At 35.1% G+C, this 41,586-nt stretch carries 39 protein-coding genes, 6 tRNA genes, 1 pseudogene, 1 riboswitch and 1 other annotated feature (1 of these 48 only partly in view); of the genes and pseudogenes, 40 read left to right on the top strand and 6 right to left on the bottom strand.

The window, feature by feature from the left end:
- Positions 1–17: 17 nt before the first annotated feature.
- From JOD07_RS03245 to JOD07_RS03220, 6 genes are all read left to right on the top strand, one after another.
- Positions 18–92 (top strand) — tRNA-Asn (locus tag JOD07_RS03245).
- Between the two features lie 6 nt (positions 93–98).
- Positions 99–174: transfer RNA gene (locus tag JOD07_RS03240), tRNA-Trp, on the top strand.
- Between the two features lie 12 nt (positions 175–186).
- Positions 187–263: transfer RNA gene (locus JOD07_RS03235), tRNA-Asp, on the top strand.
- A 10-nt stretch (positions 264–273) separates the two neighbouring features.
- A tRNA-Val gene (locus JOD07_RS03230) sits at positions 274–346 on the top strand.
- A gap of 14 nt (positions 347–360) precedes the next feature.
- Positions 361–434, top strand: a tRNA-Met gene (locus tag JOD07_RS03225).
- A 113-nt stretch (positions 435–547) separates the two neighbouring features.
- Entirely contained in the window at positions 548–1,120 is a 573-nt protein-coding gene (locus JOD07_RS03220) for an accessory gene regulator ArgB-like protein (protein ID WP_158741252.1), read from the top strand.
- A gap of 18 nt (positions 1,121–1,138) precedes the next feature.
- Here JOD07_RS03220 and JOD07_RS03215 read toward each other — a convergent pair whose 3' ends face one another.
- From JOD07_RS03215 to JOD07_RS03205, 3 genes are all read right to left on the bottom strand, one after another.
- Complete coding sequence (locus JOD07_RS03215; RefSeq protein ID WP_158741253.1) at positions 1,139–1,270, bottom strand: cyclic lactone autoinducer peptide; 132 nt, start codon at positions 1,268–1,270, stop codon at positions 1,139–1,141.
- Positions 1,271–1,289: 19 nt separating this feature from the next.
- Positions 1,290–2,591: a sensor histidine kinase gene (locus JOD07_RS03210; RefSeq protein WP_204612185.1), complete on the bottom strand. Its 1,302-nt coding sequence runs from the start codon at positions 2,589–2,591 to the stop codon at positions 1,290–1,292.
- A gap of 173 nt (positions 2,592–2,764) precedes the next feature.
- On the bottom strand, positions 2,765–3,505 hold the full coding sequence (locus JOD07_RS03205; RefSeq protein ID WP_158741255.1) for a LytR/AlgR family response regulator transcription factor: 741 nt from the start codon (positions 3,503–3,505) through the stop codon (positions 2,765–2,767).
- Positions 3,506–3,644: 139 nt separating this feature from the next.
- Between JOD07_RS03205 and ispF the strand changes: the two are divergent.
- The 6 genes and pseudogenes from ispF to JOD07_RS03175 all read left to right on the top strand — a co-directional run.
- Positions 3,645–4,109, top strand: a pseudogene (gene ispF / locus JOD07_RS03200) (2-C-methyl-D-erythritol 2,4-cyclodiphosphate synthase); the annotation flags it as partial.
- Positions 4,110–4,220: 111 nt separating this feature from the next.
- The gene (locus JOD07_RS03195) at positions 4,221–4,595 is read left to right on the top strand and encodes a response regulator (RefSeq protein ID WP_158741257.1); all 375 of its coding nucleotides are present in this window, start codon (positions 4,221–4,223) and stop codon (positions 4,593–4,595) included.
- A gap of 116 nt (positions 4,596–4,711) precedes the next feature.
- Positions 4,712–4,925 (top strand) — a binding site (T-box leader).
- A gap of 46 nt (positions 4,926–4,971) precedes the next feature.
- Complete coding sequence (gene cysE, locus JOD07_RS03190) at positions 4,972–5,640, top strand: serine O-acetyltransferase (RefSeq protein WP_204612177.1); 669 nt, start codon at positions 4,972–4,974, stop codon at positions 5,638–5,640.
- Complete coding sequence (gene cysS / locus JOD07_RS03185) at positions 5,627–7,024, top strand: cysteine--tRNA ligase (protein WP_158741258.1); 1,398 nt, start codon at positions 5,627–5,629, stop codon at positions 7,022–7,024. The genes cysE and cysS overlap by 14 nt, the downstream gene beginning before the upstream one ends.
- A gap of 16 nt (positions 7,025–7,040) precedes the next feature.
- A complete protein-coding gene (locus JOD07_RS03180) occupies positions 7,041–7,490 on the top strand; it encodes a Mini-ribonuclease 3 (RefSeq protein ID WP_158741259.1) in 450 nt (149 codons plus the stop codon).
- Positions 7,491–7,506: 16 nt separating this feature from the next.
- Positions 7,507–9,114 (top strand): putative polysaccharide biosynthesis protein, encoded by a 1,608-nt coding sequence (locus tag JOD07_RS03175; protein ID WP_158741260.1) that lies wholly within the window; start codon positions 7,507–7,509, stop codon positions 9,112–9,114.
- On the opposite strand, the gene JOD07_RS03170 is transcribed toward JOD07_RS03175, so the two are convergent.
- Positions 9,111–9,749 carry a Sir2 family NAD-dependent protein deacetylase gene (locus JOD07_RS03170; protein ID WP_204612175.1) on the bottom strand — a complete coding sequence of 213 codons (639 nt, stop codon included), beginning with the start codon at positions 9,747–9,749 and terminating at the stop codon, positions 9,111–9,113. The two genes, JOD07_RS03175 and JOD07_RS03170, sit on opposite strands and share 4 nt — an antisense overlap.
- A 71-nt stretch (positions 9,750–9,820) precedes the next feature.
- Here JOD07_RS03170 and rlmB point away from each other — a divergent pair, with 71 nt between their 5' ends.
- The 21 genes from rlmB to JOD07_RS03065 all read left to right on the top strand — a co-directional run bounded on the left by rlmB (position 9,821) and on the right by JOD07_RS03065 (position 32,182).
- A complete protein-coding gene (gene rlmB / locus JOD07_RS03165) occupies positions 9,821–10,573 on the top strand; it encodes a 23S rRNA (guanosine(2251)-2'-O)-methyltransferase RlmB (RefSeq protein WP_158741262.1) in 753 nt (250 codons plus the stop codon).
- A gap of 290 nt (positions 10,574–10,863) precedes the next feature.
- The gene (locus tag JOD07_RS03160; protein ID WP_204612173.1) at positions 10,864–12,294 is read left to right on the top strand and encodes an extracellular solute-binding protein; all 1,431 of its coding nucleotides are present in this window, start codon (positions 10,864–10,866) and stop codon (positions 12,292–12,294) included.
- Positions 12,295–12,298: 4 nt separating this feature from the next.
- Complete coding sequence (locus tag JOD07_RS03155) at positions 12,299–14,029, top strand: cache domain-containing sensor histidine kinase (protein WP_204612163.1); 1,731 nt, start codon at positions 12,299–12,301, stop codon at positions 14,027–14,029.
- 20 nt (positions 14,030–14,049) lie between these two features.
- On the top strand, positions 14,050–15,348 hold the full coding sequence (locus tag JOD07_RS03150) for a response regulator (RefSeq protein WP_204612161.1): 1,299 nt from the start codon (positions 14,050–14,052) through the stop codon (positions 15,346–15,348).
- On the top strand, positions 15,329–15,628 hold the full coding sequence (locus JOD07_RS03145; RefSeq protein ID WP_204612159.1) for a helix-turn-helix domain-containing protein: 300 nt from the start codon (positions 15,329–15,331) through the stop codon (positions 15,626–15,628). The genes JOD07_RS03150 and JOD07_RS03145 overlap by 20 nt, the downstream gene beginning before the upstream one ends.
- A gap of 226 nt (positions 15,629–15,854) precedes the next feature.
- The gene (locus JOD07_RS03140; RefSeq protein ID WP_158741266.1) at positions 15,855–17,339 is read left to right on the top strand and encodes a sugar ABC transporter ATP-binding protein; all 1,485 of its coding nucleotides are present in this window, start codon (positions 15,855–15,857) and stop codon (positions 17,337–17,339) included.
- A gap of 23 nt (positions 17,340–17,362) precedes the next feature.
- On the top strand, positions 17,363–18,367 hold the full coding sequence (locus tag JOD07_RS03135; RefSeq protein ID WP_158741267.1) for an ABC transporter permease: 1,005 nt from the start codon (positions 17,363–17,365) through the stop codon (positions 18,365–18,367).
- Positions 18,368–18,389: 22 nt separating this feature from the next.
- Positions 18,390–19,427 carry a sugar ABC transporter substrate-binding protein gene (locus JOD07_RS03130; RefSeq protein ID WP_158741268.1) on the top strand — a complete coding sequence of 346 codons (1,038 nt, stop codon included), beginning with the start codon at positions 18,390–18,392 and terminating at the stop codon, positions 19,425–19,427.
- A 28-nt stretch (positions 19,428–19,455) separates the two neighbouring features.
- Entirely contained in the window at positions 19,456–20,493 is a 1,038-nt protein-coding gene (locus JOD07_RS03125; RefSeq protein WP_158741269.1) for an NAD(P)-dependent alcohol dehydrogenase, read from the top strand.
- 378 nt (positions 20,494–20,871) lie between these two features.
- Positions 20,872–21,513 (top strand): RNA polymerase sporulation sigma factor SigH, encoded by a 642-nt coding sequence (sigH, locus tag JOD07_RS03120; protein WP_158741270.1) that lies wholly within the window; start codon positions 20,872–20,874, stop codon positions 21,511–21,513.
- A 236-nt stretch (positions 21,514–21,749) separates the two neighbouring features.
- Positions 21,750–22,817, top strand: a complete 1,068-nt coding sequence (locus tag JOD07_RS03115) for an ATP-grasp domain-containing protein (RefSeq protein WP_158741271.1) — start codon at positions 21,750–21,752, stop codon at positions 22,815–22,817.
- Positions 22,817–23,602 carry a PHP domain-containing protein gene (locus tag JOD07_RS03110; protein WP_158741272.1) on the top strand — a complete coding sequence of 262 codons (786 nt, stop codon included), beginning with the start codon at positions 22,817–22,819 and terminating at the stop codon, positions 23,600–23,602. The genes JOD07_RS03115 and JOD07_RS03110 overlap by 1 nt, the downstream gene beginning before the upstream one ends.
- Entirely contained in the window at positions 23,571–24,896 is a 1,326-nt protein-coding gene (locus JOD07_RS03105) for a polysaccharide deacetylase family protein (RefSeq protein WP_158741273.1), read from the top strand. Before JOD07_RS03110 ends, JOD07_RS03105 begins: the two co-directional genes overlap by 32 nt.
- Before the next feature lie 300 nt (positions 24,897–25,196).
- Positions 25,197–25,799 carry a DUF5105 domain-containing protein gene (locus JOD07_RS03100; protein ID WP_158741274.1) on the top strand — a complete coding sequence of 201 codons (603 nt, stop codon included), beginning with the start codon at positions 25,197–25,199 and terminating at the stop codon, positions 25,797–25,799.
- Positions 25,800–26,057: 258 nt separating this feature from the next.
- Positions 26,058–26,130: transfer RNA gene (locus JOD07_RS03095), tRNA-Thr, on the top strand.
- Positions 26,131–26,633: 503 nt separating this feature from the next.
- Entirely contained in the window at positions 26,634–27,677 is a 1,044-nt protein-coding gene (locus JOD07_RS03090) for a S8/S53 family peptidase (RefSeq protein WP_204612157.1), read from the top strand.
- A 197-nt stretch (positions 27,678–27,874) separates the two neighbouring features.
- Positions 27,875–27,986, top strand: a riboswitch (TPP riboswitch).
- Between the two features lie 118 nt (positions 27,987–28,104).
- Entirely contained in the window at positions 28,105–28,599 is a 495-nt protein-coding gene (gene thiW, locus JOD07_RS03085) for an energy coupling factor transporter S component ThiW (RefSeq protein WP_204612155.1), read from the top strand.
- A gap of 13 nt (positions 28,600–28,612) precedes the next feature.
- Positions 28,613–29,446 (top strand): bifunctional hydroxymethylpyrimidine kinase/phosphomethylpyrimidine kinase, encoded by an 834-nt coding sequence (gene thiD, locus JOD07_RS03080; RefSeq protein ID WP_158741277.1) that lies wholly within the window; start codon positions 28,613–28,615, stop codon positions 29,444–29,446.
- Positions 29,430–30,263 carry a hydroxyethylthiazole kinase gene (gene thiM, locus JOD07_RS03075; protein WP_158741278.1) on the top strand — a complete coding sequence of 278 codons (834 nt, stop codon included), beginning with the start codon at positions 29,430–29,432 and terminating at the stop codon, positions 30,261–30,263. The genes thiD and thiM overlap by 17 nt, the downstream gene beginning before the upstream one ends.
- On the top strand, positions 30,253–30,876 hold the full coding sequence (gene thiE / locus JOD07_RS03070; protein ID WP_158741279.1) for a thiamine phosphate synthase: 624 nt from the start codon (positions 30,253–30,255) through the stop codon (positions 30,874–30,876). Before thiM ends, thiE begins: the two co-directional genes overlap by 11 nt.
- A 163-nt stretch (positions 30,877–31,039) precedes the next feature.
- On the top strand, positions 31,040–32,182 hold the full coding sequence (locus JOD07_RS03065; RefSeq protein WP_204612141.1) for an MFS transporter: 1,143 nt from the start codon (positions 31,040–31,042) through the stop codon (positions 32,180–32,182).
- 130 nt (positions 32,183–32,312) lie between these two features.
- Here the strand turns inward: JOD07_RS03065 and JOD07_RS03060 are convergent, their stop codons facing one another.
- Positions 32,313–32,630: a hypothetical protein gene (locus tag JOD07_RS03060; RefSeq protein WP_158741281.1), complete on the bottom strand. Its 318-nt coding sequence runs from the start codon at positions 32,628–32,630 to the stop codon at positions 32,313–32,315.
- Positions 32,631–32,842: 212 nt separating this feature from the next.
- On the opposite strand from JOD07_RS03060, the gene JOD07_RS03055 reads away from it, so the two are divergent.
- The 7 genes from JOD07_RS03055 (at position 32,843) to JOD07_RS03025 (ending at position 41,152) form a co-directional block, all read left to right on the top strand.
- Positions 32,843–33,223, top strand: coding sequence for a gamma-glutamylcyclotransferase family protein (locus JOD07_RS03055; protein WP_158741282.1), 381 nt, complete (start codon positions 32,843–32,845; stop codon positions 33,221–33,223).
- A gap of 365 nt (positions 33,224–33,588) precedes the next feature.
- Positions 33,589–36,255 (top strand): translation factor GTPase family protein, encoded by a 2,667-nt coding sequence (locus JOD07_RS03050; protein ID WP_204612139.1) that lies wholly within the window; start codon positions 33,589–33,591, stop codon positions 36,253–36,255.
- 122 nt (positions 36,256–36,377) lie between these two features.
- Complete coding sequence (locus JOD07_RS03045) at positions 36,378–37,109, top strand: DUF5131 family protein (protein WP_158741284.1); 732 nt, start codon at positions 36,378–36,380, stop codon at positions 37,107–37,109.
- Positions 37,110–37,238: 129 nt separating this feature from the next.
- Positions 37,239–38,576 carry a glycoside hydrolase family 3 protein gene (locus tag JOD07_RS03040; protein ID WP_158741285.1) on the top strand — a complete coding sequence of 446 codons (1,338 nt, stop codon included), beginning with the start codon at positions 37,239–37,241 and terminating at the stop codon, positions 38,574–38,576.
- 599 nt (positions 38,577–39,175) lie between these two features.
- Positions 39,176–40,180 carry a response regulator gene (locus JOD07_RS03035; protein ID WP_204612137.1) on the top strand — a complete coding sequence of 335 codons (1,005 nt, stop codon included), beginning with the start codon at positions 39,176–39,178 and terminating at the stop codon, positions 40,178–40,180.
- 34 nt (positions 40,181–40,214) lie between these two features.
- Positions 40,215–40,724, top strand: a complete 510-nt coding sequence (locus tag JOD07_RS03030; RefSeq protein WP_158741287.1) for a nitroreductase family protein — start codon at positions 40,215–40,217, stop codon at positions 40,722–40,724.
- A 44-nt stretch (positions 40,725–40,768) separates the two neighbouring features.
- Positions 40,769–41,152, top strand: a complete 384-nt coding sequence (locus JOD07_RS03025) for a PH domain-containing protein (protein ID WP_158741288.1) — start codon at positions 40,769–40,771, stop codon at positions 41,150–41,152.
- Positions 41,153–41,205: 53 nt separating this feature from the next.
- Here JOD07_RS03025 and JOD07_RS15965 read toward each other — a convergent pair whose 3' ends face one another.
- Positions 41,206–41,586, bottom strand: the 3' end of a protein-coding gene (locus tag JOD07_RS15965) for a multicopper oxidase family protein (protein ID WP_243429224.1). Its footprint extends 723 nt past the window's final position; 381 of the gene's 1,104 nt are visible here — the last part of the coding sequence; its start codon lies off the right edge, out of view — the gene reads right to left on this strand; its stop codon occupies positions 41,206–41,208.

Raw genomic sequence — 41,586 nt, 5'->3', positions numbered from 1 at the left:
TTGCGAAGCAATTATAATCCTCGATAGCTCAGCGGTAGAGCATCCGGCTGTTAACCGGAGGGTCGTAGGTTCGAATCCTACTCGGGGAGCCAATACATAGGGGCATAGTTCAGTTGGTAGAACGTCGGTCTCCAAAACCGAATGTCGTGGGTTCGAGTCCTGCTGCCCCTGCCATGATTATTTTGTGGCCCAGTGGCTCAGTTGGTTAGAGCGCCGGCCTGTCACGCCGGAGGTCGAGGGTTCGAGCCCCTTCTGGGTCGCCATTATGATTATGGGCGCATAGCTCAGCTGGGAGAGCACCTGCCTTACAAGCAGGGGGTCATAGGTTCGAGCCCTATTGCGCCCATTATAATTTAATATGGCGGAGTAGCTCAGTTGGCTAGAGCATACGGTTCATACCCGTAGTGTCGGCGGTTCGACTCCGTCCTCCGCTATCCTAAAATAAAAAGACTAGTAAAAAATGCTAGTCTTTTTATTTTTTTTGCTATATAATATACATATACTTTAAAATATTACATAAAAGCATAAAACAAGAAGGAGGTTCCATATGATCGACAGATTAGCAGCAGGAATATCCTATCAGATTTATAAGAAGCAAATTTTTAATCACACACAAATTCGAGAGATTCAATATGGCTTACAAGCATTTATCAGTGAGACGATCAAGATCTTTTTTATGTGTATACTGTTAGTTTTAACAGGACATTTAAAATATGGACTGTTTGCAATGCTTGTATTTAGTTCTCTTAGAATCTGGGCAGGAGGATATCATGCGAACACTTATGTCAGATGTTTTATACTCAGTCTAAGTATTATATATGTTTCAGTTTTTGCGGGATTGCATGTTCAAAGTGATTTTCTATTCATTATTCAGGCGCTTTTCTCCTTTGGGATTATACTTAAATTCTCACCTGCAGAGCATAAAAATCAGCCTATTATTAGTAAGGAGAGAAGAAAAAAGATACATACTATCGCCCTTATAACATTTATCTTCTGGACAGGTATATCATATATATTGCCTCTTCCATGGAAATATATAGGTATGAATGCAGTATTCATTGAAACTTTAACGATCACTTATATGATCTTAAGTGAAAAAATTTTAGAATACAAAAAATAACAGGTCTATATAGACCTGTTATTTTTGTAATGATTTTGGGCATTTGGGCTGAGAAGCAAATAAGAAGCATGCAGGAGTTGCAATTACACCAGCAAAAATGAGTGAAACACTTCCAATCCATTTTAATGCTGCTAACATATTTTTCTTCATACACATTCCCCCCTTAATATTATTTTTTTTTGGGTAGTGTAATTTTAAAGCTAGTCTCATGTAGATCTGAGTCGACAGTGATTGATCCATGATGCTTTTCTACAATACATTTTACATTATATAGACCAAACCCTCTCACTTCCATGTGATTAGGTTTAGTAGAAAAGCCTTTTTCAAAGATTTTTTCAGTGTCTGCAATAGGTTGTCCGTTGTTTTCGTTGCATACATCTATGTAGACATTGTTTTCATCACCATACACTTCAACACATATGTAGCGATTCACTTCAGGAAGTGTTTCGGAAAACTCTATGGCATTATTTATAAGATTATTAAGTATTGTAGAAACTTCTGTAAGCGATAATGGCGTATCTGTAATTCGATCAACGATATTAATATCCATTTCTATGTTTTTTTGTTCGGCTATAGCGGTTTTTGTAACAAGAAGACCAGATACGACAGGTTCATCTGTTGCCATGATATCTGAAGTTCCCTGGATGGTGATGTTCAAACTTTCTATGTATTTTTTAGCTGCATCTAAACGACTTAAATCCTTAATTTGAACAAGACCATATAATACATTAATATGATTGATAAATTCATGTCTTTGAGCTTTCAGATGATTCATGAGTTCTTTAATATATTCAATATAAATACGTTGATCTTCTAATTGCATCTCTTTTACTGCCATTGAAACAACATATTGATTGAGTCTATACATAACTAATGAAAAAGAAATAAAGATAACTGCCAAAGAAATATATATAATAGGTTGAACATGATTAATAAAAGTACCAATAATAAATGTTAAAAATGTAAAAATACATATGGCGAAGAAAATTGAAGAAATCAAAATGCTTGTTTTTTTATTGATAAAATATTTCTTTGGAAGAGTTATATTTTTCTTATTAATTATAAAGGCAATAATTAAAAAGATGATTTGAACGATACAAGTATAAGTAGTTCGTATAAATGAATTAGCCAACATTTCAGAAGCAGACATATTCATAATTCCTAAGAATACCATACCTGCAGTCAAATCTATTGTCATCACAACTAAGACAGATATAAGAGTAGTCAATACAGATAAAATGAAATCCAGTTCCAATATTAAAGAACTAATGAGAATTGAAACTATAAGTAAAATAAATCCCTGTAATTGTATAGGTAAAATTTCATTCAATATGAGGTAAATACTTCCATGCATTAAAGCCAGGAAAAGAAATTTCGGAAAAGAAATTTTACCTTTTAATCCTGATAAAGTAGAAATAATTAAATACATTGAAAAACCTTCAATATACTGAAGTAAAGAGAATATCAACATCGTAGCGCTCCTAACTCTTATAGATTTCATTATAAATATTAATTAAAAAAAGAAAATAGATATTTGACGAAAGAGCACAACCATTTTACAAAAGTTGTAAATATAACATGAATTGATTTATTTTGCTATTTTTTATTTTATAATATTATAAAAAGCTTGTGAAGAGATTTAGCCTATTGTTTGTTATAATTTAGTAGTATTTTCTTGAACTCTGATTTTTTTCGAACACTTAATAGTGCAGTTTTATCATAATTTTCAAAAAAGATGTCTCCAGATGTTCTCCTGTTGTAAGATACATGGCTCACTTTTTTCATATTTACTAGGAAACTTTTATGAGTTAAGAAAAAGTCTTCATTCAATTCGTTATATAAACGAATCAAAGTGGAAACGCAACGATATGTTCCATCGACGGTATGGATAATGGAAAGATACCCACATTGTTCAATAAAAAGAATTTTATCTATAGGAATTATGAAGGATTGATTATTATAATTAATGACGAGATTTTTTTGATTTGCTTCTTCTTTATGGAGATTGCTTTCTTCCAGAATTCTTTTTAGAATTAATTTCATAGTGCCTTGAAACCTTTCTTTATTAACAGGTTTTGAGATATAATCATAACAGTGGCATTCAGAAACAGCTTCCATAATAAAATCTTTATAAGCTGTGACAAATACAACATATATAAATGGATAAGTTTCTTTAACCTTTTTTATAAGATCAATTGTAAGTTCTTCTTTTATGATAATATCTGCAATAATAACATCGAATTTTTGCTCTTTGATTTTTTTTAAAACATTTTCTTCATTTTCAGCTTCGCAGATTTCCATCGGCATATCCAGCTCTCTGAGGAAGTCTATCAGGTTTTGTCGCTGAAGATGGTTATCATTGTAAATTAAAATATTCGGTTTCAAAATAATCTCTCCTTCCATATATAGCAATTGCTTATAACAATTATTAAAGTATACAATAAATGTAATAAAATGTCAACTAATGATATAATGTGTTAAAAAACAAAAAATAAGGAAAATTAAGATAAAGAGGAGGACACATATGAGAATAGGAATGGGTTATGATGTACATAGATTAGCAGAAAACAGAGAATTGATTATTGGAGGTGTTAAAATTCCTTATGAAAAGGGGTTATTAGGGCATTCTGATGCAGATGTATTGATCCATGCGATCATGGATGCTTTATTGGGAGCAGCGGGAAAAGGAGATATTGGCAAACATTTTCCGGATACCGATGATCAATATAAAGGAATATCCAGTATAGAACTATTAAAGAGAGTAAAAGAAGTATTGGATGGGGATAACTTTTCTATTTTAAACATTGATTCGACGATCATAGCGCAAAAGCCAAAGATGTCTCCTTACATTGATCAGATGAGAAAAAATATTTCTGAGGCATTGGGTATTCACATCAGTCAGATTAATATCAAAGCAACAACAGAAGAAGGGTTGGGGTTTACTGGAGAGGGACTAGGTATCTCTGCCAATGCAATTTGCTTAATTCAGTGAGGATGAAAGCGAAGGTATCTTCTGAAATGATATTGAAATGATATTAGTATGATGATAAAATATTGTCACTACATATTTTTTAGTTTATACGTAAAGCGAGGGCTCAGCATGACAGTACTGATTGTAGATGATGCTGCATTTGTGCGAACAGTTTTGAGAAATATGATTCAGCAAATGGGGCATACAGTAGTCGGAGAAGCTTTCAACGGTCACGATGCTGTAAGAAAAGCAAAAGAGTTAAAGCCTGATGTAATTACAATGGATATCGTTATGCCTTCAATGGATGGAATCGAAGCGGTGAAGGAAATATTGAAGGAGTCACCAAATGCTTATATCTTAATGTGTACTGCAATGGGTCAAAAAAGAATGGTTATACAAGCAATTATGGCGGGAGCAAAAGATTTTATTGTCAAACCTTTTAATCAGGACCGGCTTGAGGAAGCTCTGATTAAATGTAAAAGATATTTGGATTTAATTAAATAATTGCGAATTATGAAAGCCAAAATTATATGTAATAAATACTCTTGAATTATTCAGAAAGAAATGATAACATTACTAGGCTAAATGAATAAAATAATTTATATAATTAGTAAAATTTGTTAAAAGCTATGATAGGAAGAGTAGTTTTATTGCCTTTACAGAGAGAAATCGCATAAGCTGAGAGCGGTTTTATATGTGCAATAGAATGAAGTGCATCCTGGAGCTGCATGGATGAAATAATAGTAGTCCATTACGGTGGCAACCGTTATCATGCTTCGAGTGAAAGCGAAAGCTTTTAACAGAGTGGAACCGCGGATAAACTTCGTCTCTGATTGGAGATGGAGTTTTTTTGTGTAGCAAAATGGGAGGTGCATGAATTATGGGTTTTATTAGGGATGAAATCAATGTAATTAAAGAAAGGGATCCGGCAATAAAAATGACTGCAGAAGTTTTCTTGTATCCCAGTTTCCATGCTGTTCTGTTTCATAGGGTTGCCCACTATTTATACAATCATAAGCGGTATTTTTTAGCAAGACTAATATCGCAAATATCCAGGTGGATAACAGGTATAGAAATCCATCCTGGTGCTAAAATAGGCAAAGGATTGTTTATAGATCATGGTATGGGAGTTGTCATTGGTGAAACCTGTGAAATCGGAGATAATGTTACCATCTATCAGGGAGTTACTTTAGGAGGAACAGGAAAAGATAAAGGTAAAAGACATCCTACTATAGGAAATAATGTAATGATAGGAGCAGGAGCTAAAATACTGGGCCCCTTTAAAGTAGGAGATAATTCTCGTATAGGTTCAGGAACTGTAGTATTAAGCGAGGTGCCCGAAAATTGTACTTGTGTAGGAGTTCCGGGAAAAATTGTGAGGAGAGATAATCAAAAAGTCGATCCCAACAAAACTTTAGATCAGGTAAAATTGCCGGATCCTGTACAAATGGAAATCTGCGGCTTAAGACATCAGGTTGAAGAATTGGAAAAAAGATTGTTACAGTTGGAAAAAATAATGGAAGGAAGTGGGAAACATGAAGATTTATAATACCTTAACAAGGCAAAAAGAAGAATTTATTCCTTTAGATCCTAAGGAAATCAAAATGTATGTTTGTGGTCCTACTGTATATAATTATATTCATATAGGAAATGCGAGGCCGTATATTATTTTTGATACAGTTCGCAGATATTTTGAATACAAAGGATATAAAGTAAACTATGTCCAAAATTTCACAGATGTAGATGACAAAATCATAAAAAGAGCGAACGAAGAAAATACAACTGCGATAGAAATTGTTGAAAAATACATAGCTGAAACCCTGAAAGACGCAGATGGCCTTAATATAAAAAGAGCTGTGGTTCATCCCAGAGTTACTCAGGAAATGCCAGCAATTATAAGCATGATCCAAACACTTATGGATAAAGGTTTTGCCTACGAAGTAAATGGTACGGTGTATTTTGACATCCAGGCTTATAGAGACTATGGAAAATTATCTCATAAAAATCAGGAAGATTTGGAAGCTGGAGCAAGAATCGAAATTAATGAAGATAAGAAGCATCCTATGGACTTTGTTTTATGGAAACCCAAGAAGCCAGGAGAACCTTCATGGGAAAGTCCATGGGGTGATGGACGACCTGGCTGGCATATAGAATGCTCTGCTATGGCTAAAAAATATCTTGGGGATACAATCGATATCCATGCAGGGGGAGAAGATTTGATTTTTCCTCATCATGAAAATGAAATTGCTCAAAGTGAAGCGGCCAATGGCAAGCCATTTGCAAGATATTGGATGCACAATGGATTTATCAATGTAGACAATAAGAAAATGTCAAAGTCCAAAGGCAACTTCTTTACTTTACGAGAAGTGGCCCAGGAATTTCCTTATGAAGTGATCCGTTTCTTCATGTTAAGCGCTCACTACAGAAGTCCTATTAATTTCAGCAGAGAGCTTTTACAGGCAGCGCAAAATGGCTTAGAAAGAATAAAAAATGCAGTGATCAATCTGGATCATATTGTTAACCATTCTGCTACAGAAGAAATGACAGAAGAGGAGATTCAACTGTCGGGAGAATTAGAAGTTTTTGTTAAGAAGTTTGAAGAGGCTATGGAAGATGATTTTAATACGGCGGATGCAGTATCGGTTATTTTTGAACTGGTTCGCTTTGCTAACACACACATTAATGGCAATTCCTCAAAAGCCTTTACTTCCGTAGTAAAAAAGAAGATAATAGAGCTAAGCAATATTTTAGGATTGCTTGAAAAACAAGAAAATGACTTGTTGGATGAAGAAATAGAAAAGCTCATTCAGGAAAGACAAGAAGCAAGAAAAGCAAAAAATTGGGCATTGGCGGATCAAATTCGTGATGCCTTAAAAGAAAAAGGAATTATTTTGGAAGATACCCCTCAGGGAGTAAGATGGAAAAGGCTATAATGAATGGAGATTGAAGATGGAAAACGACTCGAATATAATAAAATTTCTGGAAGATGAACATAAATCTATAGAAATAAAATGTGTCAAACCCAGGGAGTATTCCCCCCTGGTTTTGGCATATATTGGAGATGCTGTATTTGAATTAATTATCAGAACGGAGATTGTCTCAAAAGGCAATGCGCCTGTGAATAAACTCCACGAAGCAGTACGAGAGTATGTTAATGCCTCAGCTCAAGCCAACATGTATCATAGAATAAAAAACTATCTTACAGAAGAGGAAGAAGCGATCTTTAAAAGAGGCAGAAATGCAAAATCAAGCAGTGTTCCCAAAAACGCTGATTTATTGGATTATAAACATGCAACGGGGCTTGAAGCTCTTTGCGGCTATCTATATCTGGATGGACAAATCGACCGGCTGCGCTATTTAATAAATCTGGGAATGGAAGAACAAAAGGTCGAAGAATAGAGTTGGAGGTTACTACATGTCTGAGCATGCAAAAAAATTTGTTAAGGGGGCAATTATTCTTTCTATCGGAGGAATTATTGCAAAGATTTTAAGCGCATTTTTTAGGATACCATTGACACATTTGATTGGAGATACCGGACTAGGCTATTATCAAATGCCCTATCCCATTTATACGATGATGACCGCGATCTCCTATGTGGGCATTCCATCAGCTGTATCCAAAATCATATCCGGGAATTTGGTTCACAAAAAGTATTATGAAGCCCATAAAGTGTTTCAATATACACTTTTATTATTGATCATTCTGACCGGAGCAGTTTCACTGTTTATGTTTTTTGGAGCAGACTGGCTTATTTATACCCAGGGATGGGTGGAAGGTGCAAAGTATTCCTTGTGGGGACTTGCGTTTAGTCCGATTTTTATAGGGATCATGGGGGTATTTCGAGGATACTTTCAGGGAATGCAGGATATGATGCCAACGGCTACCTCTCAGATAGCAGAAAGTTTTTCAAGAACCATAATAGGGTTGGGCGCGGCATATCTTTTTATGAGACTTGGGTATGGCGTTGAAATTGCAGCCGGAGGAGCAGCTTTTGGAGGTGCAGCCGGCGGTATTATGGGATCGGTTATTCTTGCCATATTCTATTTAAAAAGAAGAAGGCAAATTTTAGAAAAGGTTAATCAATCAAAGGAAAATAGTAAGCAATTATCCTTCTTTAACGTATCAAAAGAAGTTATTGCAATTACATTCCCCATTTCTATAGGAGCATCCATTCTTTCGGTTATGAATTGGGTAGATTCTGCATCCGTTGTACGAAGACTGCTGGATGCTGGTGTACCAAGGCTTAAAGCGGTAGATTTATTTGGACAGATGGGGAAGGCATCTACTTTTATTAGCATTCCTTTAGCTTTGGGAATGGCGCTTATTGTAGGATTAGTTCCGGCCACTGCAGAAGCAGTAGAAAAAAAGGATCGAGAAGAACTTCATGATAAAATAGAGCTGGGGACAAGATTTGCACTTTTGCTTGGACTTCCTTCTGCAGCTGGATTATGCGTATTGGCGCAGCCAGCTATGAGTTTGATTTATGGAAAATACAATGAAGGAGCAGAAGTTCTGGCCGTCATGAGTCTCAGTTTGATTTTTGTTATGTTAGGACAAACATTGACAGGCATTCTTCAAGGCATGGGACATTTCTATGTACCAGTTGTTAATTTAGTTGCTGCAGCCGTAGGGAAAGGAATTATTAATTATTTTTTAGTTCCGGGATCTTTGGGAATCAATGGGGCAGCTATTGGAACAATTGTTGGGTATGGTATTTTTGCTGTTTTAAATTATTTGGCGGTTAGAAAATATGGAGAGTTTAAGTTGAAATTTGTTCATGTAATATTGAAGCCGACAATATCTGCTGCGGTTATGGCAGGCATTACTCTGGCTTTTTATAAGTTAATAAGTAGATTTATGGGAAACAGCATTTCCACATTGGCAGCTGTCTGCGTAGGAGTATTGGTATATGTTCTTATTCTTATTTTTACAGGGGCCATTGAAGAAGAAGATTTCAAGATGCTTCCAAAAGGAGACAAACTGGCGATTATCTTTAAAAAATTAAAACTTTTAAAGAATTAAAAGTTAAGCAGTTGGTCTGAATGTTCATTGATGATGATGGTATTTACATTTCGTTTGGCAGCAATAGATGGCAGCAGATTAGCAGGAAAAGCTTTGAGGCTGGTTCCGACGATCAGAACCAAATCGGCTTTTCTAAATTCCATGACGGCTTTTTCCCAATGGTGAATTTGTTCTTCATAAAGCACAATATCAGGCTTTAGAATACTAAGACACTCAGGACAGGTCGGAAGCTTTTGATCGTATGCTAGATGAAAGGGAAAATATTTCTTACAACTTTCACAGAAGAGAAAGTTAAGGTTTCCATGGATTTCTAGTACGTTTTTGCTTCCGGCCTTTTGATGTAGTCCGTCTATGTTTTGAGTAATGATTGAAACATTATATTTAGAAAGTGTATAATGGGCTGCATTCGGGCTACAATTTTTCCAGCGGAGAATTTCGCGATAAAAATCATAAAAAGTATGATGATTTTTCTCAAAAAAGGATCTTTCCATGATTTTTTTTATTGGAATGCCTCGATAATCCTTGGTAAGAGTAGGCAGGCTGCTGGCTACGCTTATGCCTGCTCCGGTTAACGCGACCGGATAAGTACTTTTTAAAATTTGTTCTTTGATATAGTGAGCATTGATGCTGGTCATAATAATACATCCTTTGCAGCAAAATAACTGAATACAGTATTTATTATGAGCAAAATGAAAGGAGTTTTTACATGAAAACATTTGAAGAAGATAATTTGCGCCTGGAGGGAAGAAATGCCGTATTAGAAGCACTAAAATCGGAAAGAGACATAGATAAAATTCTAATTCAGCAGGGGAATGTGGAAGGTTCTATTAAAAAAATTATTGCCGAAGCCAAAAACAGGGGAATTGTGGTGCAAACCGTTGCAAAGTCTAAATTGGATGAGCTGTCGGAAACCAAGAAGCATCAGGGAGTCATAGCTTTTGCATCTGCCCACAAGTATGCGGAAGTGGATGATATTCTTAAAAAAGCTGAAGAAAAAGGGGAAAAGCCTTTTATCATCATACTGGATGGTATTACAGATCCTCATAATTTGGGCGCTATTGTACGAACCGCCAATATTTCCGGTGCCCATGGTGTGATTATTCCAAAAAGGAGATCAGCGGGGCTCAGTGCCGTTGTTGCGAAAGCTTCAGCGGGGGCAATAGAATATGTACCAATTGCGAAGGTTACCAATATAGCTCGTACAATCGAAGATCTCAAAGAGAAAGGAATATGGATTGCCTGTGCTGACATGGATGGAGAGCCAATGTATCAGACAGATTTAAAAGGGGCAATTGCTCTGGTAATCGGAAATGAAGGAGAAGGTGTCAGCAGAATTGTAAAAGAAAAATGTGATTTTACAGTAAAAATCCCCATGTATGGGCAGATTACTTCATTAAATGCATCTGTAGCTGCCGGAATATTGATGTATGAGGTTGTACGGCAAAAGTATTTTGTGTAAAATGAATAGTAATATAAGAAAAAAGTATCAGTATATAGAGAATCGATAGGAAACAATTAATTCGTTTCTTAAAGGAGGTTCTCTTAAATGGTTTTCCAACTGAATGGTTTGATAACCCATTAAGCTTGACAGTTGGGGAGCTATTAATATGCTGATACTTTTTTTGTTATATTTGGATAAGTTTATATTGTGGAAATTATTTTGTAATATAGGGGCTATTTTATAAGGGGGGGGTTATTATAAAAAAAGTCGTACTTACAGTAACTATAATCGTATTTTTAGTGATCATAATGTATGATGTTTGTCAGCATAATAATGAAACTACAGAGACACTAGAGATAGAAATGGTTCCACAATATTTTGGCGAAAAAAACAGTATATACACTCCAGTGATGGCACCAAAGGATTTTGACTGGAGGCAATGCGAAGGAGTAGTATTGAATTTTTTAGTAGAAAACAATATCAACGCCAGTGTACTTATGAAAGAAGTTGAAAAATTTACTGAAGTGACAGGCATTCATGTAAATATCCGCAGTATGGATTTTGATACCTTGGTAGAACGAATGAATATGGAATTTATATCTAAGAGCTCTCAATATGAATTGCTTTATATAGATCCTTATCAATTTTTAACTCGGTTTAGCAGCCAATTAGAAGACTTAAACACTTTTGAAAATAATGTTAAGCTGCCACATCTTGTAGGAGGAATCGAAAGTTTTAACAAGAATTACGTGGATATTTGTTCTTATTTTATAGATAGGGATAAACTGTATGCAATTCCTTTTGATACAACTTCAATGATTTTTTATTACCGAAAAGATATTTTTGAAAAATATAAGAATGCTATGATTTCAGATTTGAATTACAATCCTGTTCCCGGAAGCACCAGTTTTACCTGGGAGAGATATATTGAAGTTGCCCAATGGATTGATCAAAATGTGCCTAAGTCAGAAATACAATACAGCAGTGTATCTATGTCAGCAGAACACAATTCAATATACTGTGAGTTTTCAAACATTATGAGTGCTTATGGAGCGGATTATTTTGCAGACCAGAATGTAAATACCTTAGGGAGGGACAATCCCTATCAACTTACAGTGAATACTCCTCAATTCAGAGAAGCCCTGTCGATTTATAAAAGATTTGTTTCATTATCTCCCATTGGAATAGAAGGAATCAACTGGAGTGAGTTAGCTGAGCTTTTTGCAGAGGGAAAAGTTGCTATGATGATCAACTGGGACGAAAATGCTGCGATTATGGAAAATGAATCTCTTTCCAAAGTTAAAGGAAAGGTTGGATACAGTATTTTACCTTATGGTGCTGTAAGAAGTGCCAATATATATGGCGGTTCAGGAATAGGAATCAATGCCAACATAAGTGAAGAAAAAAAATTAGCGGCCTGGCTGTTTATCGTATGGGCCACTTCTCCTCAAGTTCAAATGAAAGTGCTTTTGGATAAAGAGGGAGGCAATATGCCTTCCAGAAATGAATTATACAGATTAATTGAGGCATCCTATATGGCATACATAGACCATGCTTATGCTTCGATTTTTGCACAAAAGGAACGAAATGCGTATTATCGACCTAAATACCGAAATGTATATTCTTTTGAAAAAATTATGATAGACAATCTTTACAATATGATTAAAGATGATTTGACTCCGGAAGAGACGGCCCAGTTAATAGAGAAAGATTGGGAAAAATATAGTAAAAGGGATTAATAATATGAAAAAGATTAATAAAAAATACAGAAATAGTTTAAAAAATCAACTTTTGATTGCGACCATTACCTTTTCCATAGTGCCCTTTATCATATTTTCAGTTATTTTTTATTATGTATATAGTTTAATTATTAAACAATATACAGATACAGCCAGGCAATCGGTAAAGACAGCTGCTTCCAATATCGATTATGTATTGAATGATGTTGAGAAATTTTCTAACTCCATATTTTTGAATTACGAATCTTCAGAATTGATGAGAATAGGAAATAGGGCAGAACTAGAAAATAAATTAAGAAGTTATTTTTCATCCAGAGACGACATTGATGGAATTTATGTAATGATTCACGGAGAATTTTATTATGCCGGATCTGAAAAAAGGAATGGTGTTAATATTATTCCCAAAGCAGTGCTAAAAAACAGCAGTGGAGAAGTTGTTTGGCTGCCTACAAAAGAAAGGTATATTAAAGTTCTATCCAGTGTTATTAAGAGAAATTGCTTTTCTCTCAACAGAAAAATAGTAGATGTAAATTCTCTGGAAGAACTGGGATATATGACAATAGATCTGGACGAATGGGTGCTTAGAGAAATTTATAACGGGCTAGCTGAGGATGGAAGTCAAGTATTCATATGCACTGCTGATGGTCAAATGATTAGCCAATCTGGCAATATGGCAATGGATTATTTTTACATAAAGGCTATCATAGATAAAATTTTTATGGAAGGAAATCGCTCCTATGTAGAATATGAGGAAAATGGAGAAGACAAAGTAGCTATTTATTCCCCATGCAATAAAGGAAAGTGGATTTTAGTCAAGACGATTCTTAAGAGTGATTTGTATGCAGATATTCGAAAACTGCAAAAAGATGTTATGATCGCAGGTATTATATTTATTTTGATAACTACCGGCAGTGCCTATTATTTTTCAACAGCCATTACTAAGCCTATAAGAGACATTATCAAAAAAATGAAAGAAGTAGAAAAAGGAGATTTTTTAGTATATGTTGATGTAAAAGGAAATAATGAGTTTACTGAGTTAGGAGATAAGTTTAACCGCATGGTTTCTAAAATTAAAGGTTTAATGGAAGATGTCGTTAATTCAGAAAAGCAAAAGAATGAACTTGAATTAGAAGTTTTGCATGCGCAGATCAATCCCCATTTCTTGTATAACACTTTGAATACAATTCGCTGGATGGCCCAGATCAAAGGAGAATACAGTATTAGTAATGCCATCGTAGCGCTGGTAAAACTTCTTAGGGTCAGCATCAGTTTGGGTAAAAAAATGATCACTTTGGAGGAAGAAATAGAATATGTGAAAAACTATATCTTAATTCAAAGGTTGAGATTTAATCAAGATTTTCTTATAGAATATGAAATCGAGGACAAGTATCGTAAAGTTATGATTCCTAAGCTCATCCTGCAGCCAATTGTGGAGAATGCATTGATTTATTGCATAGATGATGAACGTGAGGAGAAATTGCATATAAAAATTTATACTTATCCTTATGAAGACGTTCTAAGAATTGTTGTGGAAGATAACGGTAAAGGTATTAGTCCCGAGATATTAGAGAACATATTTAAAGAAGAAAAGAATATAAACAAATTTAGTACGGTGGGGTTAAATAATGTAAATAACAGAATCAAATTGTACTATGGGGAGAGGTATGGATTATTGATTGATACAAAGGAGGGAATAGGAACGAAAGTTATTATAGAAATTCCTGAAGTATATTAATGTCTTTTGGGGGGACTAAAATGTATAAAGTGCTTATTGTTGATGATGAAATGATTGTTAGAATAGGGCTAAAATCTATGATAGATTGGAATGCCTACGAATTTGAAATTATTGGGGAATCGGGTAATGGAGAAGATGCTTTTAATAAATTTTTAACTTTAAAACCGGATTTGGTTATTACAGATATCAAAATGCCTAAAAAAGATGGATTATGGCTTACAAGAAAGATAAAAGAAACGAATAAAGATACTCAGGTAATAGTTTTAACTTGTTATGATGAATTCGATTATGCGAGGGAAGCTTTGAAGTTTCAGGCATCTGACTATATATTAAAGGCAGAGCTGGAAGAAGATGATCTGGTTGCCACGCTTAAAAGAATAAAAGAAAAATTAGACCGGGAAGGCAAAAAAGAAGAATCACATATACAAGTAGATATTAAAAAAGAAGAGTTAGCTCTTGGAAGGTTTTTAAGCATTGAAAAGTCAGAAGAAGATGTGATTAAGGATTTTTCAAATCTTAATATACCTATTGAAGGATGGAATTATTGCTGTTTCCAATTAGATTTTAGTATAAGTCTGCATGAAGGAGCATATTCTCAAGAGCAAATTAAAAGCATGATCCTTGCTTGTCATGAATTGATGATAAATAAACTGGAAGAAGAAAAATGGATTTACTTAATTAAGCCTTTTGGGAATTCGATTACTTGTTTTTTAGCAAAAGAAAAAATTCATGAAAGAGATATTAAGCTTCTTTTTGAGTTTATAAAAAAATCTGTAGAGCAATATTTTAACATTGCAGTGACTGGAGTTTGTACTGATATTTATTCTAAGGCATTGGTATTAAGAGCAGAAATTGATTGGTTTTATAAAGCAATCGATTATTTATTCTACTGCAATCCCGGTGAAATGATCACTTCTAAAGTTTATCATCCAAAAGGAAAAAATGTCAGAACTGCCTTTAGTCAAGAATATAAGAAAGATTGGATTCATTCTATAGAAGAATCTGATCTCGAAAAGATCGATGAAATATTATTGAAATTAATCAATGAGTTAAAGACAAATAATATTCCTTCAATGGATGGGAAATTATATATATCCCATATGCTGGGAGATATCATAGAACGTTTTGAATTTTGCCTTGCTCAAGACGAAGGAGAAAAAATTTACGAGTATCCAAAATACAGTTTAAATACAAATCATATGAGTTCATTGCTTCAAATTATGAGAGACTTTTCAAAAGAAATTTTAGAAAGATTAGAAGTATCAGGAACAGAAAAACTCAGTTTATTTAATACAAAAAGTGAAAGACTATATCGATGAGCATTATCAGGAAAAAATCACTCTGGAAGATATGGCTGATTATGTAGGTTTATCAAAGTATTATTTATCTTATCTTTTTAAAAAGGAAGAAGGAACGAATTTTGTGTCTTATATTAATAAAAAAAGAATTGAAAAAGCAAAAGAGTATTTAAGGGATACCAACAATACAGTAAGCCAGATTTACGATTTAGTCGGATTTTCGGACCAGCAATATTTCAGCAAAACCTTTAAAAAAATTGTAGGCATGACGGTTACGGAATACAGAAGAAACTTAAAATAATATAGCGATTCACTAATCCTCCATAGGAGGATTTTTTTTCGCAAAAAAATACTAATGGAAAACAAAAATGTACTAATTTCAAAATTGATAAAAAATTCACAGCAAAATTGTATAAAAACTTCTAAAGGATATCACTGATATAAAACAATAGAGTTTGTTATATTTATTACACAATCAATCTTGCAAAGGTAATTGGAAGTAAAAAACTTTCAAAGGGGGGGGAAATATGAGTCAGGAAATTAAGCTTAGAGTTTCAAATATTGAAAAGTCCTTTCCAGGAGTAAAAGCTTTAAACAAGATAGATTTCGTTGTAAGGAAAGGAACTGTTCATGCTTTATGTGGAGAGAATGGAGCAGGAAAATCAACATTAATGAAAATTATCAATGGCATTTATAAACCAGATGCAGGACAAATTTTCATTGATGAAAAGCCGGTAAAAATACAAAATCCCATTCAAGCGGCAAGCTACGGAATTGCAATGATCGCCCAGGAATTGAATTATGTTCCGGAGATGTCCGTGGAAGAAAACCTGTTTTTAGGCAGACTACCCGTAAATAGATTTGGAAAAGTGGATTGGAAGAAACTCAGAAGAGATACGCTTAAATTTTTACAAGATGAGGGTTTGCCTTATGAGCCGGATCAAAAACTCAAAACCTTAACAGTATCGGATATTCAAATGCTGGAAATTATTAAAGCAGTTTCAAATAATGCAAGTATTATCGTTATGGATGAGCCTACGTCATCGATTACTCAAAGAGAAGTAGAAAAACTATTTGAAAAGATTGCAATGTTAAAGGAAAAGGGCGTCAGCATCATTTATATTTCTCACAAATTAGATGAAGTATTCCACATAGCTGATGATATTACTGTTTTTCGTGATGGAACAGTAGTAGACAGTCGTTCAGCAAAAGATTTTACAATGGATGAAGTCATCGCTTTAATGGTAGGCAGAAAAATAACCAATGTTTACCCCAAAGAAGAATGTCCAATAGGAGAAACCATTTTAGAAGTAGAGAACCTATACAGTAAAGGTATTTTTAAAGATATTACTTTCCATGTAAAAAAAGGAGAGATTGTTGGCTTTGCAGGATTGGTGGGAGCAGGCCGAACCGAAGTAATGCGTTCGTTATTTGGTTTAGATCCAATCACATCAGGAAAAGTAAAAATTCATGGTGAAGAAGTAAAAATTCAAAGTGTCCATGACAGCATAGCCAATAAAATGGTCATGCTTTCTGAAGACAGGCGAAGGTACGGTATTATTCCTGTGAGAAGTGTTATGGAAAATGCCAGTATTTCCAGTTTGAAAAAGTTTTTCTATGGGGGGCATTGGCATGCAAAACAGGAAAAAGAAATGGTAAGCCGCTATTTTCAAAAAATGAGTGTTAAGACTCCCAGCCTGGAAACAACTATACAATCCTTAAGTGGAGGAAATCAGCAAAAGGTACTATTGGCTAAATGGATGATATTAGAGCCAGACATACTCATATTAGATGAACCCACGAGAGGAGTTGACGTAGGAGCAAAATTTGAAATTTATAAGTTGATGACGGAGATGGCGAAACAAGGAAAGAGTGTCATTATGGTTTCTTCAGAGCTTCCTGAACTCATCGGTATGTGCGACAGAATTTATGTCATGAACAAAGGAAGAATTACCGGGGAATTACAAAGAGATGAATTTACGCAGGAAAAGATCATGAAGTATGCAACGTAGACTGGAGAAATGGGGGGAAGAAAATGAAAGAAAGCTTCTTAAAGAAAAATAAGATCATGGAAAAATATTCAATTTTCATTGTTCTTATTTTAATGTTCATCATTTGCAGTGTTCTTAATGGGAACTTTTTAACCAAAAACAATCTGATCAATGTTGCCAGACAACTGGCAGTAGGAACTATTTTAGCCTATGGAGAAATGATTTTAATCATCAGTGGAATGTTAGACTTATCCGCAGGTTCTGTTCTGGCATTATCGGGAGTGTTATCAGTTAGTCTATATAAGGCGACTGGTTCACTAGCAGCAGCATTTCTTATAGCAATACTTGTTGCAGTTGTTTGCAATTTAATTAATGCAGGGATGATTACTCATTTTAATGCCCCACCTTTTATTGCAACACTCGCAATGTCGACAGTGGCCAGAGGAGCAGCACTTTTGTACACAAAAGGACAAAACATATTGCAATTAGGAGATTATGTAGTATTTGGACAAGGAGATATCTTGGGTATTCCAATTCCGATTATATTCCTGATAGTTATTACAGTGATCATTTACTACCTGCTCAGGCATACAGCCCTTGGACGTTCTCTATATGCCATTGGTGGGAATGAAGAAGCAGCGATTGCTTCAGGAATTAAAGTAAAATTAGCAAAATATAAGGTGTTTATGATCAATGGTATTTTAGTTGGTATTGCCGGAGTTCTCTTTATGTCTCGTGTAAATGCAGGATTACCAAACGGTGCAGTAGGATATGAAATGGAAGGATTAACAGCAGCAATTGTGGGGGGAACCAGCTTTTCCGGTGGAGTTGGAACAACAATGGGAACTCTGGCAGGATCATTCATTATCGGCTGTCTTAATAATATCATGAATCTTACAGGAGTAGATTCATATGTACAACAGATTGTAAAAGGCGCAATTATAGCTTTGGCTGTAATCTGGGATATTCGATCAAAATCTAAAAAGACTTCAAAACTGATTTTGGTTGAAGAAAAGCAAGAGAAGCAATTAAATTTAAATACCAATTAATAAATGAAAGGGGAAAGGTGTTATGAAGAAAAGACGACTAATAGCAATGGGCTTAAGTGTAATGATGACAATGTCTCTATTAATGGGGTGTGGCAGCACAAGTAACAGTAACAGCAGTACAAGCAGCGCTGGCAGCAGCACGAACGCTTCAGAAGCTTCATCTAATGAAGGCAGCAAAAAGACTTACAGAGTAGCTTATATTGCCAGAGCACAGTCTGACTCTTTCGCAGCTTGGCTGGCAAATGAAATCATGGCAGAAGCAGAAGAATATGATGATATTACATTAGACGTTTTTGATGGACAGGCAGATGATGAAAAGGAAAATACAGCGATCGAAAATGCGATTGCCAGCAAATATGATGCAATTATCGTGCAACCTAACAACGGAGAGGCACAAAGACCTTATGTTGAAAAGGTCGTTCAAAATGGTATCATAGCCATCACGACAAATGCAAGAATTGACGGAATAGAAGGATCATCTTCTGTAGATGCGGATCCATACAAACAAGCAGCGGTAAACGCGCAACTTGCATTAGAGCAAATACCACAAAACGCAAAAGTAGTTGTTCTTAAGGGACCATCAGGTAACTTCCATGCAGATGAAAGAAGAAAAGCATGGCAAATAGAATTCTTCGATAAACGACCTGATGTCCAAATTGTTGCAGAAGATTTTGCTAACTGGAATAAAGACGAAGCAATGGCACTTATGGAAGACTGGGTAATTGCTCATGGAAAAATCGATGCAATTATTTCAATGAATGACAATATGGCAGCAGGAGCTTTAGAAGTAATTGCTGGTAAACCAGAATTTGAAAATACACTTGTTTATGGTGTAGACGGCACTGCAGAAGCTTTATTATTGATCAAGGAAGGCAAAATGACTGCTACTTGTCTGCAATCTGCTATTGAATTGTCAGAACTGATCTTGGATACGGTTCATAAATTATTGACAGGAGAGGAAAAGCAAATTGACACAGATATCGGTTCACCCATTATTACTAAAGATAATGTTGATGAATATATCCAAATGTACAAAGAACGTGGACTAATTACCGAATAAGAAACAAGAGCTGAGGGAGGAAAATAGTATGCAGAACAAAGCTTTCTTTATGACCGATTTAAACAAGATGGAAATGCGAGAAATCGAGATGCCTAAGATTAAAGATACAGAAGTATTGATCAAACTTGAATATGTTGGCATTTGTGGTTCAGACGTTCACTATTTAGAACATGGAAAAATCGGAGATTTTGTAGTAGAAGGAGATTTTATTTTAGGCCATGAATGTGCAGGTACAGTTGTTGAAGTAGGAAAAAACGTAAAAACCCTGAAAGTTGGAGACAAAGTAGCCCTTGAGCCAGGTCAAACTTGCGGACAATGTGAATTTTGTAAAACAGGAAAGTACAATTTATGTCCTGATGTAGAATTTTTAGCAACTCCTCCATATCACGGCTGTTTGGAAAATTATATTGCATATCCTGAAAATATGGCTTTCAAACTCCCTGATCATATAACAACTAAAGAAGGTGCATTAATTGAACCTTTGGCAGTAGGTATGCATGCAGCCGCTCAAGGAAATGTAAAATTAGGAGATTCTGTAGTGATTTTAGGAGCAGGTTGTATTGGCCTTGTCACCTTACTTGCTTGCAAAGCTTATGGGGCAACTGATATTACTGTAGTAGACGTATTGCAAAAACGTTTGGATTATGCGATGAGATTAGGAGCAACTCGTGTCATTAATGCATCTAATGAAGATACAATTGAAGCTTACAGCAAAATCAATCCTAAAGGAGCAGATGTGGTAATCGAAACAGCTGGTTCTAAAGTAACGATTCAGCAAACAGCATATCTTGTAAAAACTGGCGGAACAGTTGTTTTAGTTGGTATGGCACCTGAAGATATTATCGAATATAATTTTGCAAAGATCCTTGCAAAAGAAGCAGAAATAAAATCAGTGTTCCGTTACAGAAACATTTATCCAACTGCAATACAAGCAGTTGCACAAGGCCTTATAGATGTTTCCGGCATTGTAACCCATGAATTTGATTTTGAACTTACTCCTGAAGCTTTTCAATATGTTATTAATAATAAACAGGATGTTGTAAAAGCTGTTATCAAAATCGGTTGATTCTCTATTAGAACTGATAAAAGAAAGTATCGATGCATATGCATCGATACTTTCTTTTATGACATATAAATGGTTTAAAATTTTTAAGATTTTTAAATGTCATCTTTCATACAGAGTTATGAGTAAATGAAATGGTTAATATTTACAAAAAAGCTTAACAAATTGAATTATTTATGATATACTTATTTATTATGATCTAAAGGAGTCGCAAAATCCGTTTATTGGGAGATTATCAATAAATTCAGAATAATACACAGCACAAGGGGAGATGTTTTGGTGAATAGTGGAGGATAGTACTGAAATCCGATATTATTCAATAGAAGTAGAAAACACATCGGAGATTAAAAAATACATATGAGAAAGTTGGGGAGGGGTACAATGAGCTTAAATTTTGAAGAAAAAACCAAAATACTACCGTATGACGAAATGGATGATGAAGCGATTGTTGAATTGATAAAAGTAGGAGATACAGATGCGTTAGATTATTTGATTAATAAATATAAGAATTTTGTTCGTGCAAAAGCCAGAACATATTTCTTAATCGGCGCCGACCGTGAAGACATAATTCAAGAAGGTATGATTGGACTCTATAAAGCCATCAGAGATTATCAGGAAGAAAAAATCTCATCTTTTCGTGCTTTCGCAGAATTATGTATAACCCGTCAAATCATCACTGCTATTAAAGCGGCAACCCGTCAAAAGCATATGCCATTAAATTCATATATTTCCCTCCACAAACCGGTTTTTGATGAGGAAAGTGAACGGACAACCCTTATGGATGTTATTATTGGGGGCAAAGCTGCCAATCCGGAAGAACTCTTGATCGGACAGGAAAATTTAGCTTTTATAGAACAGCGTATGGGAGAAGTTTTAAGCAGTTTAGAGTGCCAAGTATTGTCCCTTTATCTCCAGGGAAAGCCTTACTATGAGATTGCAAACGAAATGGGACGTGACATTAAATCTATTGATAATGCACTCCAAAGGGTGAAGAAAAAATTAGAAAAATTTTTATCGGAATAGAATAATTATTGCCTAAAGTATCAGTTTCGCTGATGCTTTTTTATTGTATAGGAAATCCTTGGGGTTTCCTATACAACTTTCATGTTTCAGCATAAAACTTTATATTTACGGCTTTCCCATTTTGCAACAATGTGGTAAGCTTGTATGGGTAAAATACATATAGTATAATGTATCTGTTTGATTATTTTGTTAAAATATCAAGAATACTCTAATGATCTTAAGTTTTTGGAGGAATTATGCAAAGAATATTAATTGATAATATAGATAAGAGAATGACGGTACCTTTGGTCGAGTATTTGATTAAAGAAGGTTATGAGGTACATGGCATAAATTTTAAGAATGCTAAAGTAATCAGCAATCGTTTAAAAACTGTTTACGAGATTTCTAAAGAAAGTGTTAAAGAAGATTTACAGAAAGTTTTTGCACATTTTAACCAAGAAGATTATTTGATTGTAGGGAACCCGCGAATTATTGAAGCAGTAGATGAAATAAAACCAGAGATCAAATACATCATACCAAACCAGGAGAACGTTGTAAAAATCACCAATAAGAAATGGCTTATGGAATTGGCATATGACTTAAATGTAAAGGCACCTAAAAACAATGCTAAAGAATATCCTTTGGTGGTTAAACTGAATAATTCTGAAAACACTAATTTAAAGCCACAGCAAAGATATAAGATCGTTCATAACGACACAGAGTATGAACAAGCAGTAAAAGCCATGGGAAATGATCAAGAAAATATCCTGGTTCAGGAGTATGTTACAGGTAGTGGATTTGGAGTTTCTATGCTTTTAGATCAAGAGTCCAATTTGGTGGACTATATCATGCATGAGCGGCTTTTGGAATATCCTGTTGCAGGAGGCCCCAGTGCCATTTGCGTTTCCAGATATAATAAAGAATTGGTTTCAAATGCCTACAAGATTTTAAAAGCATTAAAGTGGACAGGTTATGCCATGGTAGAATTTAAAGGCGATTATCTCATAGAAATTAATCCAAGGTATTGGGGAAGCATGCCTTTATTATTTGTAGCAGAGTCTGATTTCTTTAAAAATTATATACGTATTTTGGATAATACCCATAAAGTGATTGATGAAACAGTGATTCCATATAAACTGAATAGGAAAATGTATTATTGCCCACAAGCTTTTCTGGCAGTGCTTGCGTTAATAAAAAAAGGCAAATTGGGCAAAGCTTTAAAAATGTTGGGTAATATTATAGTGGCTAAAGAAGGAATCTTGAGTATCAAAAATCCTGTACCTTTTATAAATTATATAAAATCTTTAGTAGGGAGAAATATATAATGAAAATGTGTCTGCATATTCACTCGGAATACTCCCATGATTCAGATGTCCCAGTAAAAGAGATCATTCAAACTGCCAAAACTTTAGGCTATGATGCTATTTCGATTACTGACCATAATACGGCCAGGGGAAGCATGGAAGCTCTGCAGTATAGCGATGAACAGATTTCTATTATTCCTGGAGCTGAATTTTCCACACAATATGGACATATATTGGCTTATTTTATTGATGAATCCATAGAAAAAGAAACGCCCAAACTGGATGGGAAGCGATTTGATTTTTACAAACTTATAGAAAATGTGAGAAAGCAAAATGGCATTCTTGTGATGGCCCACCCTTACAATGGTAAATTAAAAGACCATATGGAAGTTTTAGATTATCTAGATGGCATAGAAAGATATAATGCCCGTTTGGATTCTTTTTTCTATAAAACCAAGTCTGATCGGTTTGTTAAAACCTTATTAAACAGAAAGGGTTTCATTTATTTGGGAGGGCCGGATGCCCATTCTTTGAAAGAACTCAGTCACTGCTACACAGCTACAGAGGATTTTACTGTAGAACCAAAGGCGTTTAAAGAAGTTTTACAAAATAAAAGTGTGATCTACTATAAAAATTCTGTTAACTATAATATAGCAAAAGCTAAATTTCATAATATGAAAGGATTTAAGCCAAAATCCATGCTGAAAAATGGTGTCAGAATGCTGTTTGGAATAATTGAAATAGTTTACAATAAGATAACGAGGTGTAAAGAGTATGAAACTATATGCATTGGCAAGGAAAATTAATAAGAAAATTAAACAAAGACGAAGAGAAAATGCAGGAAGATATTTGTCCCCTGTCAGACGCCTGGAAAGATTTTCAGTACCTGCAGGAGAAAAGATAGTATCTATGACTTTTGATGACGGTCCCATGAATATGCCCATCAACCCTGTAACAGATTCTAAATATCAGGATTGGGGACTGACCAGAGTGCTCATTGATATTATGGGAGAGTATGGAGCTCATGGGACATTCAATGTCATCGGTACAACGGAATATAATTATCCTGATAAACCAGGAGAGCTTCATAAACCAACCTGGAGTGGCGTAAAACATGACCATTATCCTCAATATGGCAAAGATCAATATGCAGGGGCTAAAAATCAAGGAGATTTAGTACGAGCACTTATAGAGAATGGCCACGAGATTTCAAATCACGGTTATAGACATGTTTTATTTGGCAGAAACAATATTGTGTATGGCAGCCGTGAACATTTTTCTAATATTCAAGAAGTCGTAGAAGACTTGACGAAATTACACAACCTGCTTAAAAATGAATTTAATTATGAAATCATCATGTCCAGACCTCCACATTATATTGACAAGATTCCAGACGGTTTTACTTCATATGAGGCATATGCATTGATGGGATACGATTATTTGGCTGCAAGTTTTGATGGAGGTGGCTGGATGCCTACAGTGGGAGACTATAAAGAAGATGTCAGAAAAATGGTTGACCCGATTAAAAATGCATTAAAGAACAATCCAAATTCATTAAATGGCCAAATCATATTCCAAAAAGACGGGTACAATATGTCTTTGATGACGCCGGTTGCTACTGCGCTTAAGGAGCAGCTGGAGATCTTATCTCAACATGGATATAAAGTGATTTCAGTGAGAGAACTTAAGAAGCTATATCCTTTTGAAGATTTCCATGATGTGTCAAAGAACTTTGAGATTGCAAGAGACCTGGATCAGCAAGGATTTATTTTGGGTTATAAGACCAATGAATTTAAGCCCGATAAAGAACTTACCATCGGGGAAATGATTATGATGACCCTGACCAAACAGGATTACAAAGAAGATTTGGCAAAAATCTGTAATTCTAAAAAAGATAAATCCATGTATTTAAAACACCCTTATTATATAGGATGCAAGCATTATAACAGATTGGACTTGATGGACCGACTGGATACTGTTGCAACAAAAGAAGATATTAGACGATTCTTTAACGAACAGCTTGGCATTGACCCAGTCATCAGCAAGAATACACTGAAGAGATTTGAATACCTTGAAGCATTAAGTCAGCTTAAAAAATAGATTTTAATAAATAATAAAGAATGGATTGAACACTGACTCCCAAAAGCTAAACTAAAAATTATGATTGGGAGTCAGTTTTTTTATAGAAAAATATAGTCTTGAATTTAGGGAAAAAGTTGCTTAAGTCAATTTGAATGGTGAAGGTAGTTATGTAATCTCACCAAAATCTGAGAGACCATATCATTAATAAGTTGTGATATTGTATAATTTTTCTTAAAAATAATAATTTTTTATTCATTGCATAATTTTAACAATAAGTGTATAATTGTGAAGAATATGATTAATTTAGGAGGGAGATTAATGAAAAAGAGAGTTTTAGCAATAATCGTAATGGGGGTATTCATATTAAGCTTAATTGGATGCTCGCAAAATAAACCCGAACAGGCGGTTTCTGAGTTATTTGATGCCATGAAAAATACTGATCTAGAAAAGCTTGGAGCAATACTGGATTCGGATGCAAGTGAAATAACAGATCAAGATGCTTTTGTGCAGTTAATTAAGAAAAGCAATGAAACATTGACTTATACAATAGGTGAAACAACTATTGAGAATGATAGAGCCGTTGTAAATGTATCATGTACATATGGCGATATGAAGCCTGTTTTAGCTAAGGCATTTGCGAATTATGTTGGAAAAGTAATGGAAGTTGCATTTAGTGGAGAATCTCCAAGTGATGAAGAAATTCAAGAAATGCTTTTAAGTGAAATTACTGCTGCTTTAGATAGTACACCTACTGAAGAATACTCTACAGAATTAACGGTAGATTGTGTAAAAAAAGATGGAAAATGGATCATTGATACGGATAAAGAAAATTTAAAATTAGCAGATGTGCTTACAGGCAACCTGGTATCAGCATTTAGTGAGATGGCCGATTCTATGAATAGCTCACTCATTACTGAGTGATTTCTCCCAGCAAGGTTAAATTATCAGGAATAGAAAAAGGCTTCTAGTAATTTTACTAAAAGCCTTAATTTTTATTTTGTCTCATTTTATAGTATTTTCTCTTTTTACTAAAAAGCAAATTGTACTAAATTATCTAAAGAATACAGAGCAAAATGCTTATTCAGTGAATAATAAGATAAAAAAGTTATAAAAAACACTTGACGAAAAGGTCAAAACATGATAACATATGTAAGCGTTGAGCGACAAATTAATAAATATGCTGCTATGGCTCAGTCGGTAGAGCGTCGCCTTGGTAAGGCGGAGGTCACGGGTTCAAGTCCCGTTAGCAGCTTTAGTGAAATCAAGGCTTCTAGCAATTTGGCTAGAAGCCTTTTTTGATTCTTGATGTCCTGTCTTTATCCACATTATACCTATTAATTTTTTAATAAAATCTATTCGTCATAATTCTATTACAGATCAATTGAAACAAACTCAACCCTGATAAAACCAAATATCAATTTTGTGCTTATATATTTATTGCAAGGCCCCTTGTAAATATCTGCCATTTTTTAATTCTGAAAGAATATCTAAAATTTGTTCAAAAAATAAAAAGTAGGAAAACTTACAATATTGTAATATTAGATTTGTTGAATATATATTACAAATATGATACAATTTCAAACATTGGAAAAGTTTGTCGCGTTAAAAACTTAGCTTTCATAGGGAGTGCGATGTATTATAAAATAACCATCCTATTGTAGTTTAAATTTAGAATGATAAAGATATTAATAAATAAGGGGAGTAAACTAAATGATAAAAGGAAAAAATATAAGGTGGAGTTTTATTCTCATTATAATGATAATCATTTTATTACTATATAGATTTTTCATATACACAGAACTAGAAGCTTATATGGACGTTCGTGGAAAGAATTTATCCTATTTAGATTTAAGAGGACAAGAAGAATTATTATATACCCTGGAATTTGATAACTTAACAAAGTGGCCGGGTAAAAATCGTATGCCGGATGATTTTGATCCTTTAAAAGTGATTGAATATGGAAAAGATCCGGGGTTAAACATAAAAAAATTACACAAGTTAGGTTATACAGGGAAAAATGTAAACATCGCATATATAGACCAACCTCTTCTTGAAGGCCATGAAGCATATTCTAATGTAAATCTTAAGTATTACAAGATTAGGTCGGAAGAAAATGGTATGGATACCTCAATGCATGGCCCGGCAGTACTTAGTTTATTAGCTGGAGCTGAAATAGGGGTAGCTCCTGAGGCGAATGTGTATTTTTTGGGGCATCCTGCATGGCTGGAAGACCAAAGAACCCATGCAGAAGCCTTATATAAACTCATAGAAATAAATAAATCTTTACCTGAAGACCAGAAAATAAAAGTAGTAGGATTTTCAGATTCACCGGATGAAAGAGAAAACTATATTGACGATTATAAAAAAGCAATTATAGAAGCAGAAAAAAATAATATTATGGTCATAAATGTGACTACATTTAATTACCTTCCTTTATTGATCAAGCCTTATAAAGATAAAGATGATTATAGAAATTACGAAACAGCACAATGGGCAAAGGGTTTTATTGAGAACGATAGTTTTGGAGTGCCAACCGGTGCAAGGACAACTGCAGATGGTCATAAAAGCATAAAAAATAAATATGCTTATTGGACAAATGGTGGTTTAAGCTGGGCTGTACCATATGTAGTTGGAACAATCGCCTTAGGACTTCAAGTGGATCCTGATTTAACCAAGGAGGAAGCTGTTAAATATTTATTGGATAGTGGATATGATTTTCAGGGGGGCAAAATCATTAATCCAGAAGGTTTCATAGAGATGGTTAAGAAAAATGCATCACACGCTAAAAGTACACCTTAATATTCAGACCATATAGGATCAAACCGAAGCATCAGATAAAGATTAGTATTGATGAAATATGATTACTGTAAACTCTGGATTTTATGAAAAAGCTAATTATATAACACTTAAGACACAGCTATTAGCCAGTATTAAAGCAGAATAGTATTGCAATTTATTAGTGAATTATGTTATTATTTCATTAAACAACTTAAAAATCCTTTGCACAGGGGAGTCGGATTTGGCCGGCTGAGAGTAAGAACCGTAATTCTTTGACCCTATGAACCTGATCTGGGTAATTCCAGCGTAGGAAGTGTTGTTGATTTTATTGTATGATGTAAAATCACATTTTCTGGATTTTTACATACTTCAAAAATCATAAAACACAAGTCCTGCGGCTTGTGTTTTTTTATGTATAGAAATAAATAGAGATATAAGGAGGATCAAAATGAAAACGAAAAAGATTACTTTGTCTGCTTTATTTATTGCTATAGGGGTAATCGCAGGGAATATTATTTATATTCCTATAGGTGCATCAAAATGCTTTCCGGTTCAACATACTATCAACGTTCTGACAGCAGTGGCTCTTGGTCCAGGATATGGTGCAGCAGTAGCATTTGGTATTTCTCTGTTAAGAAATCTTTTAGGTACGGGGACACTTTTAGCCTTTCCAGGCAGCATGGTAGGCGCATTTCTTGCAGGGATTTTATACAAGAAGACCAATAAGCCTGCTTTCGCAGTTGCAGGAGAAATACTTGGCACAGGAATCCTTGGAGGGTTATTGGCTTATCCTATTGCTAAATTGATATTAGGCAATGATGTTACAGCATTCTTTTATATCTCTCCATTCTTAATAAGCACCACCGGGGGAAGCATAATATCTTATGCCATTATTAAAATGTTAGATTTTACTAAAGTGATGGATATCAAAAAACAATTGTAGGGGGAGAGCAATCATGAAAAAAGTATTAACTATAGCAGGTTCGGATTGTTCTGGTGGAGCAGGAATACAGGCAGATCTAAAAACTTTTAGCGCCCATGGGGTATATGGTATGAGCGTGATCACAGCCATAACTGCTCAGAATACCCAAGGCGTTTTTGACGTACGGGATTTGGATGAGGCCATTATAAAAGCACAAATAGATGCTATTTTTACAGATATACAAGTGGATGCAGTCAAGATTGGAATGGTATCGCAACCTTCGACGATTCATATTATAGCAAGTCAAATAGGAAAATATCATCCAGTAAATATTGTTTTAGATCCTGTAATGATTTCAAAGAGTGGATATTCTTTATTAAAGCCGGAAGCAAAGAAAAGTTTAATCGAAGAACTTATTCCAAGAGCGTCTGTTATTACACCCAATGTCCCTGAAGCAGAAGAAATAATACGTACAGTAACATCAAAACCTATTGCCATCAAAACTGTTGAAGATATGGAAAAGGCAGCACAGGAGCTATATAAATTAGGAGCGAAGAATGTACTTTTAAAAGGTGGGCATATGAGTGGAGAAGCTGTGGATGTGCTTTATGATGGAAAAGATATTACACGATTCTACTCTGAGCGAATTGACACTAAAAATACTCATGGAACAGGGTGTACCCTATCCTCTGCCATAGCTTCCAATTTAGCTCTGGGATACAGTATAAAAGAAGCCGTGAATCGTGCAAAAAGATATATCACCATTGCAATAGAACATGCTTTAGACATCGGGAAGGGCGTTGGACCTACCCATCATTTTTATGAATTATACAAAAAAGGTGGGCTTGAAGATGGAGATATATTATAAAATCTCAAGAGCATTACAGAATGTAAGAAATTTAAGACCCTTAGTACACCATATCACAAACTATGTGACAGTCAATGACTGTGCCAATATTACTCTGGCGATTGGTGCTTCTCCTGTTATGGCAGATGACATAAATGAAGTCAGGGATATGGTTATACTGTCCGATTCCTTAGTCATTAATATAGGAACGCTAAACAGCAGAACGGTGGAATCTATGATTGAAGCAGGAAAAAAAGCTAATGAATTTAATATTCCCGTTGTATTAGATCCTGTTGGGGTGGGAGCAACACCTTACAGAACAAAGATTGCGAAAGAAATTATGAGTAAAATAAAAATAGCAGTTGTAAGGGGCAATTTATCGGAGATAAAGGCTTTATATGGCATCAATGCTCAAACCAAGGGCGTTGATAGCTCAGAAAACTTTTCAACCGGTGAAAATGTTTCGTCCAGTATAAAATCATTTGCCAGGGATTTTGCCAATAGCTTTCATACAGTTGTTGCGATTACTGGAAAAACGGATATTATAACGGACGGAGAAACTTTATACTCAGTTAAGAATGGACATGAAATGCTGTCAAGAATTACAGGTACAGGCTGTATGTGCACTTCTCTTATTGGTTCTTATCTGGGTGCAGGAAGCAATGATCTTTATGGGGCTCTTGCAGGGGTTGCAACCATGGGAATAGCAGGCGAAATAGCCTATAACCGATTGGATCCATACGAGGGAAGTGGAAGTCTGAAAAGTAAAATCATGGATGCTATATATCATTTATCGGAGGAAGAAATATTGAATTGGGGGAAAATTGATGAAGAATAATGTTGATTATAAACTTTATCTTGTCACAGACCGGGATATATTAGCAGGAAGAAACTTAGAATCTGCAGTAGAAGAGGCTATACAAGGAGGTGTTACGCTGGTTCAGCTTAGAGAAAAAGATATAACTTCTTTGGAATTTTATAATATGGCCCTTAGGATAAAGCGAATAACCAGCCAATATAATATACCTCTGATTATCAATGATCGACTGGATATTGCCCTGGCAGTAGATGCCGAAGGGGTTCATTTAGGGCAAAGGGATATACCCTGTGTAATTGCAAGGAAAATCATAGGTGAAAATAAAATTGTAGGTGTTTCTGCATCTACTCTTGAGGAAGCCAAAAAGGCAGAAAAGGATGGAGCAGATTATATAGGGGTGGGAGCAGTATTTCCCACCAGCACGAAACAAGACGCACGAGATGTCTCTGTAGATTTGCTAAAAGAAATAAAGCAGAGTGTAGCCATACCTGTCGTTGCCATCGGAGGGATCAATGAAGATAATGTATCTTTATTAAAAGATACTAATATAGATGGAATAGCAGTCGTATCTGCAATTCTAGGGAAAAAGGATATAAAATCAGCTGCTTTCTGTCTTAGAAATCAAAGGTTTTAATAAATCTTCCAAGATTTTGTGTATTAGCTGTAGAAGATAAACTTTTGAAAAAAATTGCGAAATTTATCGATTTACTCTCCTGATAAAGGTAATTTATTATATAATAGAGATAAATCAAAACATTCAAGATAAATTACCAAAATATTATATTAGGAGATGTATTATGTCTAATAAAAAGGTGCTCTTTTGCATTGTAACAGGTTTATTTTGGTTTTCATTATATGCGTATGTCCCCCAGTTGTCTAGTTTTGCAGAAGATATGGGGGCTTCATATAGAATGATAGGCATGATCACCGGAGCCTATGGACTTAGTCAGACTATTTTAAGAATACCTTTAGGAATCGTATCAGATGTATTTAATAAAAGAAAGATATTTGTTGTATTAGGTCTTTTTACAGCAATTTTTAGTGCACTTATAGTTTTTATATTACCAAGTCCCTATACTCTTTTAGGGGGAAGATTTCTGGCGGGGGTAGCTGCAGCAACTTGGGTAAATTTTACGGTAATGTTTTCTGGGTATTATAAGCCTTCGGAATCCACTAAGGCTATAGGAATCATTAACTCAGCAAATATGATCGGACAATTTACTGCAGTTTTGTTGGCAGGTATTCTTTCCCTTTACTTAGGCGTGAGGCACATATTTTTGCTGAGTACCATTGTAGGCCTTATGGGATTTCTTCTAAGTTTTTTTATACCAAAAGAAGATGCCATCGATAGAAAGCCCTTTAAAGTATCTGATCTGCTTATCATTGTAAAGAATATAGATATATTACATATTTGCTTTTTAGGGATATTGTCTCAATTTATAACTTTTGCGACGATTTTTGGATTTACGCCAATCGTGGCTTCTAAGTTAGGAGCCAATTCGTTTGAATTGGGGCTTTTAACTACGTTTTTTAATCTTCCCCAAATATTATTTTCAGCGTTGGCAGGGATCGTATTTGTAAAATATTTTGGAAGTAAAAACACATTACTTATTGGGTTCGGATTAAACACAGTTTTATGTATTCTTACTCCCTTTGTTCCTAATTTATATTTGCTTTACTTGGTGCAGATCATCAGCGGCATAGGAAGAGCGATGACTTTTCCTATGCTAATGGGACTGGTGATAAGAAATGTAGAACCAAACCTTAGGACTACCACCATGGGATTTTATCAGGCAATATATGGTGTGGGTATGATCTTGGGGCCGGTTTTGCTTGGGGTTATAGGGGATAAATTCGGGCTTATGACTGGTTTTATTACGACAGGGTTATTAGGGATTCTTGCAATTATATCCATACTTGCAGTGGGGATTAAAGATTGATTTTTATGTTCATATTTAGGAGTATTTTTACTGCCTGCACATAACAAATTGCACAGATATAGGCAATAAAATTCAATTTTAAAGCATAAAGGACGGTTTTTAAAGAACCGTCCTTTATGATGGACAAAGATTAACAGTTACAACGATGTTGTTTGAATAATCCTTCGATGACATCTTCAGGATCAGCAATGACTTCACAGATGCAATCGATGTCAACGAATTTGATGTCATCTTCATATTCTGCTGCCAGTAAGTTTCCGTTTACACCAAGTACTTCGACTTCTTCACATTTTCCAGATTTTAATACGATTTTTACATCGTCTTCATTGAGGAATCTCAATACGTCTTTAATATTTGCCGGCAGTACAGCGCTGTTATTGCCATTCCCATTACCATTGCATCTGTTTCTTCCTGCTCCTGCTACATTATTTGCATTTTTTATTCTCATCTTTTTCACCTCCTTTGTTATTAGTATATGAACAGTATTCGGACATGTTACAAAAATTCGACAAAAAATTACACCTCTCATTAATATTTGAGGATATAAATATAGTTTTTGGGTTGTTTTATATATCATGATGATAAAATGGATATAAGAAAAGAATTGATTACTGAATTTAGAGGCATTAGAAAAGGATTCTGTGCTAAAGGAGTTAAGATATGAAAAAATGCAATGTATTTGTCTATGGAACGCTTATGCAGGGATATTGTAATCATCATTATTTAAGCAATAATGAAAATGTTCGATATTTAGGAAAAGGAATCCTTAATGATTATGAGATGTATCATATTGAAGATTATCCAGGCATCCTGCCAAAGCAAGAAGAAAAGATATTGGGAGAAGTGTACAGCGTAGATGGAGAAGTACTGGCTAACTTGGATGAATTGGAAGATGAAGGGGTACTGTATAACAGAGTTATAGAAAAAATATATTTGGAAAATACGAAAGAAGTTATCAAGGCCTATGTATATGTCTGGCGTCTATCTGTAGAGGGAAAAGAGAAAGTAAAAGAGATGCCATGGAAGCCGTTAGAAGCATAGCAGATGGAATTAAATGTTTAAGATTAAAAAAGTCTGTATTTAGATTTGCTATCTAACACCATAGCACAGGCTTTTGCTGTACAATACAGTGTAAAAGTGATCAGAGATGATTAGAAGGATTATTGAAAATTAAATGAAATTAAGTTAGATTGTTCTTTTGCAGTTATTAAAATAATTCATTCAAATATGATAGAAAATCTCTGCATTTGTTAATGCAAAAGAATAAATACCAGATGAATAAAATTGAAAAATAATAATTTTACTGGTATCATACTATTACTGGATGAAATTAAATTTTAAGGTTAAAAACTTTACTTATAAATATAAGATGATGAATACATTTAGAAATAAAGGATTTGAAATCTATGAGACAGAAATTGGTAATTGGCATACTAGCCAATGTAGATGCGGGGAAAACAACATTATCGGAAAGCCTGCTATATTTAAGCGGTAAAATTGGAAAGATGGGAAGAGTGGACAACCAAAATGCTTATTTAGATACAGAGGCTCTTGAAAAAGCCAGGGGGATTACCATTTTTTCCAAACAAGCGGTATTCGATATCCATTCCACTCAAATTACCCTGTTGGACACACCGGGCCATGTAGATTTTTCCATGGAAATGGAGCGCACCCTTCAGGTTTTGGATTATGCCATATTAGTGATTAGTGGTGCCGATGGGGTCCAAAGTCACACCAAGACCCTCTGGCGCCTTTTAAAAATGTATCAGATTCCGGTGTTCTTGTTTATTAATAAAATGGATCAGCCAGGAACGGATAAAGAGAAGTTGATGAAATCTATTAAAAGTCAGTTAAGCGATGCCTGTATATCTTTTGAGAAAGATAATGGGAATGAGTTTTATGAAGAAGTGGCCATGACGGATGAGCGTTTATTGGAAAAGTTTTTAGAAACCGGGCATGTCACTGAAGAACAAATTAAAGAAGAAATTAAAGCGCGGAAGATCTTTCCTTGCTTTTTTGGCTCTGCATTGAAATTGGAAGGTATAGAGTATTTTATGGAAAAATTGATTCAGTATACCATAGGGCCTTCTTATCCGGAAGAATTTGGGGCCAGAATCTTTAAAATCACGAGAGATGAGCAGGGCAATAGGCTAACTCATATGAAGCTTACTGGAGGGAAATTAAAAGTAAGAGACGTTTTATCAGGAAACGGATGGGAAGAAAAAATCAATCAAATTCGTATTTATTCAGGCAAAAATTTTGAGGCAGTAGGAGAAATCTCTGCCGGGACAGTTTGTGCTGTAACAGGACTTACGCAAACGAAACCCGGTGAAGGATTAGGGATTGAACAAAATTTTAGCAAACCGATTCTTGAACCAGTATTATCTTATCAGATCAAATTACCCGATGGTTATTCTCCAAGGGAAGTTATGCCGAAACTTAGAGAAATAGAAGAAGAACACCCGGAACTGCATATTGTATGGGATGAAACGCTGCAAGAGATCCAGGCACAAATTATGGGAGAGGTCCAGATCGAAATCCTTCAAAGTCTTATTAAAGATCGCTTTAATTTGGACGTGACCTTTGATGACGGTCATATAGTTTATAAAGAAACCATTACCAATACGGTTGAAGGGGTTGGGCATTTTGAACCCCTAAGGCACTATGCAGAGGTTCATTTATTACTGGAACCCGGAGAACGGGGCAGTGGACTTCAGTTTGCAACAAACTGCAGCGAAGACCTTTTAGCAAGAAACTGGCAGCGCCTTATTTTAAGCCATTTAGAAGAAAAGATTCACAAAGGGGTGTTAACTGGTTCGGCAATTACGGATATGAAAATAACGCTGGTATCCGGTCGCGCCCATAATAAACATACAGAGGGTGGAGATTTCAGAGAGGCTACTTATCGCGCTGTACGTCAGGGATTAAAAGAAGCCAATTCCATATTGCTTGAACCCTATTATAGTTTTCAGATGGAAGTTCCCAGAGAAATGGTGGGACGAGCCATGATGGATATTGAAAAGATGTATGGAACCAGCGAGATCCTCCAGACTGATGGTGAAATGACCACTTTGGTAGGCAGTGCTCCTGTAGTCACCATGAGAAATTATCATAAAGAGTTGATGTCTTACACGAAGGGCTTTGGAAGATTATACTGTACCTTAAAGGGCTATGAGCTTTGTCATAATGCAGAAGAAGTTATACAGCGAATAGGCTATGATTCTGAAGCAGATACAGAGAATCCTACAGGCTCCATCTTTTGCTCCTACGGGGCAGGTTTTTATGTCAGCTGGGATAAAGTAAAAGATTATATGCATATTGAAAGCTATCTTAAGTCCAAAAAGGAAAACTTCAAAGAAGAAGTTCAAAGCCAAACCTTTTCAGACAGGGAATGGATTAGCTTAGAGGAAATTGATCAGATTTTAGGACAAACCGTGTCCAATCAAGGAAAGAAATCCACCTGGAAAAAATCAAAATCCTCCGTGGAACGTTATTATGAAGCAATGCGTTCTAAAATTGAAGACAAGCCTAAACCTAAAGAGTCAAAGCAAGGAACGTATCTTCTAGTGGACGGTTACAACATTATTCATGCTTGGCCTGAACTTAAAGAATTAGCTGAGGACGACATGGACAGTGCAAGAGTCAAACTTTTAGATATAATGTGCAATTATAAAGCAACTAAAAAATGTGAAGTTATTGTTGTTTTTGATGCCTATAGGGTCAAAGGGCATACAGAAGAAATGATTGATTATCATAATATTCATGTCGTATATACAAAGGAAGCCCAGACCGCAGACCAGTATATTGAAAAATTTTCTTATGACCACAGTAAAAAATATCATATTATAGTAGCCACATCAGACGGCTTGCAGCAAGTGATCGTAAGAGGTACCGGAAGCAGCTTGTTATCTGCCAGTGAATTAAAATATGAGATAGAAAATACGAATAAAAATCATATACAAAGCTATTTGACTTCGCAATCTATGAATCATAATCGGTTAGCGGATTCAATATCTTCGGAGGCCAAAGAACAAATAGAAACCTTTAAGAAGCCCTTAAACCCTAATAATTAAGAAGAATTATGTTAAGCACCTTCCAAGGGTCTGGCATCCCGTTATGAACATATGGAACTGAAACTGTAATTTCAAGTTTAAGTTTAATTTCAAGTTTAAGTTTATATAAGGAGGAGTTTTAAATGCCTACCTGGAATCCATGGCATGGATGTACGAAAATTAGCCCGGGATGTGCGCATTGTTATGTATACAGGCGGGATGCAGAGTTTGATAAAGATGCTTCAGTAGTTCAAAAGACTTCATCATTCGATCTTCCTGTTCAGAAAAACCGCAAGGGCGAATATAAACTTAAAGCTGATGGGGAGTTCGTATACACTTGTTTTACATCTGATTTTTTTCATCCAATAGCAGATGAGTGGCGTACAGATGCCTGGCGGTATATTAAACTGCGTTCAGATCTTAATTTTTTCATTGTAACCAAAAGACCTGACCGTTTTTATAAAAATTTGCCCTCCGACTGGGGAGAGGGCTATGAAAATGTTCACATTTGCTGTACCTGTGAAAACCAAGAAATGACGGATCAAAGGTTGCCTGTTTTTTTGGAATTACCTGTTAAACATCAGTCCATTATTCATGAGCCAATGCTGGAGGCTATTGACATCAGAAAATATTTGGCCAAATATCATAGCAAAATAGAAAATGTGATCTGTGGCGGTGAATCTGGTAAAGACGCAAGGGTATGCGATTACGATTGGATACTCTCTACCAGAGCTCAATGTATGGAGTTTGGTGTACCTTTTCATTTCAAGCAAACAGGAGCCCATTTTCGTAAAGGGAATCGCATCTATTACATCGAAAGAAAATATCAGATGAGTCAGGCAGCTAAAGCAGGAATTGATTATAAACAGCAATAATATTAAATAGTATAAATTTGAGATATATTGAAAAAATTAAGAAGGGAATATCAGAGTTTTGGGGTTAAAATAATCAAAGGAATAGATCTTAATGTTTTCAAAATTTTATATGTAAAGGAAAGCAATAAGATGAAAAGAAATGAAAAAACGGCAACATGGAAGCGAGTTACTGTTAATGGTTTGATCATTATAGCTTTTCTCTTAAGCGTTATAATAGTAGTAAAATTAAACTTTTTTGATGAAAGAGTGGGACACGACCAGAATATGGATCAAGTTTCTGAACAAACAGATGATGAAATGAATAATAGTGATAGGGATGACAGTAAATTACCTCAGGAAAATGAAACAGCCAAGGAAAACAGCGGCGAATCTACGGATGAGGACGCTGGTGAAGAAAATGAAAGTGAAGACATTCTGGTAAATGAAATCCTGAATCAAATGGACTTGCATCAAAAAGTATGTCAAATGTCTATAGTTTTTCTAGATTCTTTGACTGGAGTGAGTAATACAACGGCAGCAGGAGATATTGTCAAAAACGCATTAACAGAATATCCTGTCGGAGGAGTGCTTTTCCAAAAGGGAAACCTAAGCAGTGAAGAGCAAGTCATCAGCATGATCCAAGGGATACAGTCTTATGCTAATATTCCTCTATTTGTCGCCAGTGATGAAGAAGGCGGGCGGGTTGCCAGAGTCATGGAAACACTTCATCCCTATTCTTTAGATGCTATGTTAACGTATAAAAATATGGGGAAGAAGAAGGCCTATGAGAATGCTGTATTGATTGCCGGTTCAATCAAAAAATATGGATTTAATACAGCCTTCGCTCCAGTGGCAGATGTATGGTCCAATCCCGAGAATACAGTCATAGGTGATCGTGCTTATAGTGATAACTTTGAACAGGCTGCGGAGTTGATATCGGCCGCAGTACAGGGGTTTAGAGATCAAGACATCATTTGCTCCTTAAAGCATTTTCCCGGGCATGGAGATACAAAGGTGGATTCCCATTATGGTGCGGCTTATGTAACGAAATCTCTTGATCAGCTTCGTAAAGAAGAGTTTTTGCCGTTCAAAGCAGGTATTGATGCAGGAGCAGATATGGTTATGATTGGACATCTTATCGTGCCGGATATAGAGGATGTTCCTGCCACCTTTTCCTATAAAATCGTTACAGATATTCTGAAGAACGAGCTGAATTTTGAAGGCATTGTTATCACCGATGCTCTCAATATGCAGGCGATAGCGGATCATTATGATTCCTCCACTGCAGCTGTTTATGCAGTGAAAGCCGGAGCAGATATATTATTATGTCCTTCAAGTTTACAAGGATCTGTTGAGGCCTTAATGAATGCAGTGCAAAGAGGAGAGTTTTCAGAAGAACGGATTAATGAAAGCGTTAAAAAAATTTTGAAGTTAAAATTCCAAAAAGGAATCATCAGTAATATTGACTTAAGCGAGTTTCAGCAGTGAGCAGAAGCTCGCATTTTTTATTTTTTAATAAAAACGCAATAGGAGAAAAAGAAATAGCGATTTCTACGTATGTTATTTAAATTTAATTTGATATTATATTCGTATAATGTATAATAAAAAGTAATCTCATTTGAGCAATCTTTTAGTCCATAGTCCCCAATTACATATCAAATCATACGAAACTTGTTGAAAAGAAGGTTTATCCTATATGGGATTTGTGAAGGCGAAGACCATGATTTCCGAATATTCTTCCAATAATTCCTGGTTTGGAACTAATCATAATATGATCAAAAAAGCTTTATGAGTATTTTTCGATGATGAAACAGAAGTATATAAGCATGTATGAAATGCTTATGAATGTTCCTCTCCAAAAGCTCAGGAATTATGGAATTTACTTAAGAAAGAATGTGAAAAACTAGGGCTTCTTTATAAAATACAGGATATTATGAATGGCTATAAACATGGATACGGGCATAACCAGATTTTTTATTTTGAAAAATACGCAGCAATGAACATACTTTTAAAGATCTAACTATAAGATCATTCATTACAGTGATCAATAACAGCACAACAAACGATAAAATGAAGGATGGATATATATGAATGAAAATTTGAAAAATATTTCCCATATTCCTATAAATGAAGCTATGATGTTTTTTACATCTTTAGATGTTTTTGATGAGGACTTTATTGGACTGACAAAGAATTGTGAGATCTCTCTGTGGAGTAAAGGGGCTGAAAAAAGATTCGGGTATAAAGCAAATGAGATTATTGGCAGGAGCATAGAAGTTTTAATAGCGGAAGATCAACTTTCTGAGTTTTATAATCAAATGGATTTGGTAAGATCGGGAGAGATCATCAAAGATTTTACAACAGCAAGTCTGCATAAAGATGGAACGAAAACGGATGTCTTTGTTTCCTTGTCTCCAGTTTATGATCGCAATGGAATGTTTAATGGAGCTGTTGGAATCTATAAAGATATCTTGGAAGAAAGAAAGTTTGATTCTTATCAGTTTTTATCCCATATGAGCCATGAAATAAGAAATCTGATCAGCGGCATAGTAGGAATAATAGAGCTTTTTAAAACAACACCTCTTGACCATGAGCAAAGCAGATATGTTAGTATGCTTAAAAAATCCATAGATAAATTCAATCCAATCATTAATAAAATATCAGAGATATCAAATTTAGAGTCAGATAAGATTTTATTAACAGAAACAAGTAATCAATGTATCTCAGCTAAAACAATTTTAGGCGTTGAAGATAATATAATTAATCAAGAAATCATGGAAAGCATTATTAAAAGAAAAGGATATCATTATATCCCTGCCTACAATGGAAAAGAAGCAATAAGTATTTTGAAGAATACTCGGGTTAATTTAATTCTGATGGACATTCAATTGCCTGAACTTGATGGATTTGAAGTAACAAGAATGATTAGGGAACAGCGTGATCGAGACGATCATATCCCTATTATTGCCATGACGGCATTTGCATCTCATGAGGATAGACAAAAATGTATTGAAGCAGGTATGGATGATTATATATCCAAGCCTTTTGAATTGGACGTACTTTATAGTCTTATAGAAAAATATTTATATTAAATTGATTTATTAAATGTATAAGGAGGAATGAGCAATGAGTTTTTTGGATCTTGCAAAGGAAAGATATTCTGTTAGAAATTTCAAAGAACAAGAGGTAGAAAAAGAAAAAATTCTTCAAGTATTGGAAGCTGCGAGAGTTGCTCCTTCTGCGGTAAATTATCAACCCTGGCATTTTATTGTGATTACAGATCAGCAGTTAAGAAGTAAAGTAGCAGAAACTTATCCACGTCCATGGTTTCAAAGTGCACCGGTTGTAATTGTTGCTTGTGGGGATCATTCTCAATCATGGAAAAGAAAAGATGGTAAAGACCATTGTGATATAGATGTTGCTATAGCGGTTGACCATATGACTTTAGCTGCCGCTGATTTAGGACTTGGTACCTGTTGGGTATGTGCTTTTGATGCGCAAAAGTGCCATGAAATATTAGGACTACCAGACCACTTAGAAGTAGTTGCCCTTTTACCCATGGGATATCCAAAAGAAGACAGCAAGCCGGAGAAAAAAAGAAAAAGTATTGAAGACATTGTAAGCTGGGAAGAATAGTAGTGAACAGTTAAATTTTAATATAATGTATAGGAGGTTATAATGTGGCGGATGTAAGCTTAAACAAAGTCTTTAATTTTTACGAAGAAGTACCTCTTTCTCCAAGCCTTGAGCCATTCATCTCCAAAAATGAAGTAGTGCATTTTGCAGTAAAAACTGTAAGAGATGTTGCAGTGTTTACTGACAAACGTATTTTAATTGCTGATAAACAAGGAATCACTGGAAAGAAAATAGAATATTATTCAATACCTTATAAAAATATCGTTACTTATGCGGTTGAAACGGCAGGAACATTTGACTTGGATTCAGAAATAAAGCTGGTACTGTCCGGTGGAATCAGTATAGAGCTTAAATTTTTCAAAGGCAAAAATATGGATAATCTTCTTCTTAAGGTGTATGATCTTATAAACAGTTATGTTATAGGATAGGAATACTATTGAAAGAACACCAGTCACGAAATATGACTGGTGTTTTTGCTTGTTTATTCACATATACATCTGCAACTTTGTGAGCACTCCAGACATTTATCGTTGCCGCAGAGAGTTAATCTTCTTGGAATTACCTCAAATTGGCGCATCATGTCATAATCTTCATGCTCTAAAATATGGCAGTGATATACATATCGTCCTATATAGGGAGCAAAACGCATAATGACTCGGGTGACGAAGCCTGGAAAGGCCTGAACGGTATCCTTCCATCCTTGTTCGCCGGGAAGGGGAGGTTCAGGATCACCTGTAAAACGTATCTGACCTTTCAGATTATATGCTTCTACATCAAATGGAATACGGTCCAGAATTTGAAATTGAACAAGGTGAATATGAATGGGATGTACAGCGATTCCTGAATTTATAATCCTCCAGAT

The organism is Defluviitalea raffinosedens, assembly GCF_016908775.1.
In the GTDB taxonomy this organism is placed as follows: Bacteria; Bacillota; Clostridia; order Lachnospirales; family Defluviitaleaceae; genus Defluviitalea; species Defluviitalea raffinosedens.
Note: the sequence above shows the minus strand (reverse complement) of the source record. Positions and strands in the feature narration are given on the sequence as shown.

Excerpts from the sequence above, each read along its gene's own strand:
- JOD07_RS03115 (WP_158741271.1), top strand. The coding sequence starts at position 21,750 with ATGCAAAGAATATTAATTGATAATATAGATAAGAGAATGACGGTACCT.
- JOD07_RS03030 (WP_158741287.1), top strand. The coding sequence starts at position 40,215 with ATGAGTTTTTTGGATCTTGCAAAGGAAAGATATTCTGTTAGAAATTTC.
- JOD07_RS03150 (WP_204612161.1), top strand. The coding sequence starts at position 14,050 with ATGTATAAAGTGCTTATTGTTGATGATGAAATGATTGTTAGAATAGGG.
- JOD07_RS03135 (WP_158741267.1), top strand. The coding sequence starts at position 17,363 with ATGAAAGAAAGCTTCTTAAAGAAAAATAAGATCATGGAAAAATATTCA.
- JOD07_RS03105 (WP_158741273.1), top strand. The coding sequence starts at position 23,571 with ATGAAACTATATGCATTGGCAAGGAAAATTAATAAGAAAATTAAACAA.
- JOD07_RS03055 (WP_158741282.1), top strand. The coding sequence starts at position 32,843 with ATGAAAAAATGCAATGTATTTGTCTATGGAACGCTTATGCAGGGATAT.
- sigH (WP_158741270.1), top strand. The coding sequence starts at position 20,872 with ATGAGCTTAAATTTTGAAGAAAAAACCAAAATACTACCGTATGACGAA.
- JOD07_RS03170 (WP_204612175.1), bottom strand. The coding sequence starts at position 9,749 with ATGACCAGCATCAATGCTCACTATATCAAAGAACAAATTTTAAAAAGT.
- cysS (WP_158741258.1), top strand. The coding sequence starts at position 5,627 with ATGAAGATTTATAATACCTTAACAAGGCAAAAAGAAGAATTTATTCCT.
- thiE (WP_158741279.1), top strand. The coding sequence starts at position 30,253 with ATGAAGAATAATGTTGATTATAAACTTTATCTTGTCACAGACCGGGAT.
- thiW (WP_204612155.1), top strand. The coding sequence starts at position 28,105 with ATGAAAACGAAAAAGATTACTTTGTCTGCTTTATTTATTGCTATAGGG.
- JOD07_RS03050 (WP_204612139.1), top strand. The coding sequence starts at position 33,589 with ATGAGACAGAAATTGGTAATTGGCATACTAGCCAATGTAGATGCGGGG.
- JOD07_RS03065 (WP_204612141.1), top strand. The coding sequence starts at position 31,040 with ATGTCTAATAAAAAGGTGCTCTTTTGCATTGTAACAGGTTTATTTTGG.
- cysE (WP_204612177.1), top strand. The coding sequence starts at position 4,972 with ATGGGTTTTATTAGGGATGAAATCAATGTAATTAAAGAAAGGGATCCG.
- JOD07_RS03125 (WP_158741269.1), top strand. The coding sequence starts at position 19,456 with ATGCAGAACAAAGCTTTCTTTATGACCGATTTAAACAAGATGGAAATG.
- JOD07_RS03060 (WP_158741281.1), bottom strand. The coding sequence starts at position 32,630 with ATGAGAATAAAAAATGCAAATAATGTAGCAGGAGCAGGAAGAAACAGA.
- JOD07_RS03045 (WP_158741284.1), top strand. The coding sequence starts at position 36,378 with ATGCCTACCTGGAATCCATGGCATGGATGTACGAAAATTAGCCCGGGA.
- rlmB (WP_158741262.1), top strand. The coding sequence starts at position 9,821 with ATGAAAACATTTGAAGAAGATAATTTGCGCCTGGAGGGAAGAAATGCC.
- JOD07_RS03195 (WP_158741257.1), top strand. The coding sequence starts at position 4,221 with ATGACAGTACTGATTGTAGATGATGCTGCATTTGTGCGAACAGTTTTG.
- JOD07_RS03215 (WP_158741253.1), bottom strand. The coding sequence starts at position 1,270 with ATGAAGAAAAATATGTTAGCAGCATTAAAATGGATTGGAAGTGTTTCA.
- JOD07_RS03220 (WP_158741252.1), top strand. The coding sequence starts at position 548 with ATGATCGACAGATTAGCAGCAGGAATATCCTATCAGATTTATAAGAAG.
- JOD07_RS03090 (WP_204612157.1), top strand. The coding sequence starts at position 26,634 with ATGATAATCATTTTATTACTATATAGATTTTTCATATACACAGAACTA.
- JOD07_RS03100 (WP_158741274.1), top strand. The coding sequence starts at position 25,197 with ATGAAAAAGAGAGTTTTAGCAATAATCGTAATGGGGGTATTCATATTA.
- thiD (WP_158741277.1), top strand. The coding sequence starts at position 28,613 with ATGAAAAAAGTATTAACTATAGCAGGTTCGGATTGTTCTGGTGGAGCA.
- JOD07_RS03180 (WP_158741259.1), top strand. The coding sequence starts at position 7,041 with ATGGAAAACGACTCGAATATAATAAAATTTCTGGAAGATGAACATAAA.
- JOD07_RS03155 (WP_204612163.1), top strand. The coding sequence starts at position 12,299 with ATGAAAAAGATTAATAAAAAATACAGAAATAGTTTAAAAAATCAACTT.
- JOD07_RS03175 (WP_158741260.1), top strand. The coding sequence starts at position 7,507 with ATGTCTGAGCATGCAAAAAAATTTGTTAAGGGGGCAATTATTCTTTCT.
- JOD07_RS03035 (WP_204612137.1), top strand. The coding sequence starts at position 39,176 with ATGAATGAAAATTTGAAAAATATTTCCCATATTCCTATAAATGAAGCT.
- JOD07_RS03110 (WP_158741272.1), top strand. The coding sequence starts at position 22,817 with ATGAAAATGTGTCTGCATATTCACTCGGAATACTCCCATGATTCAGAT.
- JOD07_RS03130 (WP_158741268.1), top strand. The coding sequence starts at position 18,390 with ATGAAGAAAAGACGACTAATAGCAATGGGCTTAAGTGTAATGATGACA.
- JOD07_RS03160 (WP_204612173.1), top strand. The coding sequence starts at position 10,864 with ATGTATGATGTTTGTCAGCATAATAATGAAACTACAGAGACACTAGAG.
- JOD07_RS03210 (WP_204612185.1), bottom strand. The coding sequence starts at position 2,591 with ATGTTGATATTCTCTTTACTTCAGTATATTGAAGGTTTTTCAATGTAT.
- thiM (WP_158741278.1), top strand. The coding sequence starts at position 29,430 with ATGGAGATATATTATAAAATCTCAAGAGCATTACAGAATGTAAGAAAT.
- JOD07_RS03040 (WP_158741285.1), top strand. The coding sequence starts at position 37,239 with ATGAAAAGAAATGAAAAAACGGCAACATGGAAGCGAGTTACTGTTAAT.
- JOD07_RS03140 (WP_158741266.1), top strand. The coding sequence starts at position 15,855 with ATGAGTCAGGAAATTAAGCTTAGAGTTTCAAATATTGAAAAGTCCTTT.